Source organism: Leisingera daeponensis, from assembly GCF_019801465.1.
Lineage (GTDB): Bacteria > Pseudomonadota > Alphaproteobacteria > Rhodobacterales > Rhodobacteraceae > Leisingera > Leisingera daeponensis_A.
Genome location: NZ_JAHVJA010000018.1, coordinates 1 through 53,708, shown reverse-complemented (window position 1 = coordinate 53,708; position 53,708 = coordinate 1). Strand labels below are relative to the sequence as shown.

Sequence of the window (53,708 nt, the reverse complement as noted above, 5' to 3'; positions counted from 1 at the left end):
GAAGGACTGGCGGCGGGTTGCGACACGATACGACAGATGCCCAAAAGTCTTCCTGTCAGCAATCGCGCTTGCAGCCCTCGTTATCTACTGGCTTTGAAACTCAATGAGTCCAGAGCCTAGCGCGCTCGCACGTGGATATGAATGCTCAAAAGTTGGAGCAGATTGGGTTGAGTTGGGATGGCATGTTGCAGCTCGCATAGAATACACAATAGTTTCAGACCACGAAGTCGCCTACGAGCTTGGTACAGGCGTTTTCATATGGGGCAAACCAAGGGGTAGCAAGTTTACAGCCTTCGGGTTCACCAAAGTTGAGGCCTACGGGTACGGATCTTTGGTTGCGCGGTCTCTGTCCGGGCAAACGGAAAAAATATGCTTTACGGCCACGAGCATTGACCCAATCACTATTTATTCAGCAGAGTTTTGATGTCGTGTCACCGACCAGTAATTTGGCAGGTTCTCGGAACACAGCTTGCGACGTATGGATAGAAGGTTGGCGCGGTTGCCTAGAATAGCGCCGATAGTGCTGGTTTGGGCGAATTTAGTCACAACCAGCCTGCCCAAGGCCAGTCTTGATCGGCTCAAGCCAGGCCGAAGCAGACCTCCGGCCCGCCGCAGATCCACGGCTGGTTCGCATGCAGTAAGGGCGGAAAGCGGACCTTCGCTGCGACCGCTCCTAATGTCCGCTTTCTTGCGCCCTAGTTTTCGTGTTGCTGCGACAGGACAGTGAGCCGAATGAAGTTTGGGTCATTTGAGAGAGCAGGATTGGCTCCCTGGATAATGGCCAACAAAGGACCCAACCTGCCATGCAAATAGGGAACATCTGCAGGGATTGTGGCGCTCAGTAGCGCTAGTATTTCACTGGGATGGTCAGCGGCCAGTTCACCATCTTCTAGGAGATGAAGCAGGTAGTTAAAATCCGTTGTCTGTCCTAGGTGATTTTTGAAACAAGTGAACGCGTCTTGAAAGCCCTTTCGAGATACCGCGGCCATCTGCGCGAAGTACCGGAAAGTTATCTCAGTGCGTGCTTCGGGCTTACTGGGCCAAAAGTTTTTCACAAATGGTATGACCCGGTTCTTTAGGTATTCTTCTTGTTGTTCCCCTGCACCCTGCAAGGCTCGGAACAGTGTCTCTGCTACAGTGTTAAGATACTTGGCAGGAAGGTTGGAAAATACGTCTCGAAGTTCCTTGGAGCTAAAAACCGAAGTTTCGCCTAAGGCAATGTAGGTTAAGAACCTCGTATATTGCTTCATGCACTGTTCTTCCAGAACACCAATGTGGTCGGGAACGGCCAAAAATGGCGATTTTAGTAGTTCAAGCAGTGGTAGGTAGATTCTTGGGGCATGCAAAAAACTGTCCCACATCGCAGCGGCTTTTGTGACGTCCGCATCCCATTCAAACGCTGGTATCAAATGCTGTTTGGTCCAATCCTCATCCACACGCAGTAACGGGATGATTTGTTGCGCGAGAATAACCGAGCCTATCCGAAGCGGCTGACTATCTGCATTGCTCATCTCCGCAAATCGACCCTTCAGCTCATCTGGGAGCCCCTGATCATCTTCCAGTTCTGTTGAGAACCACCAGTTCAAGAGTGAACTAGCGGCATGGCCAACTGGATGATTTATGGCGTGATTGAGCGAAATATCGTCGGAAGCTTCGACGGTTTCAGCACCGGTTTTTATTATTCGATCAACAAGAGCGAAGAACGCCTCTTCATGTTCCCCAACGTTTTTTGATATCCGACTTACCCACCAGGCGATCGCATGCAAAGCATCAGCAAAGTATTCCTCGGGCATGCTCATAATAACGGAAGAAACATGCTTCCATGAACGGTCTCGAAGCTCGTCACTAGACCACGCGTATAAGGCCTCAGCCCAACGTTGCGGGAGCCACACCCCTTCGCTTGCCAATTTCCTCAAAGCAAAGAATGATCGCCTAAAGTCATCGCGACACCTCTCAGACCAATTATCACCAGAAAAGACACTTTCAGACGAAGGCTTGTTCCGAAGCCACTCAACCAGATTCTTTACTTGTTTGGGTGATTGTTCAATCGGTTGCTCTTCACCGTTAGAGCTCCACATTGGGAATTCATCACGGTCATCGGGCGCCAATTGCCATTCGGGATAGCGTTCTTCCACCGATGCGATGAAAGTATCCGCGTTTTCCGTTGCAGCTCCGCCATTTGAAAGGAGCTTTTTCAATCTCAACCAACGCATTCGATCTGAAAAACGTTTAAACTCATCATCGCTAATGTCATCTCTGAATCGCGCCCGAGGAGGTCCTTCGAGTACTGCCTCCTGGAGCCTCCGCATATGATCAGCAGCCAAAACCGGACCGAATGAAACCAGCAAGCGCATAACCTCTCGCATTGTCGAGGTCGACCAAAGCCAATGCCTCTCGTCTGCCAATAGCCACGACATCGATGTGTCAAACGAAACGAGGTCCGGCCTCTGCGCCAACGCGAAAAAGACCAGCCTTCGAAAAACGGGATGCTTGGAACTCTCCCAGATTGTTAGCATAGCTTTTGCGTTTTCTCTGTTGCGATCTACGGTCGCCAACCAAGCGTCGCGACACAGGGTCACCAAGAGTGTCCAGTCGTTGTAGTCCTTGTTCTGGTCATGGTCTGAGATCGACGGGAGTTGTATGTAGCTGTAGTCTACAAGCTCGGATGAAATCTCAGCTTCGCACATAAGCGACAGCGTTTCTGACAACAGCTCTGATATGTCGGTCAAAATATTTGCAAGAAAGCCTTCGAATTGCTCAGTTTTCTGAATGCTCTCATATGCCGAATGAACGTGATCGGATGCCAGTGCGACTTCAACGTTGGCAATCGATGAAATCCTTTCGCTCGTATCGGCGGAATGATCTGTTCTCAAAGAATATGGGCGAGAAATCTTAAGTGAAGGGCGCAGTGCATCTTTGAATTCCTGCCTTACAACAGGAGTGTCTCCGTGTGTCTTGAAGCGCTTTTCCCACCCGTAGAGGCTGCCATTGTTGTGGCGTGATCGGGCGTACCCTGAAACGACAAATTCCCATAGCTTTCGCATGGTCGGGTTAAGGTGGTTTGAATCCTCTAAAGCTTTTTCAGGTGCAATTCGAAACGGGGACTTAGATTGCCACCTTGCCCTACAACCCAGAAAAGTGCTTCGGTTTGCTCCAGGTGTCTTGCCAACCACTTCGCCAGCGCCTCCATTGCCTTGTCCCAATCGGAACCATGCCCAGCATTGAGGTCAACGAGCGACATTCGAGGAGCCAGATGGGATGGGGCAGGTCTGGAAAGAAGGCTGAATTTTAATTCCGGGTTAAGACTTGTGTTGAAGAGATCACTCCTTGGCACACCAAATCGGGGAAGATCATCAATGCCAAATCTCGGTTTGGAGAACTCCTCCAACCATTCGATTGGAGGAACAGGATCGAGTTGAGAAAAGTGCTTCGCGGGCAACCCCGTTGGATCGCTTAGCGCCCAAATCATCCGCTTCACGAAATCATCCTGTAGTGTGCTTCCACTTGGTTTGTGGTGTGCATGACGTGCCACAATGGCCGACTTGCCATTGATGCCATCTCGATAGCTGTTGGCCCATGCATGGAGCGTTTCGTGCAGATAATAGTGATGGCTGCGGTTTTTATAGAGTATGGGAACTACGTTTTTGGCTGCCCACTCGGATTCGGTTTGATCCTTTTGCTTGGTGTATAGTTTCCAAACGCATATGCGACGTGGGTATTTTCACCCATCATGCTATCGGCTGCCAAAGCGTCCATCATGTAGCGGAGAATGGGATCGTTGATACTGTACCCAACAAAACAGACTGTATAGTTGCGAAATAGTTCAGACACAAAGCGCGCAGCCCATCTTTCAATGAGGTACGCCAAGCCAAAGTCGCCACTTGTGGCAACGAGACTGTTTAGGTTCGCTTCGGAACCCGTGCCGTCCAAAAGGCCATGAAGGTAGATCAACCCATCCCACCTGTTCTTTGGAACTGGTAACAGCGGGGCCGCGTGGGTTGGTGTATTGGTTTTTTTCGTCTCTATGACTTCTTCAAAAACCCGATCAAAGTTCGTTGTAATGAGCCGCGTGGCACCGGAGCGTGTCTTGCTAAGCCGAAGGAGCGCCTCATGTGTCTGCGTCGATTTCTTCCCAGCTAAATTTGGTCGAAGCGCGTTTGCAATAGCTTCACGCACTCTCAAACGCCCGTTGGGCAGCCTCCGCTCTAATAAGCCAAGGGTGGTATCATACTTGTATGCTTTTAGCGCTTCGACTTCGGCGCCATTGTGCGTCACCCCAAGTTCGTCGTATACAGCTTTTACCAAACCGCCGAAGTTTGGCAGTTTTGCGGGGTAGGATATTCCTGCACCGCAGAAGAAAACTACTTTCCCATCTTCATGAGCTTCTAATAGGGCTTCTGGAATGTCTGGACCATTGGGAATGTACTGCATCTAATACTCAAAAATCGGGATGGTTCCGTTTCAGCGATAGCTTGACCAAGGTTCCATGACAAGCAAAGGCATTGCGCTCGTTGCATCTTGGAGGACGTAGAGCGGACATTAGTTTGCGGATCGCTTAACGGCAACTGCGGGCCGGTCACGCCGGTTCGGCGGACCTTGCGGTCCGCAGGATCAGCCGGGGCTGACACCGCCTTCAGGATGGCCGCTTTCGGGAAAATGGCCCAAATACTTCGCACTCGCAGCGGAGCATTCACTGCGCCTAGTACGAATGTGGCATTTGGGTTGTCTTGAGCTGATCACAACTGGCCTAGGGCAGGCTGGTACTGGTTTTTTGGTACTGTACCGCCGCATGGCGACAGTGAGCCAAACCTGAACCTTGGATTTTTCTCTGCGCGCGCTCGCAGCAGCGAAATCGCAGCAACTGCATCTATTGCGGCGCTGCTGCGCGGCGTGAAAACCAGCCGTTCAAGCATGCTGCAGCGAGATCTGTCACCCGAATTCATAAGTCGCCGGACCAAGCGGACTTTCGCTGCACCCGCAGCCTCCACTCCCGGGCATGGGTCCTTTGAGCAGGAAGGGGAAAGTAGTGGCAATCGACAGGCCTGATTATTGCGCCTTCAGCACTCGCAAACCACGTTGATTAAAAACCGAACCTCAATTCGATTGTGAGGCCTGGCAAGAGATGCACCTACTGGGTGTGTCTCTACACAAGAATCGTCTTTAGGGTGCATTTTGCGGGGATTGAGGTCATGAAGATTTGCATCATTAACACGGGCGGCACCATCAGCTGTGTCGGCGATCCGCTAGCCCCCATGTCAGCTGCGGATTTCGCCGCTGCATCGCAGATAATCCTCGACCCGATCCTGGCAGAAGAGTTCTCTGACACCACCCTTGTTTACGAGACCGATCTGGTCTTTCCGGAGAGCACGACCGGGACACTCGACAGCACCAATCTGCAGCCAAGCGACTGGTGCCTGATGGCAGGCTACATCCTCGACAACTACGCAGATTATGATGGCTTCGTCATTCTGCATGGCACCGACTCGATGGATTTCACCGGCTCCGCATTGCCGTTTCTGCTGAATGTCTTCGACGCCCAGGGGTTTGGTACCGCCCTGTTGTCCAAGCCGGTCATCATCACCGGTTCGCAAGTGCCGATGTTTGCCGAAACCACACCAGGTGACGCTTCGAGCCTGACTCTGAACTTCAACACCGATGCCTTTCAGAATTTCTGCGGTGCGGTGGCCTGCGCACGGCTCGGCATTCCCGAAGTCGGGGTCTTTTTTGACAGCTGCCTCTACCGCGGCGACCGGGTGCTGAAAGTGAATGCCAGCGAGTTCGTGGCGTTCAACTCGCCCAATTACCCGCCGCTGGCGCAATACGGCATCCGGCTGACCCAATATCCCGACCGGATGCTGCCGGATCCGGTCAGCACCAGCGTCAGCCTGGACAACGCCACCGCCTTGGCCGCGGCGCAGGCACAGCTGACCGCCATCTCCGGTGCCATCGATGATTTCCCGGTGATGCAGTTCAACGCCTTTCCTGCCGCCTACAGCACAACCAGCAGCACCGCCCTCATCGCCAACCTGATCACTGCGGCGGTGGGCACGGGCCTGAAAGGCCTGGTGCTGGAATCCTATGGTGAAGGCAATTTCCCCTCCGGCAACCCGGATAACGCTCCAGAAGGCGCGGTCTACGCCGCTCTGAAGGCCGCCAATGACGCAGGTGTCGTAATTGTCGACAGCACCCAGGTGATTGCCGGAACGGTTAATGACTCGGCCTATGCCTCGGGCGCCTGGCTGCCCGGTGTGGGGGCGCTCAGCGCCTCGGACATGACGCCGATGGCGGCCTTTACCAAGACCATGATCCTGCAATCCGCTGCAGTCGGCAACAGCTGGACACCGGATCAGGTCAAAGACCTCATCCAGCTCAACCTGTTTGGCGAAATACAAAACGTCAGCCGTCTGGACAGCCGCACCAACAGTCAGCTGCTGGCCGGCCAGTCAATCATGGCGCTGGATGGCAGCGCCACACTCAGCAATGATCCGGTCTCCGGCCCAGTCCTTAGCGCCAGCGACGGGACTTTCCTGTGGGGACCCTTCGGAAGCCAGGCCGCAGGCCACCCCGGCAGCCTTTTCATGCAGAATGACGGCAACCTGGTGCTGCGCAGCGCCGGCAACGAACCCATCTGGGCCACTGACACCGGTGTCAGCGGCGGTGCCTCATCCGTGCTGATGATCTCCGGTTCCTATGGCAGCGGCAACCTCACGCTCAGCGTCTACAACTACTCCGGCCAGACGCTCTCCGCCACGCTCTACTCGCAAAACTGATCTCAAAACCCGGGAGAATATCATGACGCCTGCATTCAAATTCAGCGGCCGCGTGGCCGAAGGTGATCTTCGCCACTTCACTAGGGAGGAGGCGCCTGACGGAGCGTTGATCGCACCGAACTACGTCGCGACCGCCTGGGGCAGCGTTCCGCAATATGCCGCTACCGTCCGCGACACCAATACCGGCTATGACCCGGCAGGCGACTGCCAAGGGTCCTTCATGTCGGCAAAGTATCAGCCCAACAACAACTGCTACGCCTATGGCTGCAACATCGCCTCGAACTCCTTCCCACAACCTGGCCGCGCCAGCGGCGCGCCTACGCTCTCGGAAAACTTCAGCGCGGAGCATGTGCGTGACAATGCCATCAGCGACGGGCTGGTCTATGTCGGCACCACGCTGGCCGATATCAAAGAGCATGCGGCCACCGTCGGCACGGGCGGTCATTACGTTGCCCTGATGTTTTCGCCGCCGGAAAACGCCATCGGCGGAGATCCGGAGGCCAACTGGCCTGGGGACTACCACTGGGCGCGCTGCGACAGCCTTTCACCGATGTCCTGGTCGCAAAAGGATGGCGGCGATCAGGTGACGAACTTCGACTTTGCCGGCAAACCTATCACCGATCCGGCAAGCGCCAACTGGCGGGTCAACCAGGGGCCAATCCAGACCAGCGGCACAGGTAAGGACTTCAATGAATACGCCGTGACCTACGGCTTTTACTGCTACATGTTCGTGCCCGATGGATCCGTGAACATCATCTGAACCCTCCCGGAAATTCAGCGAGAGATTTTTCCATGTGTACCATTGGAACCGTTTTTGACGGCCAGACCATCCATACCTTCAAGCAATGCGACCTGATCCCAGTCACCGAATTCAACGAGCCGCAGACCAGGACGGGCAGTAGCGGCGTTGTCAGCTACACCGCCCTGACTCGGGGAGACGGCAGCGGGCGGCTCTGGGCAGGCAGCAACAGTTCGGGCGTGTCCTTTGTGGCCGCTGATGCCTATACCACGTCCGCTAATTACTACGTCACCGATGCGCAGACCGACGCCCTGTTCGCGGCTTATGAGAAGAGCATCTCCAGCTTCACCACCGCCAGCGCCGCCGCAGACTTCCTGGCCGGGTTCTACCAGGACATGGGCAGCGGAACCGCTTTTCCGGCGCCCGATATCAGCCTGCTGACAGGATGGGCAGACGAGGCGCAAACCCAGCCCGTTTCGATCTTCCTCGAATACATGCCCCGCCCCTTCCTGCACGCGCCGGTGCGCCGGATCGTCCGCCACGCCGGGCATTTCGTCTCAACCAACCATTTCCGCATTCAGCCGGAAGCAATCCACTACCCGGCCAACCACTCGACCTATCTGCGGCTATCCCGGGCTGAGCTGCTGCTTCAGCAGGACCCGACCCATGCCGGGATCATGTCGGTGCTGACCGATCAGTACTATGGCCGGTGCGAACTCTCGATCTGCCGCGAAACCGACTATCCGAACGAGGAATTCCAGACCCAAGCCACGGCACTGTTCTCAGCAAACCCCAGCCTGGCACCGGTCTGCGAGTACCAGGTCAACGGCAACCCGCTGACCAATCCGCTGCAAACCTATGAGGGGGCCGCCGCATGATACCTGTCACCATAGACCGCAACAGCAACCCGCCCGTCCCGAAACCCGATGGAGATTTCCGATTTGTCGATCAAGGCAACTACCTGAAATCTGCGCTGGTTCCCGGGCTGACCCTGTATTCGGACAGTGCAACCTCCTGCATCATCACCATCGTTGTTGCGCAGAAAGGCGAGGAGATCTCAGCCACGCTGGCACATCTGGACAGCCCCGATTGCATCAAGGCCTTTTTCGCGGTTGTGACGGCGGAAAACTACGACAGCATTCAAATTTATGCCCAGGGTGCCAACCCGCCCGACAATGAAACCGCAAGGCAGAACGCCGCCCAACTCAAGGCCTCTGTCGAAGGCTTTGGCAGCACGCTGGCGGCAGCGGACCTGTACCTGCTTGAGGGCAGCCCGCGTGACAACAACCGCGGCGATTTCGGCATCAGCATCGGCGCGGCGGGTGGCATAGTAGTCTCAAACCAGCCCTATGCTCTCGAACTCACCGACCGTGATCCGACCTGCGGCGGGCAGACCGTTTACTGCATCATGCGCCGTCAGGAGTACCCGCCGGTCGAGATCCGCAACGCGGCGCTGCCGTTCACCCATGCCGAATTGGTGGAACTCTCCTCCATCGCCCTCAGCTACCGCAAAACCCCGGATGATCCGGCTTCGGCCTTCACCAATATCGTCAACATGCAGAACGCTGCGATCCGCGAAAGCTGGTCGACGACCCCGCAATATGAGGCGCCATGGTTTTCGGATCAGCTGAAACAGGGCGCCTGTTTTGCCCTCTCCATGGCACCGGTCACCACTCTCAGCAGCTACTATCTGAGCAAGACGCCAGAGCGCCCGTTCACCCGCCTGCGCCGGGCAATTTTGCCAGCGAATTGAGGCAGCGCCGCGGCAAGGCCACTTCTTGCCGGTGGAACGAATAGGGTTCGCCGGAGCCCGAGTTAAGAAATTGTGCGGCTATGCTCCTAATTTACATAGCCGCATAAAAACTGGCCGCTGCTTCTGACGGCGAAAAGATTCGAGGACGATTTTCAAGCTGGAGAACCCAAAGACCCGAAAATGCGCAATGCAGTGCTCAATGCAATTCAGCACTGCACAGGTTAAATTCTTGCACGGAGCGCGCTTATCTGCTTTGACCATGAAAAACCAAAACCACAGGTGATACATGGCAATTGATCTGACCGGGCTGAATGCCGCTGAACTGGAAGCGCTGGCAAAGGATATCGAAGCCCGCAAAGTGGAGGTGGAGAAAGAGGCCAAGCAAAACGCCTATTCCGAAATGCTGGCCATCGCAGACAAACACGGTGTGTCCTTCGAAGATGTGATTGCACTTCATGGCGGCAAGAGCCGCAAGTCCGGCACAAAGGCACCCGCCAAATACGCCAATCCAAATGACGCATCCCAGACATGGACCGGCCGCGGGCGGAAACCGGCTTGGGTTCACGAAGCATTGAAAGCTGGCAAGTCTATTGAGGATCTTGAGATCTGATGATCCTAAACGTTGGGTTCACCAACCATCGAAACCCTTGAAGTTTCAGAAAAGGAACGTGCGGTGGCGGCGTTCAGCCGCCACGCAACATATCGGCTAATAGAAAGCAACGGCCCTAACCGGACCTTCGCCATCAATGCTGATGCTGCGACGGCACCCGTCAAAGGTGACATTCGCCGCAAATACTGCCATGGACAGCCAAAGTGACGATTTTGCGCAGTAACCGGGTTTGAACGACCGTAGCGCAAAACTGCGGAACAGTCCGTTTGATTGCCTGCAGCAAACTGCTTTGCTGCTTTGCTGCAGGCTCTGCCTCTCAGCTATCCAGGAAATCGGATATGGCCGCAGCGGCCTGTTCCGGCATTTCCCAGAACATATTGTGCCCTGCCCCTTCGAAAGTTTCGAAACGAGCGTTTGGATAGGCCTGTTTCAGCTTCTCCTGGTGCGCCGCATCAAACAGCTGGTCCTGATCTCCCCAGACAATCAGCATGGGCGCTTCAACGAGGCCGGTGAAGGCGGAAAGACTTCCGAGTGCTGTCCCCCAAAGCACACCTCTCCAGACATGGATCGGCATGGCCGCGCTTTCAGCTCTTTCTGCGCTGATAAAATCCTCGTCCACGGGATTGGGGTTCCAGTACCAGTCCATCATGAACTGGCCGTTCGGGTCGATCGGCGGCTGAAGCGGAATGATGTTGTCCCACAGCCAACTGCCCGGCCCGCTGCCCGTCTCGACGGTCGAAGAAAGCAAGACGGCCTTTTTCACCTGCTCAGGATGTTGGGCCGACAACAGCTGAGTCGTGAGTGACCCGAGGGAATGGCCCACGATATCGGCTTTCCCGATGTCCAGCGCCTTAAGGAATAGATGCACGTCATATGCCAGGTCAGTATAGGCGTAGCAGCATTCCGGCGCGCTGGACTTGCCGTGGCCGCGCAGGTCGATCGCGTAGATATGGCGCTCCGTCAGATAGGGCGCGAGGAGCGACCAGCTGCGGCTGTTGTCCGAGTAACCGTGTATCAAGACAAGCGGATCGCCTTCTGTATCGCCCATTTCCGAATAGGCCATTGTGACGCCGTTCGGCAGGTTCACCGTCTTCTTTGCGCCAGCCCATTCCGCCTGGCTTGGCACCGGGATGTCTTCCGCCCACAGGTTCGACGCGCTCAGAAGCAGGCCCAGAGCTGCGCCGAGCGGAGCTAGTTTTCTGATCATGGTTTTCCTCCTCCATGCAAATTGTTCAATTGGTCTGATTGCTGACCGGCGGGTCAACACTTGAACCTTCCTTGCAGTTTGTCAATAAGAAGCTGAGGAGAGGATCGCATGGCACTCAGCAAGATCAGTGATATCCGGCGCAGTGAACTCCGGCAGGCGGCCTTTGCTGTGATGCAGCGGGAAGGCGCTTCGGCGACGACGCTGGAAAAGGTTGCAAAGGAAGCCGGAGCATCGAAAAGCATTGTGTTGCATTACTTTCGCAACAAACAGGAGCTGTTCGAGGAAGCTATGCGCGAAGGCAATGCGAATCTGCGCCTTGCGGTGGTGAAGCGGCTGAACACGGCGGTCTCTCCGTTTCAGCGCGTATGGGCGGTAGTCGAAGCCAATTTGAGCGAAGAATTCTTCTCGCCGCCGAATGGCAATGCCTGGCTGTCTCTCTGCGCCGAAGCCCCCAAGGCGCCGCGGCTTGCACGCCTCCAGACGATTATTCACGCCCGCATGCACTCGAACCTTTTGTCCGGGTTGAGACCGCTCGTATCGGAAGTAGAGGCCCAGAAAATCGCACTGACGCTTTCTGCGCTGATTGATGGGTTTTGGGTCCGGCTGGCGCTGGGGGACAAATCCCTTACTTCCAGGATGGCGCTGCGGCTTGCCTACGACCACCTCGCAGCGGTGCTTCCCAGCTCTTCGCTGGAGGATGTTGTGTTAACCTAACCAATGGGGTCGTTTGGAAGCTGAGCGTCCCCTCCGGCGAGCGAGTGCGCGAACCAGGCACTACGGTAAAGGACCTGATACGGGCGCAGCTGTACGACGGCGGAGAGTACGTCGTGTCCAATGGCCGCGACATCATTGGCAGGCTGGTTCAGTCCGATATCTTCAACGCACTGCTGCGCGAATAGCGGGACTTACCCCGCAGCGATTGAGCGCGGCCTCCTGGCCCGCGGGCTTGCCAAGTTACCGCCAGATCGTCTGATAGGTGGTTATTTCGTTGCCGGTTTCCGGCTCTGTCCCAAGGATCAGCCCGTCCAGCGTTGTGGCATTGCCGAAATCCCCGCGCGACAGCACGATGCCAGAGGTTGATTTTCGCATCTTGCTCTGCTGAATGACACAGAACAGGCGCCCGGCCTGCTGCATGGCGATGCCCTCGAACTTGAACCTCCAGCAGAGATTGCGAGGGGCAGAGAACCGCGAACAGCAGGTGAGGCAGCTGAGCCGGACCCGGTTATCCACCGCAATCTTAAATTTCACAATTATGTTCAGCAATCTGTCAATAGCGGCTCAGTGGATTCGCTCAGCCTAAAATTGTTGATCAAGTCCAGCGACAGTGTGTTCAACCACCGAAGTGTGCGCCCCGACGGGCTGGCATCCAAAACTCAAATGATATCCATCCAAACATTTAATTTTCAGCTGCTGGGCATCTCCACTAACTTGCCGCCAAACCTGATCGGGAGGAGATCGAGATGAATGCGAGAACAGCACCAAGTCGGCGGCAGTTTCTTTGTGGAACCGGGGGGCTTGTGGCGGTGTCGGCAGGTCTTACCGGCGGTGCCGCGCCGGCGCAGACAACCGAGGCTGATGCGATAACGTCCTCGATTGCCGAGAGCCACTATTATCTAACGGATGCGCTGCTTGAGCAAGGCTTCCAGCGCGAAAACGATATCGTCGTCGCCACCATTACGGCCACAAAGACACTGGAGATTCGCGATGGCCGGATCGTTGCGATTCTCGACGACGGTGCCGCCCTGACGTCGGCGGTTCCGCGCTATTCCGCCGGGGGCCGGCTTGTCCTTCCGGCCTTCCGGGATATGCACATCCATCTGGACAAGACCTACTATGGCGGTCCGTGGCAAGCGCCGCTGCCGCGCAAGGGCAAGACGATCATGGATATGATCGCGCGGGAAGAAGAACTCCTGCCCAAGCTGTTGCCCACTTCGCAACAGCGTGCCGAGGCGCTGATCGAGCTGCTGCTCTCGCAGGGCACCACGACCGCACGCAGCCATTGCAATATCGACCCGGTCAGTGGACTGAAAAGCCTCGAACATCTTCAGATGGCGCTGGAGAACTATCGCGGCCGCTTCGACTGCGAGATCGTCGCGTTCCCCCAGCATGGTCTTCTGCATTCAAAGGTCGACGGGCTGATGCGCGAAGCCATGCAGGCAGGAGCGCATTTTGTCGGCGGTCTGGATCCGACCAATGTAGACGGCGCCATGCAGCAATCGCTGGATGCTATGTTCCAGATCGCAATGGATCACGACAAGCCAATCGACATCCATATCCATGAAACCACCCCGGAAGGCGTCGCCGCAATCAACTACATGGTCGATACCGTCGAACGGACCTCCGAATTGAAAGATCGGCTGACCCTCAGCCATGCCTTTGCCTTGGGAACTCTGTCGGAGGCGGAGCTCGACCCACTGGCCGAACGGATGGCCGCGCTCGGCGTCACAGTGATTTCGACCGTGCCGATAGGCGGTTTGACCATGCCGTTGCCGCGCCTGCGTGAGAAAGGTGTCACGCTGATGTCGGGCACCGACAGCGTCATCGACCATTGGTCGCCCTTCGGCACCGGCGACATGCTGGAGAAGGCCAATCTCTGTGCGCAGCTATATGGCGACCGCGACGAGTTCGGCCTGACCCGTTCGATGAGCATCGCGACCGGTGACGTTCTTCCACTGAGCGAGAGCGGAGAACAAGCCTGGCCGAAAGCGGGCGACGTAGCGGCCTTCGCACTAGCCGACAGCAGTTGTTCGGCCGAAGCGGTAGCGCGGCGTTCGCCGAGAACCGCCACCTTCCACGCCGGGAAACTGGTCTTCGGAGAGGTCACACAGGCCTGAACAATCGCGCAGATCGGACACAGGCTGCCGATCTGCGTATTTCCCTCGGGCTGACCTTGTTGCCCGATTTCCTTTTGTCGGGAGATATTCACAGGGTGGATCGGCCTTCCCATCATCAAGGCCGCTATTTCCCAACCGCATCCGCAAGTATCTGAACGATCTCGGAGACGAATGGGGTATTCGGGTCTGCCTGATGTATCGCGATTTCCATGGCATCGACGTTTGGCAAGCTCGGAATTTCATCCAAACCGAGCCCGACCACCCGTCTTGGCAGCAGGCTGATCCCGAGCCCGGCGTCAATTGCGCTCAGCAGACCGGCAAGGCTGGAACTGGTATAGACCAGGCGCCACCGGCGGCCGGCACTATCGAGCGCGGCGGTCATCTGGGTGCGGTACAGCCCATTCGAAGGAAAAGCGACCAGCGGCAGCGGGTCACATTCGTCCAGCGCATGACCCGCACCCTGGAACCACGCCAACGGTTCGGGCCAATGCATCGCACCGCGTGCCTCACCGCGATGCTGCTTGACCAAAACGAGATCCAGCTCTCCCTGCAGATAGGCGCGGTTGAGATCGCGGCTCAGACCGCTGGTAACTTCCAGTTTCGTGTTGGGATGCTGCCGGATGAAATCAGCAAGCGCCCGTGTCACCCGCCCCGAAGCGAAATCCTCAGGCAGGCCCAAGCGCAGGGTAATGGCCCGCGCCGCGCCCGACATAACCGCGGCGGCCTCATCGTTGAGGGCAAGTATGCGCCTGGCGTAACCCAGCAGTCGCGCGCCTGCTTCGGTAGGGGTGATGCCATCGCGCCCGCGATCCACAAGACGCACGCCCGCTGCCTCCTCCAGCCGCATGATCTTCTGGCTGGTCGTCGACTGTGTCGAATTCAGGTGCCGCGATGCAGCGGTGAAGCTGCGCGCGTCAATCACCGCGACGAAACTGCGCAACAGATCGGTGTTGAACAATCTATTTGATTTTTCACTGCTCTCCATCTGAACATTTAATTTCAAGATGATGAGTTTGTCTACTATCTGGAGAGGCAACTCAGGAGGTTCCCATGCCAGGCCGCTTGCCGACTCTTTTCGCACTCATTTCACTTACAGGATGCATGACAATGACCGAGCCCTTCGTTCCGGCCGCCCATGCCGACACTTTGTTGATCTCCGCGGCCGAAAGCGGTGACACAGAAGCCGTATCAGAGATGATCGCCAGCGATGCAGAACTTGACGCTCAGGACGAACGCGGGCGCACAGCTCTGATGGCCGCAACCCACGCAAACCGGATCGAAACTGCCCGCCTGCTGATCGAGGCCGGTGCCGACGTGAATGCAAAGGACGATATCGAGGACAGCCCTTACCTCTATGCCGGTGCTCGTGGGCATCTGGAGATCCTGAAGATGACGCTGGCACACGGCGCCGACCTGGCGAGCACCAACCGCTATGGCGGCACCGCGCTGATCCCGGCGGCGGAACGCGGCCATGTGGAGACAGTGCGGGTGCTGATCGAAGCTGGCACCAATATCGACCACGTGAACAAGCTGGGCTGGACGGCTCTGCTCGAAGCGGTGATCCTCGGGGATGGCGGAAGGCGCCACGTCGAGATCGTCAGGCTGCTGGTCGAGGCAGGTGCCGATGTGAACCTGGCCGATAATGACGGAGTGACAGCGCTGCAACATGCCCGTCAGCGCGGCTATCCCGAAATCGCGAGGATACTTGAGGAGGCAGATGCACGATGACTGACAAGGCTTTCATGGATGAAGCGATCGCGCTCGACCGCGAGAATGTCGCCAATGGCGGCCAGCCCTTCGGTGCCGTGCTGGTCAAGGACGGCAAGGTCGTCGCGCGGGCGGTGAACCGGATGGAGGCCGACAACGATCCAACCGCGCATGCGGAACTGGTGGCGTTGCGTGAAGCCGGCGCGGCGCTGGCGACCCCCTGTCTCGACGGTTGCACTGTCTACGCCAGCGGCCAGCCCTGCCCGATGTGCCTCGCCGCGATGCGCAACGCCGGGATCGCCGAGATCGTCATCGGCTATACCAACGAGAACGGCGCGCCCTATGGTCTGTCCTCGGCCGCGGCCGCCGCAGAGCTGTCGCAACCGCTCGAAGACCAGGACTGGGCGGTGATACGCTATTTCGAGCCTGAGGACGCAGCGACACCCGGTATCTACCGGTCGTGGGCGGCGCGCTCGACGGAAGGCAGTTAGGAGCGAAACATGGCAGGTATGATGAATGCGCCCGCGTCGCGGCGGATCGCGCTGGTATTCCTGATCGTGGTGATCGCGCTCAACCTGCGGCCCTTCCTGGCCGCGCCGGGTCCGATCTTGCCACAGATTGCCAAGGATACCGGTCTGGGATACGGGGCGCTGTCGCTGCTGACCCTGCTGCCGATGCTGCTGATGGGGATCGGGGCCTTCGCATCGCCACCGATCCAGGCCATGATCGGCACGCGCCGCGGGCTGTTGGTGGCGCTTGGCCTGCTTTTCCTGGGAATTTCTTTCAGATTTTTTGCGGCAAGCGGGTCGGTCCTGATCCTGACGGCCATCCTGTGCGGTGCAGGCGCAGCGTTCATCCAGTCGGTGGTTCCGGGGCTGATCAAGGAGAAGTTCGCCGCAAACGTGGCGGCGATGACCGGGCTCTATTCGGCGATGATCATGACAGGTGGCGCATTGGGGGCGCAACTGACCCCGGCGCTGGTCGAGGGCGGACAGTCTTGGACCGCGGCGCTCGCCATTCTGTCGCTGCCCGTGCTGCTTGCCCTGGTGGCGGCGGCCGGGATCCTGTCTGAAACGCGGGTCCTTCGACCGGATCGGGGCCTGGTCGCGCAGCTTCTTGGCCGGCGTAGAACCTGGGTACTGATGGCCGTGTTCGGCCTCATCAACGGCGGATATTCGTCGATGATTGCGTGGCTTGCGCCCTACTACCAGGCGCAGGGCTGGAGCGGCGGCGGTAGCGGTACCCTGATCTCGATCATGGCAGTAAGCCAAGGCTTCGGCGCGGTCATCCTGCCGCTGCTCGCCCGGAGCCAAGCCGACCGTCGCCCCTGGCTGTGGGCCTGCATCGCCATGCAGGCCACCGGTTTCGCCGGGCTGGTCGCCGCGCCGTCCGTGCTTCCGATGTTCTGGGTGGCGATCTGCGGCGTCGGGCTGGCCGGAAGCTTCGCGCTCTGCCTCATCGTTGCGCTCGATCACCTTCCCGACCCCGCTCAAGCCGGTTCGCTTGCCGCGCTCATGCAGGGTGGCGGGTTTGTCCTTGCCGCGACCCCGCCTTTCATCGTGGCGCGCATACACGAGGCCACGGGAAGTTTTGCCGGCGGCTGGATCATGCACCTTGGCTGGCTCGCCGCCGCCGCCATTCTAATCAGCCGCTTCGCCCCGGAACGCTATCCGGCGGCTATGGGGCCAAGTCTGCCATGTGAACCGCAAACGGTTCCGGATCAGTTCCTCTTCCTGCCAGGGGTTCTTCGCGGAAAACTCTAACAAGCTTCGAAGATGTTGCCGGGGATCACATCATCTTCAAAGAAGGCCAGAAGTTACAGGCATCTGATCGTGCAATTGAAAATAGCGTCTCCATTCTCTGCAATCCCATGAACCTGAAAAACGTTCTTGGCCAGATCGATGCCGACTGTTCTAACCTGCTTTGGGTGGCTCCTTTCCTCGCATTAATAGACAACTGCGAAAGGCAATGACGGCAAAGTCCCGTCATGTCGCCCATCAATCTCCCGACATTGAAAGGCCGGTGTGTGTGTCAGAAATGCTTAGCGGATGGACTGGAAAGGACGGACAGCCGCCATCGCCGAGACTATTGGTTCTCCGCCATCACAAAGGCTGTAAGCCGTTTTCTTAGAGTGACTGATCCGGCTGTACCCCTGCGCACAATTTCAGCCCCTTTCCTGCGGGGCTTTACCGTTCACGTCCCCTGCCCGGCCGCGAGCGGTCTTCTTCCCCGCGCGCTGGCTCCGGGTATTGCACCGTCCCGCGGGCTCCGGTTGTATCGCCAATGCGGCCAGGCGACGGCACCGCCTCCAATGCTCTTGCGATCTCTGCCCGCTGGGTAACGACCTCCGTTAGCCGGGCGGTAAATCGCCCGGTCTCCTTTGCCAAGTCCCGGTCCGCGGGATCATCGGATTGCGACAGTATCCGGGCCGCGCCCGTATAGGTCCGCATGACCCTGTTCCGGTGGTCAGCAATTGCCGCGTCCCAAGCATGGGTTGGAAGCACGCCATTGTTGCGCTCGAGATCCCGGCGCACCTCATTGCGCTTTTTCGCATCAATATAGAGTTCCCCGCCGCGCTGGCGGATCTTGTAGACAGGAGTGCTTTCGCCCCGACGGGTCTTGCCCCGGGCATGCCGCGGGGTGGATTCCGCCTCGATGCCGCGCTGGCGCAGTTTCTCCGCAAAGGTATCGCGCAGATGCTGCAAATCAGCTTTCCGCAAGTTGAGTTTCACGCCATCATGCCCAACCGTACGCACCGTCAGGTGCACATGCGGATGCGGGGTGTCCGTGTGGAGCGCCATAGCGTAGTCGTGACGGCCGCCGAATTCCTGTTCCGCCAGCGCCCGCACCGCATCCTTCACACCGCTGGCATTTGTATTGCCCGGCATTGAAAAAAGTATGCTGGTGGTGATCCTTGTGCGGTCCGACGCCATGCCGGCGGCCCGCGCATCGTCATGCTTCTCGATCCAGTCCCGGTAGAGCTCCGCGGTGGCCTGCCTGCCTTTCAGCACCCCGACATCGGACGTCTCCACCTCGAGCTTGCCGTTCCGGCTGATGTAATTGATGTGCTCCGCAACACGCCTCGCCTCAGTTCCGCGCGTGACCTTGATCGGGTTCCCGTGCTTGTCGGATTTGGCTGGCTTGGTCACCTTCACCATGACCTCCGGCGTGCCTTTGACCACCCGCGCCAGGCGCGCTTTGTCAGCTGCAGAAATCGTTTGCCCGCCACGGGCAGGTAACGTCACCTGGTTTGCTTTCACGCTCGCCTTGGACTGCTGAGGGTTGCTGCGCCTTTCAGTCTCTGCAACAAAAAAACCGGAGGCCGCATTCCGCACCAAGCGGCCCTTCCGGGGCGGCCAGCAATCCTGAAACCCGTAGGTGTCCTTGAAGTCGCTCAATCCGCCAGCTCCTCTTCCTCGAGGCCAAGCTGAAACGCAAGCCGGCCCCTGGCGAAGTCACGCACTTGCTGCCGCAGCTCCGCCACCTCTCCGCGCAGTTGCACCACTTCCTTCCGGGCCGGGGCGTAGCTGTCCCCGGTGAAGACCCCGCGATTCATCGCATAGGCGATCTGGTTCACGTTTGTGGCCAGGCCATGTATCTGCCGCAGACCTGACATGAAACGGCGGCGGTCGCGCGCCGTCGGCTGAGGGGCTGCGCGAAACCGCGCGGTCAGCAGATTGGCCGCCAAGGTAGACGGTGTCACCCCGGCCCGCACTGCTTCCTCGGACAGCGCTTCACGGGCATCAGAGGCCAGGCGGACGGTGACCTTGCCCTCGCGGCGGGACCGCGAGGACGGCTGTGGAGGCCCTGCCGGGCCCTCCTCTTCTCCCAGAACGATATCGATGAGCTGACCCAGAAAGGCCGAAACTGTTTGCCCCTTGGCCTCTGCAACGGCTGCAAGCCGGGCATGGCGGTCTGGGGGCAAATAGGCCATCGCGGCTTTCTTTTGTGTCGGCATTTCTATCCATGGTAATGTACTTGCTGGCGATACGCCTATCCTGCATTAGCCCTATAGGAAAGCGGATTTGTGGTCCCGGACCACACTATGCGTGGCACCCCCGGTCAGGGTCAGGCTTAACCTCACCGCCCTGCGGGCGGTGAGGTGCTTCCGGCGTCGAGCTATCCGCTGGGTGCTCCCGCCAAGGAAATGCGGTCCCGGACCACGTGTTTGGCACCGGAACCAAGGTGGGGTGGCCAGGCCACTTCACTCCGGCCATCCGGGGCATTCCAAAGAATTCAGCTGCGGCGTTGGAAAAGTTTGGGCCCCCGGACCCCGGCGGGATACTCAAATGCGGTCCGCCGCCCCCGCAGTGCAGCCAGTAGCACGAAGAGGGAAACCCTGGCTGCCGCCTCCGCAACTGGCAGAAATGGCGAATGGTCAAAGCTGATTGCCCCGCAGGTCCTGACAATGTGGTCCCGGACCACATATCCAAAACTGAAAACGCGCCACCCTCCGGGCAGCGCGTTGCTCAATGCCTGGATCTGCAGCGGCCTTCGTGCCCGGTCAAACCGCCTGGCATACACACAAGCGGCCCGCTTCCGGGAAAGACATGCCTGAGCTTCTACAGCGCGACGACCTCGATCAGTTCCAGCTCCGACAACAGGACCTCCTCCACCCGGCTCCCGTTTTCAAAACTCACCAGGATGGATTTCGAGTTGGAGGCAAGCTGGTCCGTCAGAAGTCGGCCAGTAGCTCCGCCGTGCCTGCAGATGATGGCAGCCCCCCTGCCCGCCTGAACATTCTGGGTGCCACCCACGCTTTTCACCTCCGGTGCTTTGACGGTTCCGCCATGGTCCAAGGATGCAGTCTGCCCGGCAGCCGTGTCACCGCCGGTTTGCATTTCAACGGACTGCGTTTGATCGCTGCACCCGCCTGCTGCGTCTTCCGCGGTGCGGGGACCCCTGGCAGCATCTGTAGCGTCTTGCGTCAATCTGGAACGCAGTCTCGCGACAGTCACCCGAGAAACATCCCCCGCGTCGGAAGTTTGCACAAATTCCTCCACCTCGTCGGGGTTCTTCTTCCAAAGCGCATAGAGGTCGGACAAAGCCCGGACCGGGACATCTTTTTCCGCCAGTTGCTGCAGCAGTACAGGCATGCCAAGGACAGCCGCAAACCGTGAGACTTCGCTTTCTCCCCACCCTAGCGCGCTGGCGATCTCGCCCCGGGACTTGCCCGCTTCGCGCATGGCTGACACGGCATTGGCGATTTCAAAAGTGGTGAGGCCATCGCGCTGCACATTCTCTGTCAGCTGCGCCATGCGCAGCTCCTCGGTCATTTCCCGTTCTATGGCCGGGATCGACTGCAGGCCTGCCCGTTTCGCGGCGCGGTAGCGCCGCTCCCCCATGATGATCAAATGCCTGCCGTCGCCATTGAGCGGCTGGACGGTGATTGGCTGCAGGACGCCTTGCACGCTGATGCTGTCCGCCAGGGACGCCAGTTTTTCCTCGTCAAAATGTTTGCGCGGCTGCTCCGGATCCGGTTCGATTAAGTCGATGGGGATATCACGTGGGCTCCCCTGCCCTGCTGTCCGGGGCATTCGCATCAGGTCATTGAGGGCTCCTGCCTCCTTCAGAGAAGACAGCATGGACCTGTTGACCCGGGAGTTGGAACCGCCGCCGCTCATGTGCCAGCCTCCACATTTTCAAGGAACCATTCAAAGAAGGCCTGAAACTCGGCCGCAGCCTCCCGCCCGCTTCTGGTTGAAACCTCGCTGACTGGCATGCCTTCCGCCTCGGCTTTTTCGTAAGCAGTCCGGTTCCGGATCGCATGCGGAATGATGAGCTGGGGGAACTCCGCCGCCATGACCCGCAGGGACTCGCGCTCCATCTCCTTCACCGCGTCAAAACGGGACGGCAGCAGGCCCAGGAACTTCACATCCGGGTTGATCTCCCGGACTTCGACCAGAGCTTTCAGCACGGTCTTGATCCCGTCCACGGAAAACCGCTTCAGTTCAATGGGCGCAAGAATGTAGTCGGCTGCCAGCATCGCCCCATAGACGGTTGCGCTGTAGGTCGGCGGTGTGTCGATGATACAGAAGTCCGCCCCTTTCAGCGCCTGCAGCGCTCCGGCCGTGTTGCGCAATATGGCGTCGTCACGGACGACCGGCATGTCGGCATGCCCCTCGATCAGCACAAGTTCACCAGGGGCGGCCGTGAACTCAGGCGGCTCCCCCGCCTCCACCAGGTCGAGTGCATTGCCGGCCACGCGCTGACGTGGCAGCGCCGTCGTGAGATTGCACTGGCTGTCCAAGTCAACCGCCACCGTGGAATATCCCGTTAGCATTAAAGAATAGGCCAGCTGTGTGGCGACAGTCGTCTTGCCGGTGCCGCCCTTGTTGTTTGTTATGACTATGGTTTTCAATATTCAGTCCTTCCTCGCGCACTCCCGCACCCCTGAGGAGCCCTGGCCCAAAAAGGCAACGGGCAGATTCTTCGGGGCTTCAGCAATCACATCGGGTGCGGCTGTAATATTTGAATACATCTTGTTCCGTTCGCCGGACCCTCATCAGGGAGAACCGGACACAAGCTCCGGGGCAGCGGTGGTTGGAAAAAACAAGACGAACAAAATGGGTTACGGGATGCATCAGAAAGGTTCACGAAAAGATATTCTCTCATGAAAGCCCCTGCCCTTGCGCGCCACCACCACCGGAGGTTGTGGTACCTTCCGCCGCTCAGGACATCAATCCCGAAAGCAAGTTACCGCCTGCAGTTTCAAAAGACGCAGAGCAGCTCGGTTCAAATCGCTCCTTTGCCGCCTCCGCTTCAAGCGGCGGTGCGGCCATCTGTTGAACCGGCCAAAAAAAGGCCCTGCATCTGCAGGGCCAGGTGCTTCCTTCCACCGCAAGGAAACCAGGGGAGACTAGTCCTTTGAAATCTGCCCGGGATCGCGGTTTTTTGCAATCACCCCATCGTGCCGGATTGCGGCAATCGTTGAATCTGTTCTGCGGGTCAGCTCTACCCCGTCACCTGACACCATCGCCTCGGCAAACTTCGTTTTCTTCAGAACTGCGCCATCTGCTTCCAGGTAGGTTGTATCCCCTTCGGCTTCGCGGGAAACAGATCCATCCGCTCGGATGCGGATCCACGTCCCATTGACCTGAACGGACAGACCGGTTTCCTCAATCACGATGCCTTCCCAACCCGCGCCGGGATCGCGGCGCAGCACGATGTGGTCCGGGCGCAGCTTGATCTGAACGTCTCTCGGGTCTTTTGGATCCGCAGCTTTGAGGACCACAAATGCTTCCTGCTCCTCCGGGTCGGAATGCAGGGTGGCGTTTGCATTCTTCGGCGGCCACACTTTCGCAGTATCGCGCTTCCGTCCGGACGGGTCGCGGTGAAACCCTATATAGAGCTGTGCCGCCCGCCAAACGCGGTGGATGTTCTTCTTCATAAATAAGTTCCTGTCCTGATCTTATTTGCCCCCTGCCCCACCGGCGCAGAGCGGCCCGTAACTGGTCGATGCTCTTTGGCTGAAACCGCCGCTGCCTTTGGCTTTCCCTAGCAAGTGATCTTTCGGTTACCATTGCCCGCTGCACGGCAGCGCACTGTTTGCTTGTGAACCGCCAAACAAACTCTCCTTTCTGATGTCACCCTTCACGAGTTCAGGCAATGGATGAAACCGGTGGCAGGCGCTGCATCGCTGAGATGGCCGCAGAATTCGCAAGCGGGTGCGGGTAGCACTCTTGCCTCCGTGCTTTCGCTGCTTGGCTTATTGGGTATTCCTGAACCTTCCTGCAATTGATGCGCCGGAAGCGTGAGAGCTCATACTGTTCTGTGCTGGATCAGGAAGCGGCGGCCGACGCCAAAGATACCGCCCTTCCTGAGAAACGCCCAAGCCTCATCGATCCGGGTGTGTTTCAAAAACTTTCTGATAGTTCTCACCTCCTTCCCGTCGCGTGACAAACCAGCCGGATCGCGGCCCCGAAGGGCCGCGCCGGTGTCAATATTCGCTTGGCAAAAGCAGCGTCAGAACGCGGCGGGTGTTCTTGTGGTCCAGCGGTTCATCTGCCCCGTAACGGTAATCCGCGTCATACAGGTCAAGTTTCCACCACACGATCTTGCCGAAGACCTGAACTGCACCCATGGAGTGATCTCCGTAGGGATCGTTGTCCTCGGTGAAATTATCAAAAGCAGCGGTTTCAAGAAGCGCGCGGGTGACAAACTCCGGCCCCTCGGCGGAAACACCCCGGGTGGCCACAACGCGGCCCTGATAAACCGGATGCCCGCCAAGAGGTGCCTGGGCCCGGAAAGCATCGTTTGCCTTGGCGGTTTCAGCCGCCTGCAGTTTCGGGTTAACGACGTTCCCCGCTGCGCAAAGCGGACAGCATTCCGCTGCACCTTGCTCCTGTTCAGCCTCTGCGCCGCAGGTATTGCATTGATATTGTGCCATTTCGGCCTCCTTTTGATGGGGCGTTGGGGCTTGGTGCCCTCCTTCCGCCAATGGGCGCGGCCTCTCTGCACTGACTGCTGAAAGACCCCGTGTCTTTCGGCTGGCAGAGCGGGGAGGGCGAAGCCCTGCCGGCGGCCTGGGCCGGGACTGTCACGGGGGCGGATGGAGGCTGGCGCGGCCCGCAGGCATAGCCGAGGACACGGGCCTCCAGGAGCCGCCGCGCAATGCGCGGCGCTTGCCCCTTGACCGGCCTGGCCCAGGATGCGGGCGGACAAAGCTAAATGAAAAATGCCGGGGCTGGGGTGAGCGGGCGAAGCCCGCCGATCCCCTGCCCTGTCGCCTGGACCATGCAATCCGCGCACGCCGCGCGGATTTCTTCTATTTCAAAGTGACGTCCGACGCCCAGACGAGGTGGTGGCCGTCAACCGCCCACCTTCTAAACATCTCGCACGCCCCGAATAGCTCGCCCAAAAAAATCTCTGTGCGCTGCCCGGCGAGTAGCTCCACTAAAAGGACTTCGTAGCCAAGCAGACCGTCGGGAACAGGAGGCCGTCGTGGTGAGGTGTTTCTCGAAGCCGGCCGCGCAGTGAGGGCACTGGCGAACTTGGGTCCATTATTCCGCGATCAGTTTACGAACGACACTTACAGGCAAGAACATCCGCAACGGGTTCGAGGACAGCGACTGAAACCCATAGCTTTCATAAAGCGCCTTGCGCCGCGCAACCCGGTCAGGATTCCCGCAGTCAAGAACGTCAAGCATGACGATTGCCACACCGATAGCATCAGCTGCAGCGGCAATCCGGCGCAGCGCATCGACGAGGAGATCCCCCCCATAGCCCCCGCCCCGGAAATTCTGATCACGGCCGATCATCGAGATATAGGCCGCCGGAATGTTGCCGTGTGCAGGCCGGGTACGGGCAAATTTCGAAGGCAGATCTCCATAGTGCACTGCATGCGCATTGAGGGCGTAAAAGCCAATCACGCTGCCGTCACTCGCGGACATGACAAAAAGCCGGACATTGTCCGCCTTGGCGAGTTTGTTCGCGGTCTTCCGGAAGTAATTGTCAACTTGCTCCACGCCGCAAGAAAAGGCCGTTCGATCGTGCTTGGAAGGGTCGAACGGCTCGATGACGCTGCCAGCGGACTCTGTGGGAGCCATTATTTTGAGGTAACGGTTTGTCTGTGCCTGCGGAAAGCCGCAGCCAATTCTTCAGTGGGCGCTGCAGGCGCATCCAGAGCCGTGAAAAATGCTTCATGATCGACCGGCTGCAACACAGTGCGCTCATGAGCCGAAATCGTTGCCAGGGCAGCCTGATAAGCTGCATTCATCGTGAAGACAGAATCGTCCACACCGGACAGGGCCGCAGCCTGCTGGATCGCGTTTTTAATACGCGGCTTGGTCCGGAAGTTCATCCGGGCTTCGTTGCGCTCATCTATGGCGCGTGTGGTGTCGTGGAAACCAAGCATAGCCGCCTCCTGTCACGTGGATCAACATGTACATCAGATTGACGTACATTTCAAGAGGCTACTTTTAAGGATTCGATTGAACTTCTCCCTGCGGCCGGCCGTGTAGCAGGAAGAAGTTTACCGGCGTAGCTGGCCTAGCGGAAGGCCACCGGTTGCAGCCAGAGATCACGCAGCGAGGCTAAGATCGGATGCTAAAAGGACGTCATCGAACCTGACCTACGCAGCTGCAAGATGGAGACCCAGACAACCGAAACCCGGATCGCTGCCAAAGCCCTCACCCCCATGACTCGCCTCGGTCGTGCGGCCTATGAGCGTGTCGCACAATGAACCGGTGAAAGGGCAAGTATGGCCAAAGCTCTATTCATGCAACACGGTTCGTCTCCGGCTGACGGCCGGTATGCAAATCTCTGAGACAACACTTTGGCGCCGACCGGAACCCCTGCTCTGGTCGGCGCATCCGGCAACTTCGACTTTTAGGCGGAGCTTGGCGCCACGCATAAATCGGCCCACAGATCAATCTCTGATCATACTGAAGTCTGGATGCGCATCGATACGGAAGCAAAATGGACCTTCCCGGACGCTACGGTCCCCGCTGCGCCTGGCTCGTCAGCGGCAGGCAGCTACCAGTTCAGCTCGGAGGCTGCCAGTCCTATTCGAGGAAACCGGAAGTCGAAGATCTACCACCTCAATGGCTGTTCAGGATTTGGGCGAATTTCTGCAAGGAACGTGGTTGTCTTCGAGTCAGACTGAGCGGCCGAGGCCCAAGGATACTGCAAGGCAAAGAACTGCAATCGGGGTTCTTCGAAAACCGAGTGCAACACTACGGAGGATTTGACCACCGTCAAATGGCCAACGGTTCTGCAACAGATTTCGTTGGGATTTCAGCAGCGCGATAAAGCGCAGGTCAAGAGTCCTGGCTTCCGGAGCGCCTTGAATCGCGTCGGCACATTGCCACAACTCGTTCACCCCAGAGAGTTGGCCATGGCCAACTCCGTGTTCTTGTGGTCAGCCCTGCCCACGGCACACGCCTGATCCGCGTTCTGCTATGCCGGTGATGAATTCACCGAAACCAAGTACAACGAGAGCTTCTGTGCAAGTTGGCCATGGCCAACTTCTGATTTTAGGACCTCCGCTAGTGCGACTAATCTCAACCGAAATGACGATCGAATGACCGCTATCGGAGCCCGCAGGCCATTTCCAGGACCAGCTCATATCTCTGCGTTTGGCTAAAACTCTGACAAACATTGCCCATGAGATGGCCAACATTTAAGTAAGCCCTTTCGGCGGCCTCAGGATCAATCCTTGTCATAAGCCAAACGTGAATCTTGAACTCAGCTTGGTTCGACCAGCTGTTGGTCATAGCCAACTTCTGAGAGACCATCCCGCGAATATTATTCTCAAGCCGGATGGGAGCCATACGCCTTGAGCGAGTAGCTGAGCGTATCTGGCTGTCGATAAAGGGTAGCTCCGAGCAAGAGGTGGAAGCTGCCAGACTGATCGCTTGAAAAAGTGCTCGCATCTGCAAATGCTGCGCGGTCCAGCACAGTCAGCATTTCCGCTTGTGGCTGATCCAATCCCGAACTGTGGGGTTATCACGTGCCTCGCTATGGCAAATCAAGCAAGCAACAAGATTACGGAGTTCCAGATATAGCCTGGCGATAACGTCTCATGACGGGATCGGCTGGTCGAGATCTATAGCTTCAAACTCATTTCAATGCAGCGAATAGCGCCGGGCGCGAAAGCTGCCTTTGGAAAGAGCTGACCATAGCCGACACAACGATCCCGCGCGATGGTTGGCGCCGTTTGCAGAGTGCGGGAATGGCGTTTACCGCAGCGCACTAGGGCAGGGCGGCTATCTAAAAAGCCTTGAAGGCGCAGGCATACCCTCATTGTGCAAAGCGTCCTGCAGGCAGATGGGCAGAAGGCAGGCTTGCGAAGAGAACGTTGGCTGAGGCCAACACCCTTGCGCATCTGTTGGGGGCTAAGGCGCCAAGCCTTATTAGGAATGGGATTAGGCCTCCAATTGCGCATTACAACGGTTTCCTAATGCTGCCGTACGCGATAGAGCGATTATGACCTGCAAGGCTGATAAGGTATGCTTCCGGGCGTTCGATGCGCATCGCATTTTCAGCGATATAGTTCAAAGATCTCAATAGTTCGCTGAGCCCGAGCCTCGCCTGGGTTTTCGCTAGGCATTCCCAGCCAATCCCAACATAGTTCGCCATTGTCTGCACGATGGTTTCCAGATCCTGATGGCTCTTTGGTGGCTTAGGGAAGAGCTCCGCGATTTCTCTGCAATCATTCCACAGTTCCAGAAGCGATGCTTCGCTTCTCTCCGAGATTTTTAATGTATCTGTTTTTTGTGACTCTACTTGGCGGACATTTTGACCGTTCCCGGCGGACTCTTTCGCGGATTCCACATGCTTGCGGTCATGGGCTGTACGCGGTTTGTTGGCTTTGATTTCCCCAGTGCATGGATGCTCGGTGGGGTTCAGGTTGCGGGAAACATCCTGAACTTCGGAGATTTCCTTGAGCCGGGTCAGCAGTGATTTGACTTCTCTCAGCTTCAAAGTTGACCGGCGAAGGATGGTTTTTGCTTGGGTCACATACTCCAGAATCTCATCGTTCAGTGTATGTGCAGCCTTCAGCAGATCGGCGCGCAGTGTCAGTGCCTGGGCGCGCAATCCGCGGATTTCTTCCTCTTCTAGCTCAATGTCGGCGGCCATCTGGACAATGTTGTCCGCGGCCAACAGGAGGGGGGTAAGATCCAGCCCGTAGGCCGCGCAGACTTTGCCGTTCGATTTGATAGGAAAACGCTTCCTGGTCGCGCTATCACGTCGACGCAGAAGGCCGAGTTTCACCAGCTTTGAAACATGTCGGCGCAAGACTCGCTCGCACATATTGTTTGCGCGGCCGCAAATGGTCTGGTTCGAAGCATAGATCACGAGAATGAAGCTTGGATCTACCGGGAGCTCAGCGCCAGTTTTGGTGTCCCGGCAGGGCAGAAAACTCAGCAAAGTATCAACAACAAGAACATCGCCTGTTGTGAGTCCGATTTTGCTGCGGCACTTGCGCAGTGCGCGCATGAGATCTCTGCGCAGTACCGGCCGGAAGCCTGCGTGTTCAGTTTGGACACAGCTCACCTGTGCCCCGGCACTGCATGCCGCGGATGTGATGGTTTTCATGCCTTTTCAGACGGCAAAAAGGTACCGTTCACCGAAATCGGTGTTGCAGTGGTTCAGTTTTCGGGGTACCAAGTAAGTGTCTAAGTTACAGGGACCCTCTGTAAAGCCTTACCGCTTTCGGGGGGTTTCTTTTTGCTTAAGTGTCTGCCTCCTTTGTGTTTTTGCTTCTGCTGCTCAACTCACCATGGGGTTGGCCATGGACAACTTAATGAAATCAATGACTTACATGTGTTGGCCAAGCGAAAACCCTGGCCAACACCCGATCACGAACCCTTCTTTGACCAGGTCTCGTATAGGGCCGACAAGTTGCTTTTGACGAATTCAATGAATTCTTCCTCCTGCTTTCCGCCGACCTGGATTGTCAGTTTTCCCTTGCCTACCTGGTATTTCACCTGAGAGCCCGGGAGCTGCGTCGGAGCCGGGGCAGGGGGGCTTTCGGACTTAGCGGCCCGCGTCGGCGCAGTGGCACGTCGTTCAATCTCCTGCAATGCTTCGATGAGCTTGTTTACCCTGGCTGGAGCCCCTTCGGCTTCATCCGGTATCAGCGCTATCATCTTATCCTCTGAAGGCGCGCACTCAAGCAGCGCCAAGCGCCGAAGTTCCATCCAGGGGCGCCTGCCGACATCATGAGCGGCACCAATGCGGTTAACTACACCTGCCGGGATGTCTCGCACGATCGACAACAGGCGGCTGAGCGTGCCCTTATCAACTGCGAGTGCTTCACAGATCTCAGTGCGTGAAAACTCTGCCTTTTCGAGCTCCGTTGCAAAGACCGCCTGTTCAATGAAGCTGCGCTCTAGGCGGGCTGAGTTTTCAAGTGCCTGCGAGACAAGGGCCTCACGCAGGTTCATCTCTTTGATAAGTGCGCGGACCCTAATTCCTAGCCTACGGCATGCAGCAATGCGGCGTCGTCCATAAACAACCTCATAGCGCGGTCCTTCGCCCCGGCGGAACCGGAGCATAACAGGAAGTTCTTGGCCGGAGTTGCGGATTGATTCAACAAGGGGGTCCAGTCCAACCGTAACGTCGAACCGGTCCGAAATTTCGGAATCAGCAATGTCGGATACATCAACATCTTGGGCCGCCTGAGAAGCAACCTGCGTCAAGACATCAGACATGTTTAACAACGATTTAGGCGCGCCCTCTTTTGATGGCGCGGCCGCAACTGAAGGGGTAGGGGCCTCCGGCTTCTTTTCCGCCATTTTTTGGAGACTCTTAGCGAGCAGGTCACGCTTCATCGTCTACCTCCCGCCCCCAGGATGCCTGGATCTTGCGCTCGATATCGTCGGCAATGCCATTTATGGATTCGATGGCGCGATCGTATGTTTTCCTGTTTTTTGAACCGCTTAGGTCGACCTCGAAGACGGTCTTCTGCCCAAGTCCGGCGTCGCTGACGGCAGAGGACTTAACAAAAGGTGTCGGGATCACGCTGTCCCCCAGGATCTCCCTGATCCATTCCGCGAGATCCTGCTGGGCGCTAATCGAGGTATCGAAGCGGGTCAGCAGATATGTGAAGTTGTCATAGGCGCCGATGCCGCCATTGGAATGGAGAACCTCAAGGACGCCAGATGCCATGTTCAGGAACTGGCTTGCGGACGCAAGGTCCACCCGTTCCGGGATGATGGTCATCAACAGGGAGGTCGACGCGCAGACCGCCGACATGGTTAGGTAGCCGAGCTGCGGCGGGCAGTCGATTATGACGATGTCATAGTCATCTTCCAGCTGGCGCAGTGAATCACGAATCCGGTTGAAGAAAACCGGCTGCTCCCCGCGGCTGAGGGCGGTAGGGGTTTCAGTCTCGAACTCGGACAACATGATGCCGCCCGGGACTAGATCCAAGTTCGGGAAGTACGACTTCCTAAGAACTTCCGTGATCGGGACGCGGTTGGTTTCGCCGTCATTATAGCGGATGGCATCATACAGAGTTCCGCCGTGGCGGAAGTCAATTTCGGGCTGGTATCCGAAGAAGGTTGTAAGAGACGCCTGCGGATCAGCATCAATAGCCAGAACCCGATACCCCCTCAACGCAAGTCGCTGCGACAAGTGAACAGAGGTGGTGGTCTTGGAACTGCCTCCCTTAAAGTTGACCGTAGACCAGATCTGAAGCTTATCGTCTTCACGGCGGCCTGGCAGGAACTGGAGAGGATCCTTGGCGTTCTGCGCCAGAATTTTACGGATCTCCAGGATGTCCTCGGCCGTATATGAGCGCTTGTTACCTGGGCCTTGTTCGACCTCGGGAATTTTCCTGTCGAAATGCGACTTACGTAGGTATCCATCGCTCACGCGAAGGAGCTGAGCAACTTCTGATGAAGTGAATGTCCTGAGCTGCTTCTGTTCCTTTGGTGCGAGGAACAGCTTCGACATTGCGTCGAGCGCTTCCGATAGCCTATCGGCGTCGGTACGAAGCTTGCTGTGCAATACTGCGTCCATATTTACTGCCCGTTCTATGGTCTTTCTGACTTCCGTTACTTGCCGTTGTGATCAAAACGAACGGTGTAGAAACGGAAGCTGAGACCTTTCTGACGTTATCTCGTTACAAGCTATGCAGGGGCAGGGGAGCAAACTCAAGGAAAAACAGCAGGTTTAGGTTGTGCTTTTTGCTCCACAGATGGACCCGTTATTGAAGGTGAACCGTTAAGGGATTTGGGGTGCATTACTGTAAGTTGCTGAAAAACAACATAAACAACTTCCCACATCGTTCCTGTGGATAGTTTCCCCCTGACGCATAAACACATTGAAACGCCAAAACACATCCAAGCCGGTGTTGTAACGCAGGCGCACATAGGCACATGGCATCCGAGCGACAAAGGAGATGGCTTTGTGCTGCAGTTTTGATTCTGGAAGGGTACGGGAATCAGCTACGAAATGCTCTGCCGCGTTTCCCGTTCATGATATTGCTATGCAAAACCGCACGAAGCAGTGCCGCGCGTCGCTTACCGCATGGTCAGCTGTGCGCTGCGGTGAGGTTTGCAATTCGAAAACGGCCTAGCTTAACAGGCCCCTGGTCTTGGCCCGGTCCAGCAGCATTTTCGCCTACGAGGCGGACCATTTCGACCGGCCACGCGGGGTGCACTCATGCATGGTTTCCAGCCGGTGTCGCGTTTAGTTACGGATTTCATGAAACTTGAACACCGCCATTCTACCTTAGCGCTTCATTACGGCGGCTCCGCAGGCTGGAATTCAGAGCCCTGCCGCTTTCGTCAGGTTGACCCGGAACCGGTCGCGGCGGCGCTGGTAGCGCCGGGTCATCTCGGCAGAGGCGTGGCCGAGATGCTTTTGGACGTATCGCTCATCGACTTCGGCGGATGAGGCCAGACCGGCGCGCAGGCTGTGCCCCGAAAAGAGTGCAAGGCGGTCCTTGTCGGGCAGCTCGGCGCGGATGCCGGCATCGAGTACGGTTTGCTTCACAAGCCGCGCGACATGTTTGTCGCCGAGGCGAGTTTCAAGCGCGCGCTTGCCATCGCGCGAGCACCGCACGAAGACCGGCCCGAAATCGATGCGTGCGAAGTGCAGCCATTGTTCCAGGGCACGCACCGGGCAGGACTGCTCTCCGGAGCCGCGCCCGATCTCGACCTCGCGCCAGCCGGTCTTGGCGTTCAGCGTGAGCAGGGCACCCTTGTCGAAGATTTCGACCCAACCGCGGGAATCCGGTGTGTCGTCCTTGTGCACGTCGAGACTGACGATTTCACTTCGGCGCAGGCCCCCGGCATAGCCCAGGAGCAGGATCGCGCGATCCCGCAGGCCGCGCAGGTCGAAAGGAAGGGTGGCCACCATGGCCAAGATGTCCTCGGGCAGGATCGCTTCCTTCTGTACCGGCGGGCGGGCATGTTTGCGCCGGATACCGGCCAGCACCGTGGCGATGTGGCGGTCCTTCCGGTCGAAAGTGAAACCGCGCTGCGCGTAGTTCCAGGAAAGTCCGGAGAGGCGCCGCTCGATGGTGGAGACTGAAAGGGGCCGATCTGCCAACGCCGATGGGATCTTCCCGGCTGGGGTGGCCAGGTCCGCAACGTAGAGCCCGATCATCTGCGGCGACGGGGGCAGCGGATCGGTGCCTTTCAGTCGGCACCAGCGGGCGAAATGCTTCCAGTCGGCGGCATAGGCCTTGTGCGTGTTCTCGGCCGCCGAAGCCTCCGCATAGCCCCGGGCGGTATCGACCAACCGGTCAAGTGTGCCGGAGCCGGCGACGTGGGCGGGCAGGGAGATGGTCTTGCTGGACGCTTGATCTCTCTCGTCGACCGGAGCATCGTCTGGTGTGTCGGAGGGTGCTGAAGTGGATTTCTCGCGTTCCGGCGCCATCTTCTCTCCGCAAATTCTTTATTCCTGAGGCTGTGCAACAGCGTATCGCCATAATGTCCGATAAATCAAGGTTATTGGACATTACCAGAAACAGGAGAGCGCGGCGGTTTTCACATAATATTGTAGTCAAAAGCGCCGCGGCCCGCTACGGTCTGTTGCCTGACCTATGCCCGGCCCGAGCCCCCGCACGACCCAACCACGTTACCCCCGATGCCGGGCTGGGTCACCGGCCGCTGCCCGGAAACCCCGGAAGATGTGGCGTTTTTATCAGGCGCGGCGCTGGGGCATCTGCATCTTGTGCTCAGCAGGGGCGACGTGCCCCAGGCGTTGCTGCGGGAGCGGCTCGCGTTGCGCGCAGCAACGCCTGCGCCGCCTGTTACGGGCGTATCGAGAGGGCACCGGAACTGCGCGATGCGGCGCAGTTCCTGATCCCGTCCGGATCATTCTGACACAAGTGCCGTCAGGAGGGGCTACCCAACCCATCGTCAAAGCCGATTCAACCCTAAAATCTTACTGAACATGAGGTTGGATTAAGGCCCCGTCGAAGGCCCCGTTCATTGCCTGTAACTGGCACGCATTGATGATCGCGTCGCAGACCGGTTGCAGGGCCACGCCGCGCCTGACCAAGACGCCAACGCTCGGGCATTCGTGGTCTCCGGCCAGGGGCAATTCTGCTACGTCGCCGATGGCATAAGTCTGTTTCGTCATTGGGCGGATATTAAAAATTGCGTAGCCCATCCCAGCGGCAACCATGGCACGTATCATGTCGGTGGATCGGGCAGAAAAAATTACGTTTGGTTTCAGCCCCCGCGACTCGAACAGGCCCAAGAGATATTGTTTGGAAAACTCGAGTTCCAGCACCACCAAAGGCTCGGGCTCAAGCTGGTCCAGCGTCACGAACCGGCCCGCCGCGAGGGGGTGATCAACCGACAGGGCAACGTGGGGTGGAGCGCGGAAAAACGGAATAAAACTGTACTTCGACGTGTCCAGCATACCGTAGCAAAGGGCGAAGTCAGCCTCGCCACTGTCGATCACCTGCGGGATCTCATTGGTCGAGACGTCCATGATTTCGATTTTGAGGTTTTTGAAACGCGCCCGGACATCCTTGAGGATGGTGGGCAATAGGATCGGTGCCAGCGGTGTGAAACAAGCAATGCGGGCAGTGCCGCCGAGAACGGTGTTCAATTCGGAGACGCGCATGTCAAAGCGGGCCTGCGCGGCAAGTAGAGAGCGAACCTCATCGATGAAGGTCCGTCCGAACTGCGTTGCGCGGATGCCACGAGACGGAGTGCGCTCAAACAGTGGCTGGCCTGACTGGCCTTCCAGATAGTCGATGGCGGCCGCTATCGAGGAGGGCGAAACAGTAAGGGCGTTGGCCGCATGAGTGATTGACTGGTGGCGTTCGGCGGCCTCGACGTAGTGCAAGTGTTTTAGAGTGTAGTGCATCCTCTCCCTCATCATTTCGGAGGAATAACCGCACGACAATACATTTTAGAAAGGAAGTTGTCACGTGTATCTTCTCTCCAAGCTAGCATGACCGGAGAGACAAATGCCCACGACCGTATACTCAGCCCGCCGCATCATTACGATGGACCCGACGCGGCCCGTGGCCACCCATGTCGCCGTGTCGGTTGATGGTACCATTCTCGGGGTAGGCACTCCGAACGACATGAGCCATTGGACCGACACGGTGCGGGACGACCGTTTTGCGGACAAGGTGCTGATGCCGGGCTTCGTCGAGGGGCATGCACATCTAATGGAAGGGTCGATCTGGGAGTACACCTATCTTGGACACTTTGGCCGCATCGCGCCGGATGGACACCATTGGCCGGGTGTGGGCACCACCGAGGCCCTGATTTCACGATTGCAAGAATGCGCTTCGGTGGCGCCGGACGGACCGGTGGTCGGTTGGGGGTTCGATCCGCTCTTCGTTCCGGGCGAGCGTCTGACGCGGCAGCATCTCGATCAGGTATCGCAGGAGCGTCCGGTCATCGTATTCCATTCGAATATGCATTTGATCACCGCGAACTCGGTTGCAATGGATCTGGCCGGTTACGGCTGCGGCACCGATCTGCCCGGGGTGATCCGTAACACGGACGGGTCGCTGCACGGCGAATTGCACGAAATGGGCGCGATGTTCCCGGTGATGCGGCGTATCGGTACCAGCTTCCGCCAGTTGACCGGCGGGCGCGATGCAATTTGGAACTTTGCGCGATCGGCTTGCCGGACAGGGGTGACTACCTCTACCGATCTGTTGAACGAACTAGGTGACGACGCGGTGGACGAATTGCGGAGTGTCACCGGCGAGGAAGGCTTTCCGCTACGCTTAGTACCGATGCTGTCGGCGATGTCGATGCCAACGGCTCAGCTGACCGATCGGGCAAAGGTGCTTGCTGCAAGGTCGACGGACCGGCTGCGTCTGGGTGGGGTCAAGATCGTCACCGACGGATCGATCCAAGGTTTCACGGCGCAGATGAAAACGCCCGGGTACTACCGTGGTACGGCGCAGGGTATCTGGAACATTGCACCGGACGCACTGAGAACTATGGCGACCTACCTGAATCGCGCCGGCATCCAGATGCATATCCACGTTAACGGCGATGCCGCCAGCCTTGCGGCCATCGAAGCCCTCGAGGCGGCACTATCGGAGCAATACCTGCCCGATCACCGGCATACACTTCAGCATTGCCAGATGGCGGACCAGGCGCAATTGCGGCGGGCGGCAGCGCTGGGTTGCTGCGTGAACTTTTTCGCCAATCACCTGTATTACTTCGGCGACAAGCATCACGACATCACCATGGGCCCTGAGCGAGCCAACCGCATGAACCCCTGCCGTAGCGCGCTGGATCTGGGCTTGCCGCTGGCGATCCACTCCGACGCACCGGTGACGCCGCTGGGACCGCTCTTCACGGCCTGGTGCGCGGTCAACCGGCTGACTGACAGCGGGCGCCGTCTTGGTGCTGCAGAGCGCATCACGCTTGACGAGGCGCTGCACGCGATCACGCTCGGCGCGGCTTTTACGCTCAAGCTGGATGGGGAGGTCGGCTCCATCGAGGTCGGCAAGCGTGCGGATTTCGCGGTGCTGGAAGATGACCCCTACGAAATGGGAGGCGAGGCGCTGAAGGACGTTGGCGTCTGGGGCACCGTTTCGGGCGGCCGGGCCATCGAAGCGGGGTCGTTTTGAGCGCCCGGGCCCCACTTCCGGTCAACGTGATCTGCGGCTACCTGGGCGCCGGCAAGACCACACTTCTGAACCGCCTGCTGACGGAGAGCAAAGAGCGCATCATCGTGATGGTCAATGACTTCGGGGACATTGCGGTGGACGCGGCGCTGGTCTCCGCTCGGTCCGCCGACACGATTCAGCTCAGTAACGGGTGCATCTGTTGCTCGATGGCCGGGGGAATGTTCGACGCTTTCGAGCGCGCCTTGTCTTTGCGCGAAGCGGCGGACCGGCTGGTGATTGAGGCAAGCGGAGTGGCGGAGCCTGCGCGACTGACAGCTTTCGCCCGGGCCGAGCCGGATCTGGACTGCCGCTCCGTGGTGGTCGTGGTCGATCCGTTCACCCTGGGGCAAAGGCTGCAGGACGACCGCATCGGCGGTGTGGTGCGACGGCAGATCGAGGGCGCGGATGTGGCATACCTTTCGCGATCCGACAGGAAGCCCGACGAGCAGTCCCGCAAGGCCCGCGCGCGGGTGATGCTGACCAACCCGTCCAGCGCGATCCACTACTCGATGGGCAAGGCCTTCCTCAATGCGATGGACGCTCCCCACGTGGACATGACGGTCAGCACCCTGCCGGGCGACGCTCACGCTGACCTGTTCAGCCGTGCAACTGTGCTCCAGGACGACGCGCCGGAGCGCGAAGGCTTCCTTGACAGGCTGCGTGCTGCCGCACTGTCGCTGCACCGGGCCAAGGGCTTTGTCCGCTTTGCGTCCGAGGACGCTCCGTCACTGGTGCAACTGGCAGGCGGCGAGATCACGGTTTGCAAGCCGCCGAATGACCCGGGTCCTGGACCCGCGGTGCGTCTGGTGCTGATCGGTACCGATGACGCCGCGCTGCGCCGGTTTCAATCCGAACACGTTACATCCGATCCCCAGCCGGCACGGTCAGGGACGATATGACATGACGCGCGGTGGTAAGGGAGGAGACCCAAAGAAGCCACCGCACGGCAACGCTCGACAGCAAAAAGGGAGAGAGAGCATTGGCCTGGTACCTGACATACACCATCGCGTATTTCGCGGTGATGTTCGCAATCGGATTTTACTACTTCTTCAAGGTGAAGAGTTCGGACGAGTACCTGATCGCAAATTGGAACATGGGTTTCTGGTCCATCACCGGAACCATCATCAGCACCTGTGCGGGCGCTGCCGTCTTCATCGGCTGGGTGGGCATGGGCTATTCCGTCGGCATCTCGGGTTTCGTCAAATTTGCGTTGCCCGCGACCATTTTCAGCATGATTCTAATCTACTTTTTCAGCAAGCCCCTGCGGCGGCAGCGTCTTTATACGCTGGCCGACCTATTTGCCGAGCGCTTTGGGGCAAGGGTTGGGCTGATCCCGTCAATCTTTTCTGCCTTTGTCTACTCCGTTCCCACGGCGGCGCTGCAAATAGTGGGAATGGGTACGCTATTCACCATGGTCTTCGGCATTCCCCATGAAGGGGCGATCCTGCTGAGCTTCGCACTGATTCTCGGCTTCACTATCCTCGGCGGCCTTGTCGCGACCATCGTTACGGATGCATTGCAGAGCGTCATCGTCATTGTTGGCATCGTGCTGCTGTTCTTTGCGGCAATCCGCTTCGCCGGCGGGCCTAGCGCCATCATCGCAAATTCCGATGCAGGACATCTCAGCCCCTTTGGCCCGGATGGTGTGACTGAAGTGCTTGTGTTCGCCTTAACCGTCGGCCCGTTCTATCTCGTCTGGCAGTCCATCTGGCAGCGGATCTTCGCCTCGCGCACCGAAGGCATCGCAATCCGCGCGGGCCTGACGGGCTTCGCCATCTTCACGGTTATCGCGCTATTGCCATATCTGATTGGTCTCAGCGCAGTGCAATTCGTGCCCCAGGGCATGCGCCCCGACTTGATCTTTTCCTACCTGACGGTGGAATTGCTGCCGCCGGCACTCGGCGGGATCGTGGTCGTCGGCCTGCTGTCGGCCCTGATGACTGGCGCTGACTCTTTTATTCTGCAAGGCAGTTCCAACCTCGCGGAGGACTTGTATCGCCGTTTGTTCAAGCCGCAGGCAACTGAGGCCGAGAAGATGAGAGCTGCGCGGTTGAGCGTGGTGATCATCTCTGTTCTGTCCCTCCTGGTGGCCTTCCTGATGACCGACATCATCAGCGCCTATCAATGGGCACTCCGGATTTCGGCGACCACGCTCGTGATCCCCTTCCTAGCGGTGATGTTCTGGCGTCGGGCAACGTCGAAAGGATGCGCGTCGTCCATGCTCTCGGCCATTGTGGTGACGGTTATCTGGCCTTTGGTGGGGACTGGCATCGACCCGGTGATCCCCGGCATGCTGACCTGCCTAATCGTGCTGGTGGTTGTCAGCACGATGACGCGGCACTCGCCCCAAGAGTGTCCCCGCGCGGTCTACTGGGAAGATCTCCCCACAGCCGAGAAGCGGGCTAAAACTGTTCCGGCAGCCGAAGAAGCGGCCGCAGTGGTCTGAAGCCTCACCAGGCGCGACACTTCTATTTTCGGGGCGAACCCTAGTTTGCCCCGAAAAAATACACTCTGACAATTTAGCATTGTTGAAATGGAGGAGTAGCCCTTCTCTGCAAGTTGTTCGAACTGGAAAATGCGGAAAGAGCCGCCGTTCGCCGCACATGCAGCCTGGTCCGTGCCTGATGGCCGCAATGCGCAGATAGTGACTTTTGCAAAGTCTTGGTTTCGGCGAACTGGGCGGCGATTTCATGCTGCACGAGCATGAAAGGAGCAGACCTTCGCCGCAGGTGCAGCCACCAACCATCATCGAACGTAAGGGATGCGGGGCTTTCCGTACCTATGCATTTGACGCTCAGAAGTCTGCTTTCGGCATGCTCGCCGTAAAACCTTTGTATTTCACCAATAGAACAGCCCCTCTTGCCCACGAACTATGTTGTGGAGACAATGGTGACGACTTTCAATCGGAAAGCTGACCATGAACCTAACCGACGAAGAAGCTGATCTGATCTTTTCGATCATGCGCGACCTGAGTGGAGAATTTGACCATTCCGAGGTCCGTCGGCGTGTGGGTCAGAAGATGCTTGATCTTCTCAAGGCCGATTATTTCGCGTCCTACGTCTGGGATGATGATGCGCAGGAATTTGTGTCCTGTGTCCAGATCAACATGACCGACGACAACCTGCGCCGATATGAGAGCTACTTCCAGTTTCACGACCCGATCACACCCACCCTGCAAAAACGAAAGAAGGCGACGCCGGTAAGCGAGGTGATGCGGCATGACCGTCTGGTCAAGACTGAGTTCTTCAATGATTTCCTGAAACAGGACGGGCTTTGCTACGGCATGAACTACTTCGCTTATGACCGGGGGGACAATATCGGCGATCTGCGCATTTGGCGTGGGGCGAACCGCGAGGACTTCACGCCCTGGGATGCCCAGATCGTAGATGCAGTGGGGCCGAGCCTGGTCAATGCCCTGATCCGGGCGAGGAGTACAGTCGAGCAGTTGCCCTCACTGAGGTTCGCCCAAATTGCCGATGATCTGGGGTTCACGGTTCGGGAAGCCGAAGTGGCTGACCTCTTGGTAACTGGCCTCACCGACGATGAGATTTGCGGTAAGCTCGGCTTCTCCAAGCCGACGCTGCGCTCCCATATCGCGTCCATCTTCCGGAAATCTGGGTTGAACAGACGCACCCAACTGGCCCAATTTCTGGCCGAGAAAAATCATCATTTGTGATGATAGGCAACTGATCCTACCAGTTTCTATCCTCTTTCCCAATCATCAGGGAGGCAAGGATGTCGCTGGATTTGGAGCGTTTGGATGCGGTCGCCACGGTTACTGCAATCAGGGATGGGTCGGTTTCTGCGGCTGAATATGCCGAAGCCTTGGCAGATCGGGCCGTAAAACATGCGGACCTGAACACGCTTCAAAGTTTTGATGCGCAACACGTGGTTCAGGCGGCAGTCGAAGCCTTTGAGGCCCATCCGGGGGCGGCACTGGCGGGCCTGCCGGTCGTGGCCAAGGACAACATCAACACCACGAATTACCCGACTTCAGGCGGCACAAAGGCTCTCCTGGATCATACCCCGGCAACGGATGCTGGTGTCGTCCAGCGGATCAATCAGGCAGGTGGGTTCATCGGGGCCAAGGCCGGAATGCATGAACTGGCTTTAGGCATCACGTCGAACAACGCGGTCACCGGAGCCGTGCGCAACCCGAGCAACCCAACCATGATCCCCGGTGGGTCATCGGGTGGCACCGCAGCCGCCATTGCCGCCGGGATATTCCCCGCAGGTTTGGGCACGGATACCGGCGGGTCCTGCCGTATCCCAGCGGCCCTTTGTGGGGTGACCGGTTTCCGTCCGACCACCGGTCGCTATGACGGCGATGGGGTTGTTCCGATCTCGCACACCCGCGATACAGTGGGGCCATTGGCCCGCAGTGTTCGGGATATCGCCCTCTTGGACACCGTACTGTCGGGCGACAACACCGAACTCGCAGATGTCGAGATGGGCAATGTCACGCTGGGTGTTCCCCGGCTGATGTTCTACGACAACCTTGATCCCGTCGTCGCCCGGGCGGTCGAGGCGCAACTCTCTACCCTGTCAGCCGCAGGAGCCAAGCTGGTAGATGTCAGCTTAGAACCGATCTGGCCGCATAACGAAGCCTTCAGTTTCCCGGTCGTGCTCTACGAGGTCATGCGTGATCTTCCGGCCTATCTGACGGAACACGCTCCGGACATTTCCTTTGAAACACTCGTTGCAGGCATAGGCTCACCGGATGTGGCCGGAGCCATCAGCAGCCAGCTAGGGGACGAGGCGATGCCGGAGGCAGCCTATAGGGCGGCGATGGACGAACATCGCCCGGCAATGCGTCAGATTTACGGTCAGGTTTTCGAAGAATATAGGCTGGACGCGATTGTCTTCCCGACGACGCCCCTGCCTGCAAGACCCATCGGCGAAGACGTGACCGTCAGCCTGAACGGAGAACAGGTTCCGACCTTCCCGACCTACATCCGCAATACCGACTTGGGGTCGAATGTCGCTGCCCCCGGCATTTCACTTCCGTGCCCCATTTCTTCGGGCCTTCCGGTCGGTATCGAGTTCGATGCCATGCCCGGGAAAGACCGGTCGCTGCTGGCCCTGGCACGGGCCGCAGAAAAAGCAATGGCGCAATAGACGCCTCTTTCAATAAAGGGAGGAACTCATGTCGAAATCAACGACGAAACTCTTGGCCAGTGCCGCTGTGGCCCTGGCTCTCGGAACAGTATCCGCTACCGCCGACATCAAGATCGGTGTGCTGGTACCGGATTCCGGTCCTGCTGGTCTCTTCGGGCCATCCACGCGGAACTCGGCCACACTAGCCGCAAAGAAGATAAATGCCAGCGGCGGCATCAACGGCGAACAGATCGAACTGGTTTTTGCCGATGTCGGTGTGCCTCCGGCAGAGGCCGCTCAGGCCGCATTGCGGTTGTGGAAAGGGGAAGGGGCCCAAGCTTTTGTTGGCCTGCATGACTCGGCGGTGCGTGAAGCCCTGATCGGGCGGTTTGGCGGGCAGGTTCCGTATGTCTACACGCCGGTCTACGAGGGCAATTCCTGTGCGGACGGGCTCTACATCACTGGTGAGACCCCCAGTCAGCAGCTTGCCCCGGTCATCCCCCACCTGACAGAAACCGAAGGTGTTTCGAAGTGGTATCTGATCGGCCATGACTACAACTGGCCTCGCGACACCAACGCCCTAGCCAAAACCTATATCGCCGATGCAGGCGGTGAGGTCGTGGGCGAGGAATATGTGCCGTTCACCGTCAGCGAGTTTGACTCGTCGCTGCAACGCATCAAGGAAAGCGGAGCCGACGCGGTGCTGATTACCCTTGTGGGTGGTGGTTCCGTGGGTTTCAACGTCAGCTTCGCAGGCTTTGGTCTGGATGAACAAGCAATTCGTCTGGGTACCCTAATCGAAGAGAACACCCTTGCCGGAATCGGTGCAGACAACGCCAACCGTCTGTATTCATCTTCAGGCTATTTTTCCTCCATCGAGTCTGAAGCTGCGGCGTCTTTTGCGACAGATTACGCCGAAGCCTACGGTACGGATGCGCCAGCCCTGAACGGTCTCGGACAATCAGCTTATGAGGGTCTGATGCTGCTGGCTGCTCTGGCCAACAAGGCAGGTAGCCTTGATGTCGCCGCCATGGATGCCGCCGCAGAGGGCACCACATGGAGCACACCGCGGGGCGACAACACGCTGACCGGTCGTCATATGGCACAGACGATCTATCTGGCCGATGGAAGCGGTGGCGCGTTCAACATCGTCGCGTCGTTCGAGGGCGTGGCGTCGTCCGAAGCCTGCGCTAACTGACCTCCCTCCCATGTCGTCAGTTCTTTTCCTTAACCTCGCCTGGCAGATCAGCACCCTAGCACTGGTCGCCCTAGGGCTTGCCATCGTGTTTGGCAAGCTTCGGATCATGAATATGGCGCATGGGGAATTTGTGATGATCGGGGCCTATGCCCCGGTCATCACATCATCAATGGGCCTGCCCGGCTGGTTGCAGGTTCCTGTGTGCCTATTGACTGTGGCGCTGGTTGCCTTTGCACTTGAGCGCACGATCATCCGCCACCTCTATGGCCGGATGTTCGACAGCCTTCTGGCTACCTGGGGCATTGCCATTCTGCTGCGTGAGGCGGTGGAGCTGATCTTCGGACGCGGCTATCAATCTGTCAGCCCACCAATCAGCGGCACGATCAGCGTTCTCGGAGCCGACTACCCCGCCTATCGCATCGCCGTCATCATCGGCATCAGCATTGGATTTGCTGCCCTCTACTGGTGGAACGCACGGTCCAAGGTAGCCACCCGGATCAAGGCAATGGTCGGCAACCCCGACTTGGCCGAAGCCGTCGGCATAAACACCGCCCGTCTGTCCGCTGGAGCTTTCGTCTTCGGTTGCTGCACTGCTGGTTTGGCCGGGTTGATCCTCGCCCCAACCATCCGCATCGAACCGATGATGGGGCTCGACTACCTGATCCGCTCGTTCTTCGCCCTGGTCGTAGGTGGCCTTGGCAGCCTCGAAGGGCTTGGCATCGGGGCCGGAATCATCGCGGGAACACAATCTGTCCTTGGGGCCGTCGCCAGCCAGACCTATGGCTATCTGGCTGTCCTGACCCTTTCCATTCTCTTTCTCTGGCTGAAACCCGATGGCATCCGTTCTTCTTCCCGTTAGTCTGCTTCTGGCGGTCCTACTTCTGATACCGGAACTTTTCGGGGATTTCATAGCCTACCAGATCGGGCTCTACCTGATCTACGGCATCGCAGCCCAGGGGATCGGTTTTCTCTGGGGCAAGACCGGGGTACTGCCGCTGGGTCAGGCCTTGTTCTTCGGCATCGCTGCATATATCGCGGCGATCACCCTTCGGGCCGAAAGTGGCCTGGTTCTGGACTTGATCCTTGCTGCTGGTGTGTTGGTTGCAATGGCTGTGTTTGCCTTCACCCTGGCCGCGCTGATCTTCCGGGGACGCGACGAAAGCGGGCCCTATTTCTCACTGATTACGCTGGCGTTGGTTATGATCGCCGAACAGATCGCCGGAACGGCAACCAACCTGACCGGTGGCTTCAACGGCATGAGCCGGTTTTCGAGTCTCGGCAATCTCGATCCGTTTGGCGGGTTCTACTACGTCATTGTTGCGGCCACGGTCGCAGTAAGCTTGCTCTTGTTCATCCTGAACCGACTTCCGGTGAACCTGATCGCCAGGGCGGTTGCCGATAATGAACCGCGCCTGCAATTGATGGGCTTCCCGACCTACGCCATCAAAGGTGCGGTGTTTGCCTTCTCTGCCGTCATCGCCGCATTGGCCGGGGGGCTGTTCGCCTCGCATCAGGGCATCGTGACACCAACATCGACGGGATTTGCCCTCTCTGCCGAGATGGTGATCCTCGCTGCGGTCGGAGGCCGCTTCCATGTGCTCGGGCCCCTGATCGGGGCGGTGATCGTCGGCTGGGCCTCCGCCGAGTTTCGCGACAGCTTCCCCTATTGGGAACTCCTGATGGCCGTTGCCTTTATTCTTGTCGTGCTTAAAGCCCCCGGCGGGATCGCGGAACTGCTGGAAACTGCCTACCGACGGTTCAGGCCAGTGAGGACCACGGGACCGCAACCGGCAATGGCGGCTCCGAAATCCAAGAGCGTCGTTACCAATGCTCCGCTCAAGTTCAACAACGTTCACCTCAGCATCGGTGTGGTACGCATCCTGAACGGTGTGTCTTTTGAGACCCCCGCCAACGGCATCATCAGTGTGATCGGGCCGAACGGGGCAGGAAAAACAAGTGCCCTGAACACCATCACCGGCAACCTTCACCTGACCTCTGGACGCATCTCGCTTGGCGATGCCCGCATCGATTCCAGATCACCCCACAAGGCCCTCGGCAGCGGAATCGGTCGCAAGCTGCAAGTGCCTTCAGTGTTCTTCTCCATGAGCGTGTCCGAGAACCTGTCGATAGCCATGATGGCGAACCGTGCGAAGCTGGTCGATTTCTTCCGGCCTTCAACCTATCAATGGCGGTCGAAACCCCTGTCGAGCCTTCTGGAACACGCTTCAGTTCCACTCCGGGAAGAATTGGTCCAACCGGTCGAACATCTGCCCCAGGGACACCGCCAATTCCTGGAATACGCCATGACCATCGCCGCCGAACCGCCGGTACTGCTGCTGGACGAGCCATGTGCGGGACTATCACCGGATGAAACAGCCCTGATGACTGACCTGGTGCGGGACTACCAGGCGGAAACTGGCGGGCTCGTCATCGTCATCGAACACGACATGAGCATCGTCGAGGCGATCTCCGACAAGGTTCTCGTCCTGCATTTGGGCCGGGTCCTTGCCTTCGACACATTCGACAAAGTGCGAAGCAACCCGGAGGTTCAGGCCGTCTATGCCGGAGGAACAAAATGACCGTGCTTCTGGAAATCAATAACCTGACAGGCGGATATCGCGACACCAACGTCCTGTTCGATGTGTCCGCCCGTATCGAGGCTGGCCATGTTCTCGGTGTTTTCGGCAGAAACGGTGTCGGCAAAACCACCCTTGCCCGCCTGGTGCAGGGTGGGATTCCCCCGGCTCACGGTGACATCCGGCTCGATGGTCGTTCGGTAAGGGGCCTCCCGCCTCATGACCGTCATAGGCTACATGCCGCAGACATCCATGGTGTTCGATGATCTGACGGTCAGGGAAAACCTGACCCTCGGGAATGTCCAGGAGAAGCCGGATAGATACTTCGATAGGTTCCCACGACTGGCCGAGCGGCTGGACCAACCAGCAGGCACCATGTCGGGCGGTGAACGAAAAATCCTCGCCTTTGTCCGAGCCATGATCGAGGACACCAACATTGTCGTCCTTGATGAGCCGTCCGAGGGCGTCCAACCGGAAAACATCGACCACATGGCCGAATGTCTGAAGGAACGTGCGACCGCAGGGGCCGGTGTTCTATTGTGCGAACAGAACTTGACCTTTCTGACCAGCATTTCCTCCTGGTACCTTGGCCTGGACGCGGGAACGGCGGTTCTGGACAAACCGGCAAGTGCAGTGTCAGCTGCACAATTGAGATCAATATTAAGCTTGTAGTCAGGATCAGCCGTTTCGGTTTCAGTTGTTTCGAAACGAACTTGCGCAAGAAACCGGCCATTCGTTTTGTCTGCGGCATTTGGAACTGTGGGCTCTATGCTGCCTTGCGGCAACGCAGCACCAAGCTGCCCGGCGCGACAGCGTTCCTCGCTAATCGTGATCGGCTCAAGCCAGCCCGAAGCGGACATGATGCCCAATACCCCTTTTGGTAAAAGCGGACCTTTGCGAAGACACCCGGCATGGGAAAAGTTGCAGGACGAAGCCGCCCTTCGCCGCACATGCAACCTGGGCAGGACCGAGTAACGCCCATGTGCAGGGAGCGGAGATTGAAAAGTGTGGGCTGCTTCCCGACAGCGGCCATTCGTGTAGAGTGCAGTGAAGGCCAAGCAGCAAAACCTATCGTCAAGAACTAGGTCGTGAGTGCCTCAATTGCGTAACTGAGTGGAATTTCAGAATGAGCAATACACTGGTTGAGGCCTACGTTCTTTTCTCCGGATCCGCACTATTTAAATTTGCCTTCCCATTTAACTTGGCTATCTGGGCAATGGGCCTTTTTTTCGGATTTCGCCGCGCATCATCATGGCTAACGGGCGCGATCTGTATCGCATTAAAAAGAGCGGGTAGCTTTTCCCGAACAGTTTGGCAGACAAAAGAGCCGCTTGGCTTGTACGGGGCGATCCTTTCGACATCAATGGCAATTCTCACACTGATCTCATTCATGCGAGACAGCGATGAACTCGAACTATTGCTCCGGTGTGACCGAACTGACGATTTTTCAGTTGCTGATAGATATGTACTCATATCGGCAAGATGCGCCGTCAAAAACGGTGGAAACGTTACTGCAACAATAGACACCGTCGAGCCGACTTTTTATTTTTCGAAAAGAATTGATCTGGCAAGAGGTCTTGAAGATAGGAGTATACACAGTTTTCGCGGCGACCCCAGCGAACTACTGTCCAAAGACTTTGCACTACCTCAGACGCTCCAGCCTGGCGTCACTAAGATTTTTAATGCGAAGGTCGCAATCCCGATAGGTTGGTGGGAGAAAACGCAGACCGACGACGGTCTATTTCTGACCACACAAGATATCGAGCTGCTTCTTTCTGAATTTGCGGCGTGCAAGGAGACGGAGCGACCAGAAGAGTGTTTCTACGAAATGACAGGAAAGTACCTTCCCAACTACCTCTATGAGACCATTAAGTATCCGGGCGGCATGGGAGGATACCAGCCGATTAATGGAGTTGGAATAAGAGTATCTGACTTCTCTTATTCTGCTGAGGTCGAGGTGGACTTGTATACCGGGTTGTACCCGCGGCGGCGGAAGGAAGATAACGAGCTCCTTTCAGATGATCGCAGTTTTAGTCATCTGGAAAACCTGCGTCGGCCATGGTGGAAGAAGGAGTACATCATCTGGACTCAGACTGACGAGAAATCAAGAAGTGGGTTTTCAACCAATTTCATGTTTGCAACGCTCAAGTATTTGAGCGTTGCGCTATCAATTTTTGGGTGGCTGCTGATTGGAAACCGCTTGTGGCGTAAAACATCCAACCGCGCTCATAACGCTGAAGAATGAAGCTTTTCTGAAATGGCGGTTCGACATCAGAATGTCAGGCTGGGACTGATTGCTCAGTCTTGTGACATGGGCCAGAACACTGCGAAAAGCTTGCCGCGTGTGCAAAAGTTTTCTGCGCCAGCTGTAGCCGCATCAGCAAAAGTTAGCAAAGTCCGCATCTCTGCATTCCAAGCAGCGTAGCGCGTGTGTCCGCTTTTGCCTACTTCGTCGTCTCGCACCATGTCCGTTCCGGGCTGCGAAAGGCCCTAGTCACCTGCGGCATCCTTGCAGAGCAGCAATGGCAGCTTTGGGCTCGGAGCGGCCTTGCGGCGGCGCAGCGGTGTCATCACCGGCCTGGACGGTTACCGTCGCTGTCACAGCTGACCGCAGGCAGCCCAATTTGGACGTTTGCACGATGCGCGGCGACGCCCTCGCTGCAAGCGCAAAGGGTCCAGGCAGATTTCCCGAGAGCGGACCTTCAGGGCTGCACAGTTGACTAGGATGATGCTGCACCCCGCTCGAAGGTCGGCGGGGCGCAGAAAGCTGCCACTGCAAAGTTGCGAACTATGGGCGCCCTTCGGAACCTGACCGGCCCTTACAGGAAAACATCCGTTGCCGCCGCGGCTGCTGGTTCTAACTGGACAGGCTTTGCATGTGGCCAAAATTTATGCCTCATTCGGGAAGAGAGCCGCCCAGAATGATTTCTTTCCAGTCAGGAATGCAACTGACCAAGATCAACTTTTGGAAGATACGTTCCGCCACTTCCAAGTGAACCTTCCGCTGATCACTGATTTGAGTATGATCGAGGCCTTGGTAGTCAATTTCTCCGTTGTGAGCTACTTGGCTTCGGTGGCTGTAAATGGTGCCGAGCGCAGAGTAGACTTTTTTTCTGTCCTCCAGTCCCACTCCCACAAGCCATGCCCCTCTAATACGAAATGTTAGAGAGAGTTGATCAGGGCGTTCCTTCTTATTTTCCGTGAAAAGCAGCAACATTTCGAGAGAAATCCCCAGATCGAGAGCCATCTTTCTTCCGTCTTGTGTTGCCTTAGCCTGAGCAAAACGCTCAAGCGATGCCCGGAATTGAAGTTTGTATTTCGGAGGAAGAAGCGAGAATTTCTCGCTTAACTCTCTAATCAGCTCTGAATTACCCCCCCCTGACAGCTCACAGGTTGATCGAGGTACGGCCTGTTCAGTCCAGTATTGTCCTCCGCCACCACCAAAGTGGCCTGGCGGCACATGCTCAGGCGCATATGAAGTTGAAAACGCTGGGACACAGATGCAGCCATTCAAACAATTAATGATGGCGGCTATGTCCCCAAGCTTCTCAGTTGCCTCTCCAATTTCGTGTCTGCAACGCATTCTGTCTGCGATGTTGTCCATGCAATCGCAGGTCAGCGCAGCAGTTGGTTTAAGTCGGTACCCAAAATCCAATGGCCGAAGTTCGGAAAAATTGAGCTTCTCGTGTGAAATTGGCATATCCGCAAGCGGAGTTAATTTCACTGCCTCTGTGAGTGAAACTGTTTCATCACTCTTGGGCCCGTACACCCACAGTGTCTTTATTCGGCTTTGATTCTCTTCGATATTTTTCAATGAAATTCTCTAGTTCTTGGTCTGCTGTGATTGGGTCAGTACTATTTGCTCGCCAGGTCCACCATGCAACCAGACTTTGGGTTTGTAATCGCACCACCTTAGTGTCGCCGTGGGGGAAAACATACTCTTTGAGGCGAGGGTCATTCTCAATCTTTTCCCGCCTCACCTGAGCATCGGGTAGCTCCTTGGCAAGAGCGAAAATAGCGCTCGAAAAGCAGGGTTTTTCTAAGCTTGGTGCCGAGCTGTACTCTCTGAATGAAGTTGGCAGGCCGAAATATCCGACAGTCATAAAGGTACACCTGTAGAGAGTTTCTGTTTGGCTGAACGGCACTATTTAGCCACACATCATCGACTTCCACCAACGAAAAGGGACTGTTCCACCGATGGCAGCTTTGGGCTGACTGGCGCCGATCACTGTGCCCCTGTAACAGGCTGGTGCTTGCTTCTCAGCGCCGCAACGCCGCATGGCGGCAGTGAGCCCAGAGATACCGATGCTGCACCGCGCTCCAACGTCTGCTCTTAAACCTGCGGCCAATAACGATCACCTGAGGGGCCGAAAGGTTCCGTAGGAGGACTATGTCTTTTGGTCTGATGAGGCGGCGAGGATCAGGTATCCACCCGCAATCTCCCAGTTCTTGATCATGATCGACCTTTGCCACGGGTCGGACGGCACGAAATTAAAAAACGCTGGTCACAATGCAGTACAAGGCTAGTGCCCGGCCAACCGGTTTCAGGAACCCGCCCGCAATCAAAAGCCCCGCAGCCAGAAAGTTGAATGCCAGCGCAGGCCAGACGAGCATTCCGGCAAGCCACATCCTGCCAGAAGGGATTGCGCAGGTCCTGGGTCAACGGCTTTCTGGACTGCGCCCTCAACAAACAAGATGGCCAGAAGATATCGCCCAGCAGCCCATTCAATTCTATTGCTCATGCGGCGGGGACGAAAGCCAGGCTTAGACCATTCAGGCAATGGCGTTTGCCAGTCGGCTCTGGCCCGTCATCGAAAATATGACCCAGATGACCACCGCAGCGACGGCAGTGGACCTCGGTCCGAACCAAGAAGATGAATTTGCGATCTTCTTTTGTGCCAACAGCATTCGGCAGGCTTTCAAAAAAGCTGGGCCAACCGGTGCCACTATCGTACTTCGCGTCTGCGTCGTAGACTGGCAGATCGCATCCCCGGCAGCGGTAGGTGCCAGCCCGATACTCATCATTCAACGGACTGGTATAAGGGCGTTCGGTCTCTTCCTGGCGCAAGACGAGGTACTCTCTCTCGTTCAAGCGCTCCCACCATTCGGATTCACTGCGGCAAATCTCAAATCCGCATGTCGCGGCTTGAAGGGGCCGGGCCAGTAAGGCTGCGCCGGTCATCATGAGCAAAGTTCTGCGGTTCATGTGGCACCTGTTCGAATAGTGTTTGGATGAGCCAGCCAAAGAGCAGGCTGGCCCATCCATGCCGGCCTGCTCGACTTACTTCGGTACAAGAACCGTATCGACAACGTGGATCACGCCGTTCGACTGATCGACATCGGCGATGGTCACATGGCCAGCATTGCCGTTTTCGTCGTAGATGTAGACATTCTTGCCCTTCACCTGCGCCGAAAGGGCATCGCCCGATACAGCGTTAAAGTGATAGAAGCCATCGGACGAAGCGCGGGCCTGACGTGCGATCTCTGCGGCGGACCAATCACCAGCAACGACATGCGCGGTCAGCACTTTGACGAGCATGTCCTTGTTTTCAGGCTTCAGGAGCGTTTCCACGGTTCCTGCAGGCAAGGCGGCAAAGGCATCGTTCACGGGGGCAAAGACTGTAAAGGGGCCTGGGCCTTGCAGCGTCTCGACCAGGCCTGCAGCCTGAACAGCGGCGACGAGCGTGGTGTGGTCTGCCGAGTTCACCGCATTTTCGACGATGTTCTTGGTTTCGAACATGGGCGCGCCGCCAACCATGGGGTTCTCTGCATAGGCAGCAGTTGCGATTGTCAGCGCTGCGGCTGCGGTGGCCAGACTGGATATGATATTCATATTTTCTCCTCTCGGGGTTGCCCGCGATCTTTTGCGGTTACGAGAGCCACGGCACGATGTGTGGAAGAGTTTCAGCCCGCCTGAAATAAATCGGCGTCAAAGAATTCGTCAGTCGCCAATACGGCCCCTGTAGGCGCACCGGTGGGCGAGCCGCCTTCGGGTTCATCCGAAACGGCTAATACTCCACCGTCAATCAAGGCTGCAATCTCGGGAGTGATCTCGAACAAGCTTTCCTGATCCGCCGGGATCACACCCAGGGACACGGGCGCATCAGCATTCGCGCCGATCACCCAAAGCTCAAAATCCCGGCCTGTCGCTGGCGCACCTTGCTTGGGAATAACTTTGAAAAGGTTTCCGTTGGGCGCATAGCCCGCCTCGATATGCACCGCACCGTCTTCTGAGATCAGTGTGGCGTGGAGCGTTGGATCAAAGGCCGGGCCGCGCAGCATCGGGCTGAAGGCAAGGAACGCAGCAACAGCAACAACGGCCAATGTGGGGAAGGCCAACCAGTTCCAAGCCCATCCGCGTCTCGGGCGGGCTTCCTCGCCATTCAATTCGGCGATCAGTTTTGATCTGACCGAAGGTGAAGGAACCTTGTCTGACAGATCAGACGTCAAAGCGGCGAACTCCGCCTCCCAAAACAGCACAAGCTCGCGAAGGTCAGCCTCCACTTGAAGCCGTGCTTCAAACGCCCGTTCCGCGTCCGCGTCCAGCAAGCGCAAGACGTATTCGGCGGCCAGCGCCTCGTCTTCCGGTATGTCCTGGCGGTCGCTCATCGCGAAAGGCACTCCTTCAAAGATATCAGGCTGCGGCGCAGCCAGGTTCGCATCGTGTTCAGCGGTACATCAAAACGGTCCGCTAGCGCTTGGTAGGTTGCGCCGTCCAGATAGGCGGCACGCACGGCATCGGCCCGGTCGGACGGCAGTTCTTCAAAACAGGCAGTGATCCGGCGCTGTTCTGACTCAGCAATACTTGCAGCTTCAGGCCCCGGTCGCTTCTCAATAAGCTCACCAACGCTGTCGAGGTCCACGTGATTGGCCCTTCTAGCCCGTAGCCGGTCAATCGACAGATTTCTTGCAACGGTTATGAGCCAGGTCATCGGAGAATGACCTGTCACCGCATATCGGTCAGCCTTGGCCCAAATGCGAAGATACACGTCCTGCAGTGCATCCTCCGCTTCGGCCCTGCTCTTCAAAACACGCAGGCACACACTGAATAGTTTCCCGCTTGTGGCATCGTAGAGAGCGGCCAGTGCAGCCCGGTCGCCAAGGGCGACCTTGCTGATCAGCTCTTCAATGTCCCTGCGGTCCGTCATTCGTGTCCTAAGCCGTTCAAATAGCTTCTTTTCCTTGCCTGACTGACAGAAATGGCCCCAAACGGCAAGCTCTTGCCGCTGGGACCACCCTGAATTGGTACCAATCAACTCACAACCCAATCGTCACGGATTACATCCCGAGCGACGCCGCGAAGCCCGTAATGCCACCCATTCCAAGATCGGCTTTCATCGTGGCCGCGCCTGTTTCGAGGTCAATCTCGTAAAGCCCAGCCGACGCAGCACCTTCCATCTGAAGGATTGCAAGCGCCATGTCCTCACCTTCTTTGGCCGAAACGATGTCGAAGCCACCCATCGGGGCCAAATCGACAGGTGCACCGTCAACGGTGATTTTGCCAATGGTTTCCAATGTACCGGCATTATTGGCCAAGCTCACCAGCGTGTCGGTTGCAGCATCAAGCGCATATTGGAACGTCGAGCCAGCCGTCTCGCCGTTTATGGCGTTGGTATACGCATTGGCGAAGATCATCGGCGTTGTGCCTGCCATGGGGTCATCGTCAGCATAAGCTAGATCGGTGAATCGGCGCACGGAACCGGCGCGCTCATCATTGTCACCGAAGCCATCAGGGAAATAGACAAGGTTGTCTCCCGCCGATGTGACTGCGCGCACAGCGTCAATTTTGTTGTTGAAATCAAACGCAACCATCTTGCCGTCGCCGATCATCGCGTCATCCATGAACGTGGCTCCCAGATCGGTCATCTCACCCGACATCGGATCAATTGTCGCAATCATGCCGTCAGAGAAGCCTAGCAGTTCGCCAGTCACCGGACGCCAGGCAATCGCCTTCAGGGGTGATGCCAAGCTATAGGTCATCACGTCGCTAGGGGCATTCACATCGCTCATCACAACGAGCGTTGCGCCATCATCTGCCAGTGCATAGCCGGAAACTGCTGCGTGACCTGCAGCAAATGCCGGGCTGGCTGCAAGGGCAATCATGGACGTCACAAGAGCTTGGATTTTCATCGTTCTTCCTTTCAATTTGGTATCAGCGCGCACGTATTTGGATGCGTTCTGTCCTCAACCACGAAAGGAACTGCTGGATAGTTTCAGCGTGATCTGGACAATTCTGAGTTTCACCGTGGTGTTGGCCAACCCAAAATGCATGACGGGCCGAAATGGACTGTCGTTCGCAGTGAAAAATCATCGAAGCGGCCATTGGAGCAGTCGCAGCGAATTGACTCTTCGTCCCGCTCACTGTCAGTCCAAGCCCGGCCAGGTGAACGGCCCTGGTCCCGGGGATCGGTCATTCACGCCTAGCGCGGCGAACTTGCGGCATGAGCCCATTTTACCGAATGCTGCGGTATCAACAAATGTCGGCTAGCAGTGATAATGCTTCGCATATTTTGTCACAAATCTGCATTCCAACAGCGCTAGGCTCTGGACTCATTGAGTTTCAAAGCCAGTAGATAACGAGGGCTGCAAGCGCGATTGCTGACAGGAAGACTTTTGGGCATCTGTCGTATCGTGTCGCAACCCGCCGCCAGTCCTTC

50 protein-coding genes and 2 pseudogenes are annotated in these 53,708 nt (G+C 57.6%); 26 read left to right on the top strand and 26 right to left on the bottom strand.

The features are described from left to right. Positions 1-97 (top strand): annotated as a pseudogene (locus KUV26_RS22010) (IS5/IS1182 family transposase); the annotation flags it as partial. Positions 98-695: 598 nt separating this feature from the next. On the opposite strand, the gene KUV26_RS22005 reads toward KUV26_RS22010, so the two are convergent. The 3 genes from KUV26_RS22005 to KUV26_RS21995 all read right to left on the bottom strand — a co-directional run bounded on the left by KUV26_RS22005 (position 696) and on the right by KUV26_RS21995 (position 4,431). Continuing rightward, positions 696-3,044 (bottom strand): hypothetical protein, encoded by a 2,349-nt coding sequence (locus tag KUV26_RS22005; RefSeq protein ID WP_222510037.1) that lies wholly within the window; start codon positions 3,042-3,044, stop codon positions 696-698. Between the two features lie 26 nt (positions 3,045-3,070). After that, positions 3,071-3,478, bottom strand: a complete 408-nt coding sequence (locus KUV26_RS22000; protein WP_222510036.1) for a hypothetical protein — start codon at positions 3,476-3,478, stop codon at positions 3,071-3,073. Between the two features lie 158 nt (positions 3,479-3,636). Further along, positions 3,637-4,431 (bottom strand): SIR2 family protein, encoded by a 795-nt coding sequence (locus KUV26_RS21995; RefSeq protein ID WP_222510035.1) that lies wholly within the window; start codon positions 4,429-4,431, stop codon positions 3,637-3,639. A gap of 758 nt (positions 4,432-5,189) precedes the next feature. On the opposite strand from KUV26_RS21995, the gene KUV26_RS21990 reads away from it, so the two are divergent. From KUV26_RS21990 to KUV26_RS21965, 6 genes are all read left to right on the top strand, one after another. Next, a complete protein-coding gene (locus KUV26_RS21990; protein ID WP_222510034.1) occupies positions 5,190-6,770 on the top strand; it encodes an asparaginase domain-containing protein in 1,581 nt (526 codons plus the stop codon). 22 nt (positions 6,771-6,792) lie between these two features. Further along, the gene (locus KUV26_RS21985) at positions 6,793-7,530 is read left to right on the top strand and encodes a hypothetical protein (protein WP_222510033.1); all 738 of its coding nucleotides are present in this window, start codon (positions 6,793-6,795) and stop codon (positions 7,528-7,530) included. Between the two features lie 32 nt (positions 7,531-7,562). Further along, the gene (locus KUV26_RS21980) at positions 7,563-8,387 is read left to right on the top strand and encodes a C45 family peptidase (protein WP_222510032.1); all 825 of its coding nucleotides are present in this window, start codon (positions 7,563-7,565) and stop codon (positions 8,385-8,387) included. Then, entirely contained in the window at positions 8,384-9,262 is an 879-nt protein-coding gene (locus tag KUV26_RS21975) for a hypothetical protein (RefSeq protein ID WP_222510031.1), read from the top strand. The genes KUV26_RS21980 and KUV26_RS21975 overlap by 4 nt, the downstream gene beginning before the upstream one ends. Positions 9,263-9,548: 286 nt before the next feature. Next, positions 9,549-9,872, top strand: coding sequence for an H-NS family nucleoid-associated regulatory protein (locus KUV26_RS21970; RefSeq protein ID WP_222510030.1), 324 nt, complete (start codon positions 9,549-9,551; stop codon positions 9,870-9,872). 12 nt (positions 9,873-9,884) lie between these two features. Further along, on the top strand, positions 9,885-10,079 hold the full coding sequence (locus KUV26_RS21965) for a hypothetical protein (RefSeq protein WP_222510029.1): 195 nt from the start codon (positions 9,885-9,887) through the stop codon (positions 10,077-10,079). A 109-nt stretch (positions 10,080-10,188) separates the two neighbouring features. Here KUV26_RS21965 and KUV26_RS21960 read toward each other — a convergent pair whose 3' ends face one another. Next, the gene (locus tag KUV26_RS21960; protein WP_222510028.1) at positions 10,189-11,136 is read right to left on the bottom strand and encodes an alpha/beta fold hydrolase; all 948 of its coding nucleotides are present in this window, start codon (positions 11,134-11,136) and stop codon (positions 10,189-10,191) included. A gap of 51 nt (positions 11,137-11,187) precedes the next feature. Here KUV26_RS21960 and betI point away from each other — a divergent pair, with 51 nt between their 5' ends. Further along, positions 11,188-11,793 carry a choline-responsive transcriptional repressor BetI gene (gene betI, locus KUV26_RS21955; RefSeq protein ID WP_222510027.1) on the top strand — a complete coding sequence of 202 codons (606 nt, stop codon included), beginning with the start codon at positions 11,188-11,190 and terminating at the stop codon, positions 11,791-11,793. 44 nt (positions 11,794-11,837) lie between these two features. Beyond that, a complete protein-coding gene (locus KUV26_RS21950) occupies positions 11,838-11,978 on the top strand; it encodes a hypothetical protein (RefSeq protein WP_222510026.1) in 141 nt (46 codons plus the stop codon). A 55-nt stretch (positions 11,979-12,033) separates the two neighbouring features. On the opposite strand, the gene KUV26_RS21945 is transcribed toward KUV26_RS21950, so the two are convergent. After that, the gene (locus tag KUV26_RS21945) at positions 12,034-12,327 is read right to left on the bottom strand and encodes a hypothetical protein (protein WP_222510025.1); all 294 of its coding nucleotides are present in this window, start codon (positions 12,325-12,327) and stop codon (positions 12,034-12,036) included. 212 nt (positions 12,328-12,539) lie between these two features. Here KUV26_RS21945 and KUV26_RS21940 point away from each other — a divergent pair, with 212 nt between their 5' ends. Beyond that, on the top strand, positions 12,540-13,913 hold the full coding sequence (locus KUV26_RS21940) for an amidohydrolase family protein (protein WP_222510024.1): 1,374 nt from the start codon (positions 12,540-12,542) through the stop codon (positions 13,911-13,913). 124 nt (positions 13,914-14,037) lie between these two features. Here KUV26_RS21940 and KUV26_RS21935 read toward each other — a convergent pair whose 3' ends face one another. Beyond that, positions 14,038-14,898, bottom strand: a complete 861-nt coding sequence (locus KUV26_RS21935; RefSeq protein WP_222510023.1) for a LysR family transcriptional regulator — start codon at positions 14,896-14,898, stop codon at positions 14,038-14,040. Between the two features lie 122 nt (positions 14,899-15,020). On the opposite strand from KUV26_RS21935, the gene KUV26_RS21930 reads away from it, so the two are divergent. The 3 genes from KUV26_RS21930 to KUV26_RS21920 are packed head-to-tail and all read left to right on the top strand — an operon-like array spanning position 15,021 to position 17,383. Beyond that, entirely contained in the window at positions 15,021-15,641 is a 621-nt protein-coding gene (locus KUV26_RS21930) for an ankyrin repeat domain-containing protein (RefSeq protein WP_261400059.1), read from the top strand. Then, on the top strand, positions 15,638-16,111 hold the full coding sequence (locus KUV26_RS21925) for a nucleoside deaminase (protein ID WP_222510021.1): 474 nt from the start codon (positions 15,638-15,640) through the stop codon (positions 16,109-16,111). Before KUV26_RS21930 ends, KUV26_RS21925 begins: the two co-directional genes overlap by 4 nt. 9 nt (positions 16,112-16,120) lie before the next feature. Continuing rightward, on the top strand, positions 16,121-17,383 hold the full coding sequence (locus KUV26_RS21920) for a cyanate transporter (RefSeq protein WP_222510020.1): 1,263 nt from the start codon (positions 16,121-16,123) through the stop codon (positions 17,381-17,383). Positions 17,384-17,806: 423 nt separating this feature from the next. On the opposite strand, the gene KUV26_RS21915 is transcribed toward KUV26_RS21920, so the two are convergent. The 12 genes from KUV26_RS21915 to KUV26_RS21860 form a co-directional block, all read right to left on the bottom strand. Continuing rightward, positions 17,807-19,018: a relaxase/mobilization nuclease domain-containing protein gene (locus tag KUV26_RS21915; protein ID WP_222510019.1), complete on the bottom strand. Its 1,212-nt coding sequence runs from the start codon at positions 19,016-19,018 to the stop codon at positions 17,807-17,809. Further along, positions 19,015-19,554 carry a plasmid mobilization relaxosome protein MobC gene (gene mobC, locus KUV26_RS21910; protein ID WP_222510018.1) on the bottom strand — a complete coding sequence of 180 codons (540 nt, stop codon included), beginning with the start codon at positions 19,552-19,554 and terminating at the stop codon, positions 19,015-19,017. The genes KUV26_RS21915 and mobC overlap by 4 nt, the downstream gene beginning before the upstream one ends. A gap of 628 nt (positions 19,555-20,182) precedes the next feature. Then, positions 20,183-21,157 (bottom strand): ParB/RepB/Spo0J family partition protein, encoded by a 975-nt coding sequence (locus tag KUV26_RS21905; RefSeq protein WP_261400057.1) that lies wholly within the window; start codon positions 21,155-21,157, stop codon positions 20,183-20,185. 83 nt (positions 21,158-21,240) lie between these two features. Then, a complete protein-coding gene (locus KUV26_RS21900; RefSeq protein ID WP_222510017.1) occupies positions 21,241-21,981 on the bottom strand; it encodes a ParA family protein in 741 nt (246 codons plus the stop codon). A gap of 498 nt (positions 21,982-22,479) precedes the next feature. Then, positions 22,480-23,010, bottom strand: coding sequence for a hypothetical protein (locus tag KUV26_RS21895; RefSeq protein ID WP_222510016.1), 531 nt, complete (start codon positions 23,008-23,010; stop codon positions 22,480-22,482). Between the two features lie 549 nt (positions 23,011-23,559). Continuing rightward, positions 23,560-24,009: a DUF3768 domain-containing protein gene (locus tag KUV26_RS21890; RefSeq protein WP_222510015.1), complete on the bottom strand. Its 450-nt coding sequence runs from the start codon at positions 24,007-24,009 to the stop codon at positions 23,560-23,562. A gap of 613 nt (positions 24,010-24,622) precedes the next feature. Further along, a complete protein-coding gene (locus tag KUV26_RS21885) occupies positions 24,623-25,168 on the bottom strand; it encodes a GNAT family N-acetyltransferase (RefSeq protein WP_222510014.1) in 546 nt (181 codons plus the stop codon). Then, on the bottom strand, positions 25,168-25,476 hold the full coding sequence (locus KUV26_RS21880) for a DUF1778 domain-containing protein (protein ID WP_222510013.1): 309 nt from the start codon (positions 25,474-25,476) through the stop codon (positions 25,168-25,170). Before KUV26_RS21880 ends, KUV26_RS21885 begins: the two co-directional genes overlap by 1 nt. A 2,030-nt stretch (positions 25,477-27,506) precedes the next feature. Then, a complete protein-coding gene (gene repC, locus KUV26_RS21875; protein WP_222510012.1) occupies positions 27,507-28,661 on the bottom strand; it encodes a plasmid replication protein RepC in 1,155 nt (384 codons plus the stop codon). A gap of 263 nt (positions 28,662-28,924) precedes the next feature. Then, positions 28,925-29,899, bottom strand: coding sequence for a plasmid partitioning protein RepB (gene repB, locus KUV26_RS21870; protein WP_222510011.1), 975 nt, complete (start codon positions 29,897-29,899; stop codon positions 28,925-28,927). Continuing rightward, a complete protein-coding gene (gene repA / locus KUV26_RS21865; protein WP_222510010.1) occupies positions 29,889-31,091 on the bottom strand; it encodes a plasmid partitioning protein RepA in 1,203 nt (400 codons plus the stop codon). The genes repB and repA overlap by 11 nt, the downstream gene beginning before the upstream one ends. Positions 31,092-31,841: 750 nt before the next feature. Beyond that, positions 31,842-32,957, bottom strand: coding sequence for a tyrosine-type recombinase/integrase (locus tag KUV26_RS21860; protein ID WP_222510009.1), 1,116 nt, complete (start codon positions 32,955-32,957; stop codon positions 31,842-31,844). A 210-nt stretch (positions 32,958-33,167) separates the two neighbouring features. Here KUV26_RS21860 and KUV26_RS21855 point away from each other — a divergent pair, with 210 nt between their 5' ends. After that, positions 33,168-33,386 carry a DUF1403 family protein gene (locus KUV26_RS21855; RefSeq protein ID WP_409996956.1) on the top strand — a complete coding sequence of 73 codons (219 nt, stop codon included), beginning with the start codon at positions 33,168-33,170 and terminating at the stop codon, positions 33,384-33,386. Positions 33,387-33,467: 81 nt separating this feature from the next. Here the strand turns inward: KUV26_RS21855 and KUV26_RS21850 are convergent, their stop codons facing one another. Then, positions 33,468-34,403, bottom strand: a complete 936-nt coding sequence (locus KUV26_RS21850; protein ID WP_222510008.1) for a LysR family transcriptional regulator — start codon at positions 34,401-34,403, stop codon at positions 33,468-33,470. Between the two features lie 103 nt (positions 34,404-34,506). On the opposite strand from KUV26_RS21850, the gene KUV26_RS21845 reads away from it, so the two are divergent. The 12 genes from KUV26_RS21845 to KUV26_RS21790 all read left to right on the top strand — a co-directional run bounded on the left by KUV26_RS21845 (position 34,507) and on the right by KUV26_RS21790 (position 47,296). Beyond that, the gene (locus KUV26_RS21845; protein WP_222510007.1) at positions 34,507-36,141 is read left to right on the top strand and encodes an amidohydrolase; all 1,635 of its coding nucleotides are present in this window, start codon (positions 34,507-34,509) and stop codon (positions 36,139-36,141) included. Continuing rightward, positions 36,138-37,079, top strand: coding sequence for a CobW family GTP-binding protein (locus tag KUV26_RS21840; protein WP_222510006.1), 942 nt, complete (start codon positions 36,138-36,140; stop codon positions 37,077-37,079). Before KUV26_RS21845 ends, KUV26_RS21840 begins: the two co-directional genes overlap by 4 nt. 80 nt (positions 37,080-37,159) lie before the next feature. Beyond that, positions 37,160-38,626: a sodium:solute symporter gene (locus KUV26_RS21835; RefSeq protein ID WP_222510005.1), complete on the top strand. Its 1,467-nt coding sequence runs from the start codon at positions 37,160-37,162 to the stop codon at positions 38,624-38,626. A gap of 205 nt (positions 38,627-38,831) precedes the next feature. Next, complete coding sequence (locus tag KUV26_RS21830; RefSeq protein ID WP_222510004.1) at positions 38,832-39,095, top strand: hypothetical protein; 264 nt, start codon at positions 38,832-38,834, stop codon at positions 39,093-39,095. 2 nt (positions 39,096-39,097) lie between these two features. Beyond that, complete coding sequence (locus tag KUV26_RS21825; RefSeq protein WP_222510003.1) at positions 39,098-39,856, top strand: helix-turn-helix transcriptional regulator; 759 nt, start codon at positions 39,098-39,100, stop codon at positions 39,854-39,856. A 59-nt stretch (positions 39,857-39,915) separates the two neighbouring features. Further along, complete coding sequence (gene iaaH, locus KUV26_RS21820; RefSeq protein WP_222510002.1) at positions 39,916-41,298, top strand: indoleacetamide hydrolase; 1,383 nt, start codon at positions 39,916-39,918, stop codon at positions 41,296-41,298. A 28-nt stretch (positions 41,299-41,326) separates the two neighbouring features. Beyond that, a complete protein-coding gene (locus KUV26_RS21815; protein WP_222510001.1) occupies positions 41,327-42,475 on the top strand; it encodes a substrate-binding domain-containing protein in 1,149 nt (382 codons plus the stop codon). Positions 42,476-42,485: 10 nt separating this feature from the next. Further along, entirely contained in the window at positions 42,486-43,334 is an 849-nt protein-coding gene (locus tag KUV26_RS21810) for a branched-chain amino acid ABC transporter permease (RefSeq protein ID WP_222510000.1), read from the top strand. Then, a complete protein-coding gene (locus KUV26_RS21805) occupies positions 43,309-45,054 on the top strand; it encodes an ABC transporter permease subunit (protein ID WP_222509999.1) in 1,746 nt (581 codons plus the stop codon). The genes KUV26_RS21810 and KUV26_RS21805 overlap by 26 nt, the downstream gene beginning before the upstream one ends. Next, positions 45,051-45,317, top strand: a complete 267-nt coding sequence (locus KUV26_RS21800; RefSeq protein WP_222509998.1) for an ATP-binding cassette domain-containing protein — start codon at positions 45,051-45,053, stop codon at positions 45,315-45,317. The genes KUV26_RS21805 and KUV26_RS21800 overlap by 4 nt, the downstream gene beginning before the upstream one ends. Further along, positions 45,304-45,723: an ATP-binding cassette domain-containing protein gene (locus KUV26_RS21795; RefSeq protein ID WP_222509997.1), complete on the top strand. Its 420-nt coding sequence runs from the start codon at positions 45,304-45,306 to the stop codon at positions 45,721-45,723. The genes KUV26_RS21800 and KUV26_RS21795 overlap by 14 nt, the downstream gene beginning before the upstream one ends. 454 nt (positions 45,724-46,177) lie before the next feature. After that, positions 46,178-47,296, top strand: coding sequence for a hypothetical protein (locus KUV26_RS21790; protein ID WP_222509996.1), 1,119 nt, complete (start codon positions 46,178-46,180; stop codon positions 47,294-47,296). Between the two features lie 651 nt (positions 47,297-47,947). Here the strand turns inward: KUV26_RS21790 and KUV26_RS21785 are convergent. The 7 genes and pseudogenes from KUV26_RS21785 to KUV26_RS21755 form a co-directional block, all read right to left on the bottom strand. Then, positions 47,948-48,865, bottom strand: a complete 918-nt coding sequence (locus KUV26_RS21785; protein WP_222509995.1) for a HEPN domain-containing protein — start codon at positions 48,863-48,865, stop codon at positions 47,948-47,950. A 924-nt stretch (positions 48,866-49,789) separates the two neighbouring features. Then, positions 49,790-50,257, bottom strand: a complete 468-nt coding sequence (gene msrB, locus KUV26_RS21780; protein WP_222509994.1) for a peptide-methionine (R)-S-oxide reductase MsrB — start codon at positions 50,255-50,257, stop codon at positions 49,790-49,792. A 75-nt stretch (positions 50,258-50,332) separates the two neighbouring features. Continuing rightward, positions 50,333-50,884: a fasciclin domain-containing protein gene (locus KUV26_RS21775; RefSeq protein ID WP_222509993.1), complete on the bottom strand. Its 552-nt coding sequence runs from the start codon at positions 50,882-50,884 to the stop codon at positions 50,333-50,335. 71 nt (positions 50,885-50,955) lie between these two features. Beyond that, positions 50,956-51,660 carry an anti-sigma factor domain-containing protein gene (locus tag KUV26_RS21770; protein ID WP_222509992.1) on the bottom strand — a complete coding sequence of 235 codons (705 nt, stop codon included), beginning with the start codon at positions 51,658-51,660 and terminating at the stop codon, positions 50,956-50,958. After that, the gene (locus KUV26_RS21765; protein WP_222509991.1) at positions 51,657-52,199 is read right to left on the bottom strand and encodes a sigma-70 family RNA polymerase sigma factor; all 543 of its coding nucleotides are present in this window, start codon (positions 52,197-52,199) and stop codon (positions 51,657-51,659) included. The genes KUV26_RS21770 and KUV26_RS21765 overlap by 4 nt, the downstream gene beginning before the upstream one ends. 130 nt (positions 52,200-52,329) lie before the next feature. Next, positions 52,330-53,181 (bottom strand): DUF4394 domain-containing protein, encoded by an 852-nt coding sequence (locus KUV26_RS21760; RefSeq protein WP_222509990.1) that lies wholly within the window; start codon positions 53,179-53,181, stop codon positions 52,330-52,332. Between the two features lie 430 nt (positions 53,182-53,611). Continuing rightward, positions 53,612-53,708: pseudogene (locus tag KUV26_RS21755) on the bottom strand (IS5/IS1182 family transposase); the annotation flags it as partial.

Coding starts and splice junctions, on each gene's coding strand:
- KUV26_RS22005 (WP_222510037.1), bottom strand. CDS start 3,044: ATGCGAAAGCTATGGGAATTTGTCGTTTCAGGGTACGCCCGATCACGC.
- KUV26_RS21995 (WP_222510035.1), bottom strand. CDS start 4,431: ATGCAGTACATTCCCAATGGTCCAGACATTCCAGAAGCCCTATTAGAA.
- KUV26_RS21990 (WP_222510034.1), top strand. CDS start 5,190: ATGAAGATTTGCATCATTAACACGGGCGGCACCATCAGCTGTGTCGGC.
- KUV26_RS21985 (WP_222510033.1), top strand. CDS start 6,793: ATGACGCCTGCATTCAAATTCAGCGGCCGCGTGGCCGAAGGTGATCTT.
- KUV26_RS21980 (WP_222510032.1), top strand. CDS start 7,563: ATGTGTACCATTGGAACCGTTTTTGACGGCCAGACCATCCATACCTTC.
- KUV26_RS21975 (WP_222510031.1), top strand. CDS start 8,384: ATGATACCTGTCACCATAGACCGCAACAGCAACCCGCCCGTCCCGAAA.
- KUV26_RS21970 (WP_222510030.1), top strand. CDS start 9,549: ATGGCAATTGATCTGACCGGGCTGAATGCCGCTGAACTGGAAGCGCTG.
- betI (WP_222510027.1), top strand. CDS start 11,188: ATGGCACTCAGCAAGATCAGTGATATCCGGCGCAGTGAACTCCGGCAG.
- KUV26_RS21940 (WP_222510024.1), top strand. CDS start 12,540: ATGAATGCGAGAACAGCACCAAGTCGGCGGCAGTTTCTTTGTGGAACC.
- KUV26_RS21935 (WP_222510023.1), bottom strand. CDS start 14,898: ATGGAGAGCAGTGAAAAATCAAATAGATTGTTCAACACCGATCTGTTG.
- KUV26_RS21930 (WP_261400059.1), top strand. CDS start 15,021: ATGACCGAGCCCTTCGTTCCGGCCGCCCATGCCGACACTTTGTTGATC.
- KUV26_RS21925 (WP_222510021.1), top strand. CDS start 15,638: ATGACTGACAAGGCTTTCATGGATGAAGCGATCGCGCTCGACCGCGAG.
- KUV26_RS21920 (WP_222510020.1), top strand. CDS start 16,121: ATGGCAGGTATGATGAATGCGCCCGCGTCGCGGCGGATCGCGCTGGTA.
- mobC (WP_222510018.1), bottom strand. CDS start 19,554: ATGGCCTATTTGCCCCCAGACCGCCATGCCCGGCTTGCAGCCGTTGCA.
- KUV26_RS21905 (WP_261400057.1), bottom strand. CDS start 21,157: ATGCCCCGGACAGCAGGGCAGGGGAGCCCACGTGATATCCCCATCGAC.
- KUV26_RS21895 (WP_222510016.1), bottom strand. CDS start 23,010: ATGAAGAAGAACATCCACCGCGTTTGGCGGGCGGCACAGCTCTATATA.
- KUV26_RS21890 (WP_222510015.1), bottom strand. CDS start 24,009: ATGGCACAATATCAATGCAATACCTGCGGCGCAGAGGCTGAACAGGAG.
- KUV26_RS21885 (WP_222510014.1), bottom strand. CDS start 25,168: ATGGCTCCCACAGAGTCCGCTGGCAGCGTCATCGAGCCGTTCGACCCT.
- KUV26_RS21880 (WP_222510013.1), bottom strand. CDS start 25,476: ATGCTTGGTTTCCACGACACCACACGCGCCATAGATGAGCGCAACGAA.
- repC (WP_222510012.1), bottom strand. CDS start 28,661: ATGAAAACCATCACATCCGCGGCATGCAGTGCCGGGGCACAGGTGAGC.
- repB (WP_222510011.1), bottom strand. CDS start 29,899: ATGAAGCGTGACCTGCTCGCTAAGAGTCTCCAAAAAATGGCGGAAAAG.
- repA (WP_222510010.1), bottom strand. CDS start 31,091: ATGGACGCAGTATTGCACAGCAAGCTTCGTACCGACGCCGATAGGCTA.
- KUV26_RS21860 (WP_222510009.1), bottom strand. CDS start 32,957: ATGGCGCCGGAACGCGAGAAATCCACTTCAGCACCCTCCGACACACCA.
- KUV26_RS21855 (WP_409996956.1), top strand. CDS start 33,168: ATGCCGGGCTGGGTCACCGGCCGCTGCCCGGAAACCCCGGAAGATGTG.
- KUV26_RS21850 (WP_222510008.1), bottom strand. CDS start 34,403: ATGCACTACACTCTAAAACACTTGCACTACGTCGAGGCCGCCGAACGC.
- KUV26_RS21845 (WP_222510007.1), top strand. CDS start 34,507: ATGCCCACGACCGTATACTCAGCCCGCCGCATCATTACGATGGACCCG.
- KUV26_RS21825 (WP_222510003.1), top strand. CDS start 39,098: ATGAACCTAACCGACGAAGAAGCTGATCTGATCTTTTCGATCATGCGC.
- iaaH (WP_222510002.1), top strand. CDS start 39,916: ATGTCGCTGGATTTGGAGCGTTTGGATGCGGTCGCCACGGTTACTGCA.
- KUV26_RS21815 (WP_222510001.1), top strand. CDS start 41,327: ATGTCGAAATCAACGACGAAACTCTTGGCCAGTGCCGCTGTGGCCCTG.
- KUV26_RS21810 (WP_222510000.1), top strand. CDS start 42,486: ATGTCGTCAGTTCTTTTCCTTAACCTCGCCTGGCAGATCAGCACCCTA.
- KUV26_RS21805 (WP_222509999.1), top strand. CDS start 43,309: ATGGCATCCGTTCTTCTTCCCGTTAGTCTGCTTCTGGCGGTCCTACTT.
- KUV26_RS21800 (WP_222509998.1), top strand. CDS start 45,051: ATGACCGTGCTTCTGGAAATCAATAACCTGACAGGCGGATATCGCGAC.
- KUV26_RS21795 (WP_222509997.1), top strand. CDS start 45,304: ATGGTGTTCGATGATCTGACGGTCAGGGAAAACCTGACCCTCGGGAAT.
- KUV26_RS21790 (WP_222509996.1), top strand. CDS start 46,178: ATGAGCAATACACTGGTTGAGGCCTACGTTCTTTTCTCCGGATCCGCA.
- msrB (WP_222509994.1), bottom strand. CDS start 50,257: ATGAACCGCAGAACTTTGCTCATGATGACCGGCGCAGCCTTACTGGCC.
- KUV26_RS21775 (WP_222509993.1), bottom strand. CDS start 50,884: ATGAATATCATATCCAGTCTGGCCACCGCAGCCGCAGCGCTGACAATC.
- KUV26_RS21770 (WP_222509992.1), bottom strand. CDS start 51,660: ATGAGCGACCGCCAGGACATACCGGAAGACGAGGCGCTGGCCGCCGAA.
- KUV26_RS21765 (WP_222509991.1), bottom strand. CDS start 52,199: ATGACGGACCGCAGGGACATTGAAGAGCTGATCAGCAAGGTCGCCCTT.
- KUV26_RS21760 (WP_222509990.1), bottom strand. CDS start 53,181: ATGAAAATCCAAGCTCTTGTGACGTCCATGATTGCCCTTGCAGCCAGC.